Origin of the sequence: Sulfuriferula thiophila, from assembly GCF_003864975.1 — a bacterium.
Taxonomy (GTDB): Bacteria; Pseudomonadota; Gammaproteobacteria; order Burkholderiales; family Sulfuriferulaceae; genus Sulfuriferula; species Sulfuriferula thiophila.
The window spans coordinates 1-57,671 of record NZ_BHGL01000033.1; the positions used below are offsets into that span (position 1 = coordinate 1).

Below are 57,671 nucleotides of genomic sequence, written 5' to 3' on the forward strand. Positions count from 1 at the left end.
GGGCAATACTATGATGCGGAGACCGGGCTGCACTACAACATGGCGCGGGATTATGACCCCACCACGGGACGGTACGTGCAGAGTGATCCGATTGGATTGGCGGGGGGGAGTGTGTCTACTTTTACCTACACTGGGGGGGATCCAGTTAGTCGGGTTGATCCGAGAGGATTAGCTCAATGCAAATTAACATTCTCAACGGGGCGCCTTGCCTGCACCCCTGACGATCCAAGTAACACTGCAGTCGACATTCCAGTCGCATCCGGTAACAACGGTGGCGGCATGCAATGTCGAAACAATGTATCTTGTACAGCAATTCCTAACCATGGTCCGATTCCTACCGGTTGTTGGCGTTGGACGAATGGAATAACTAGCAAGCCCAATGGCAGGGTTCTGGAGCCGTGTCCGGGAACCAACACGAACGTCACCGAAAATCGCACACTTATTCGATCTCACAGCTGCGTAAATCCATTTGGACCAGGTCTTGGACCGCAATACTGTTCTGAAGGTTGCGTAACGGGCACTGCCCCTGCCATTCGGACTTTGAATGATCTCATCGATGCTGAGCCTGGCAGCACGCTACAGGTGGTGCCATGAAGTATTGGAAGGTGATTGCTACTTTAGTTTTTATGGGTGATGCATTCTTTGCATCGGCGCACGATACAAGAGAGTCATTTGTTAATGAAACCCAGCAAGTACATTATGCTGAGCGCGTTGTAATGAACGAGCTTGTCCGCGCTTTGAGCCCATCGATGCGGAATGCGCGTGAAATGTGCTCGACAGCCTGCCCGGAAACAGGAGGGCTGGAATTAGGCATCGGATTAATAGGAATAAGTCGAAGTGATAATGGAACAAATGCGCTGATAAACCTCTTGGGGTTGCGATTAGACGGGGCGGGATCGGAAGAATTAAGCTGTCAAATATTGAATCGTGGAAATACCGTATTACGTCCCTTGGAAAAGCTGGCAGCAGACCGTATAAGCGATCATTGCCGAACAAGCTTTTACGCGGCGCGCAAGCGTGAGCTTGCTCAGGTTCTTGATATACAGGTCGAGCAAGTTTGCCGTTCAGAGCTTGAAATTCTTAGTGTCCGTGATGAGTTGGTCAAGGCAATCAAATCTCAAGTGAAGTGCGAACAACAATAGCAAAGCGGAAAGTTAGGAGAAACGGGGTCACCCATTAACTCCCAGTAGTCAAGTGGTCGAACAAGGAACTCGGGGCGGGTCTATATAAATGTAGCTTTCGCGCGAAGCGAGGTTATCAAGACTTGACCGGTAATTGGAAATTAGTGGTTTGGGAGTGTTCATACAATGAAGGAAATGTTAAATCAGGTGCGGGTTAATGTTTTATCTATTGCAATTATCCCGTTGATAGCTTTTTTGTCTATTTTTATTGTGATTGAATCTGCCGATGCGCAAGTTGTTCAGCAAGATTCATCACATATTCAGATTATAGAATATCTTCCTAGCAATGCATCCGCATGGTCCTCTTGTCAGGCTTTTGAAGCGCCATTTATTGCAATTGGTTATTCGTCTAGTGAATGGTGTCATCAGGGAGCGGGAACAGGAAATAATCCTGTTGTTGAGGCTGGGTGGTTTTGCACAACTTATACTCCTGGCGTGTGTTACACTGAATTTTATATTGGCGATTACTATTGGCCTACTTGCCCCACTGGTCAGACCCCAGATAGAGAAACAGGCGTTTGTGGCTATTCGAAGAAGAATAGTGCACCAAGTGCCTGTTCAGAAAAACAGGTGTATGTAGGTGACCCGATTCATGCGGCAATAGGCAATCTGTATGAGCAAGAACAAGATATATCATACGGAGCGCTGCAGTTAATTCGATATTACAACAGTCAAACACTTAACAGTGGTTCATTGGGGATTAACTGGACTGTCAGCTTTGGGCAAAAGCTTTATCCTCAGCCATTGAATTTGTGGTTAAAGGCAGACCGGCCTAATGGTAAGTCTTATTCTTTTACTCCTGCTGGGGGAGGGTGGATTACTGATGTTGACATCACCGACACCCTGACCCAACTCACCGACAGCACTGGTGCCACCACCGGCTGGCGCTACACGGTAGCTGCCGATGACTCGGTCGAAACCTACGACGCCACCGGCAAACTGCTCAGCATCACCGACCGCAACGGTAAAATCCAAACCCTGACTTACGACACCAATAACCACCTGATCAGCGTCACCGACGCCATGGGCCGCCAGCTCAACTTCACCTATGACGCTAGCAGCCGCATCGCCACCATGACCGCCCCCTCAGGCGGCATTTACCACTACGCCTACGACAGTTACAACAACCTCTCCACCGTCACCTATCCCGACAACACCATCAAGACCTACCTGTACGAGAACGCCAGCTTCCCCAACGCCCTGACCGGCATAGTCGACGAGAACGGCAACCGTTTTGCTACCTACGGCTACGACAGCCAGGGCCGCGCCAACCTCTCAACCCACGCCCTCGGCGACGGCCAGGTCAACCTTACTTATAACAGCGACGGCAGCACTGCCGTCACTGACGCCCTCGGCACCTCCCGCACCTACAACTTCACCACAGTGTTAGGTGTCGTCAAGAGCACCGGCCAAACCCAACCCGGCGGCTCAGGCTGCGCTGCCGCCGCCAGCGCCCTGAGCTACGACGCCAACGGCAACGTAGCCAGCCGCACCGACTTCAACGGCATCGTCACCACGTATACTTATGACCTGACCCGCAACCTCGAGACCAGCCGCACCGAAGCTGCTGGCACCCCCCAGGCCCGCACCATCAGCACCGTCTGGGACACCAACTTCCGCCTGCCCGACAGCATCACCGAACCCGGCAGGATTACCCGCTACACCTACGACAGCCACGGCAACGTCACCCAATACAGCATCCAGGACACCGCCTCTGGCGGCACCACCCGCAGCTGGGCTACCAGCTACACCTATGCCAGCACCGTCCCCGGCGCCGTCCTCAGCAAAGTGGTTGACGGCCCCCGCACCGACGTTACTGACCTCACCACCACCAACTACTATGATCCCGCCGCCACCTGCAACGGCACAGCCCCCCTCGGCTGCCGCGGCCAGATCAGCAGCGTCACCAACGCCCTCAACCAAACCACCAGCATCACCCAGTACGACGCCAACAGCCAACCCCTGAGCCTCACCGACCCCAACGGCCTCACCACCAGCCTCACCTACGACTTGCGCCAACGCCTCACCAGCCTCACCCAAGGCAACCTCCTCACCCAATACAGCTACGACCCCGCCGGCAACCTCATCCAGATAAGCCTCCCCAGCGGCCAGACCATCCACTACACCTATGACGCCGCCCATCGCCTCACCGACATCCAGGACGGGCAGAGCAACCACATCCACTACACCCTCGACACCATGGGCAACCGCACCCGCGAAGACGTTTATGACCCGAATGGCGTCAATGTCGCCACCCACAGCCGCAGCTTCGACGCCCTGAACCGCCTCTACCAGGACATCGGTGCCGTCAACCAGACCACCACCTACCAATATGACGCCAACGGCAACCTCACCAACACCACTGATGCCCTGAACCACAGCACCAGCTACCAGTATGACGCGTTAAACCGCCTCATCCAGGCCACCGACCCCAACCTCGGCACCACCACCGCCAGCTACAACCCGCTCGACCAACTCACCCAGATAGCCGACCCACGCGCCCTCAACACCAGCTACAGCCAGGACGCCTTCGGCGACACCACCCGCATCGTCAGCCCCGACACCGGCACCACCAGCTACAGCTATGACAGCGCCGGCAACCTCAAAACCAAAGTCGACGCCAAGAACCAGACGACCAGCTACAGTTATGACGCCCTCAACCGCATCACCACCGCCACCTACCAGGACGGCACCCAGGCAATTTACACCTGGGACCAAGGCATCAACGGCATCGGCCATCTCAGCCAACTGATAGACAGCAGCGGCACCACCAACTACCAGTACGACGCCTACGGCCACCTCACCAGCAAAACCCAGGGCGTTGACACCCTGCAATACGCCTATGACGCCACCACCGGCCAGCTTACCCAGCTCACCTACCCGAACGGCCAGACCGTCAGCTACAACTACACCCAGGGCCGCATCAGCAGCCTCACCGTCAACACCACCCCCTTACTCACCAACATCCAGTACCAACCGTTTGGCACCGCCAAGAGCTGGACCTGGGGCAATGGCAAAACCTACAGCCGCAGCTTCAACAGCGACGGCCTGCTCAGCAGCTACCCCCTGTACACCACCGTCAAAAGCCTCAGCTACGACACTGCAGGGCGCATCACCGGCATCAGCGACCCTGCCAACCCGCAGACCCTCGCCTACGACCCACTCAACCGCCTCACCAGCTACGCCACCCCCAGCGCCAACCAGAGCTACCAGTATGACGCCAACGGCAACCGCACCCAACTCATGGTCGGCACCACCAGCTATCCCTACAGCATCAGCAGCACCAGCAACCGCCTCACCAGCACCGCCGGCCCTACTGCCCAAACCAACAGCTATGACGCCACCGGCAACCTCACCGCAGACGGCACCCGCACTTATAGCTATGATGCCCGTGGACGGATGAACCAGGTCAGCGTCCCGGTCAACCGGCGCACCACCAACGTCACCCGCTACAGCCTCAACGGCCAAGGGCAACGCACTGCCAAAACCAGCGGCAGCAGCACCACCCGCTACGTCTACGACACAGCAGGCCACCTCATCTATGAAACCACTGGCAGCAGCAGTACCGCTTATGTGTATCTGGACGACACCCCCGTTGCCGTACTGCCAAGCGCAACACAGATCGACTACATCTACACCGACCAGCTGAACAGCCCAAGGCTGATTACCAACACTGCCAACACCATCGTATGGCGCAACGACCAGACCGACCCGTTCAGTGCCGGGGCCGCCAACAGCAACCCGAGCGGGCAGGGCACGTTCACGTTCAATCCCAGGTTCCCTGGGCAGTACTATGACACGGAGACCGGACTGCACTACAACATGGCGCGGGATTATGACCCCACCACGGGACGGTACGTGCAGAGTGATCCGATTGGACTGGCGGGGGGGAGTGATGCGACTTATACTTATGTTAATGGCAATCCAGTTAATTTGATGGATCCGTTGGGATTGGATTCAGATTCGATTACCCCTGTGTATCCTGAGGCCATACTGTACCCAATTGTTCGTTATATCAAAACGATAAGTGAGATCGTTTCGCCTCAACAATCTGTTACGCCAACTATTAGTGATTTAGTAAATAAATATCCAGTTATAAAACAGAGTAAGGAAACGACTCAATGCAAGGGACAAGGTGGATTTCCACAAGCTAGTAGCGATTTTGATAAATATACTCAGGGATTAACTCAAAAAAATTATCCAGGCGATATAAGATCGGCGGAATTTCCTGATGGGACGAAAATATCGGTCAGACCATCCAGCTCAGGTGGTGCACCGACTATTCAAATAAATCCCGCGGAGGGACCTACTGTTAAAATTCGATATTAAAATGGGGGGATATATAAATGGAAAATTGGGAACTATGGCGTCCTCGTGGATGTGAAAATGTTGATAAATCCATTGGTGAATTTTATCGAATTGAAGCAACTGGATGGGGGCTTTCTATTGAGCTAAAGTTTGTAACTGGATTGATGCGAATGAGTTTTCGCAAGGTGCTTGCATATCGTACTCATTTAGAAGAGTGCGTACCCGATATTTGGATAAAGATTCATAGCCAAGGTTTCGCTCAGAATTCATTTTTGGAAGTCAAGAACTCAGACTGGATTTCAGCGTTAAACGTTACTGGAGGGCTTGCTTTGTATTCGAATGCAAGACATTTTTCCTTGGTCACAGAGGAAAATTTTATCGAAATATTGACTGAAGAAGAGCCGTTAATTATTTGGGAATTCTAAATTCAAAATTCGAACTCAAATCTAGATTCGTAGCCATTACATAGCTGACATCTATAAAAAACCAAACTGATCAGTCGGTGAGTTGACTAGAACACAGGCTAATGAAATTTAATATGATAAACAGAATGCATATGAACCCGTCACCAGCTTATTGCCTTTTACTAAAATACTTGCTTCCGCTATGGGTCTTTATTGCGTCGGCTATAACAGGAACCACGGCACTGGCAGCTCAGCACACACCTGATGCGAACCTGAAAGCAATCCAGTCGATACTGGCGATGCCAGATAAACGAATTGATCTCGCCAAGGTTAAACTGACCATTGACTATATGATCGATCCGAGTATCAATATTGGCAGTGGCCTCAAGCAGCTTAATTCAATGGCCAAGGAAATTCGAGCTGGACTGCCTGCCAATCCATCGAGTCGTGACAAACTTGACGCATTGCGTACCTATTTGTATCAAGCAGGCTCATGGAACGACAACCATCCGTTTCACTACGACCTAGATGATCCCTTTGGGCATAACATCCACAACAAGCTACTGACAACCTATCTCACGACACGCACAGGGAATTGCGTATCAATGCCTATCCTGTTCATCCTCCTTGGGCAAAAGATAGGTCTAGATGTCACTGCCTCTACCGCACCTGAACATATATTCGTTAAATACCGCGATGATGCCGGCGCACTTTATAACCTGGAAACTACCAGTGGTGCCGGCTTCACACGCGATGCCTGGATGCGGCAGCAAATTCCCATGAGTGATCAAGCATTGTCCAATGGCATTTATATGCAGCCTTTAAGTAAAAAAGAAACAGCTGTCTTGATCATAGATACGCTGAATGAATACTACGCCCAGCAAACTCAAGAAGAGCGACGCATTGCTCTGGCTAAGCTGGAATTGAAGCACTACCCGAAATTCGTCACTGCCATGTTGCATATTGCTTCCGCTAGCAGGCGATTACTACAGCAGAATTTTGTGAACAAGTACCCAACACCCAATGACATACCGCTGCAAGGACGAACACGCTACACTCAGCTTGAGCAAAATGTTCAGCAATGGCGAGCCAAGGCAGAAGCCCTCGGCTGGCAAGAACCAACCCAGACTGACGACGCCAGCTACTTGCAAACAGTGAATCAGGCAAAAACTACTCAATAAATATGTCACAGGGGTTGTGTAATAATTTACGCTGGAGAATTATTCGGCAACTTGAACCACATTACTTGAGTTTTAGTATCTGGCTTTGATTTGCTTTAACAAATATTACTCATTTAACTACCTAGCCCAAACTATATTTAGTTGGATCAACCTAATGTGCGAAAAACTGGTCAATCTGTGGCGTAATTAAACAAGTTGACCTCTATAAGGCATATCCTTCACCTTTGTACGAGTGCTCTCAAGCCTAGTGGCAGCCGGTCTGATTGTTTGGGGCGGCAGGGCGAAGCCTATAAGCATGCCTAGATAAACCGGAGGTGCATGCAGTTGGCGTCTGCAAGACTGGGTGTGCGGCGAAGCCCACGGTTTTAAGTGAGTGTGCAGCACGATTAACCTCGTAGAGCAGGCTGTTTTCCCCAGCGGGGAAAACATGGCCTGCTTCATTCAACAACAGCAAAAGCGGATGTGCTAAGAATTTCTTCTAACCGGTTTCCTAGCCTGTTCCATGCTTCGCTATCTGGACGCGATGCTAGCTAAATGTATGGTCGGGTGTATTGCCGAGCATGTAGGGGTTTGTTTGGTTCCGCTCGCTAAACATGTTTGATGCCACACTTTGTTAATTAAATAGGGTCAATTAATTAGCATTTTTCACCAAAAATGTAGTCGATTGATTAACATTATGTAGCAAAATTGGGCCAATTGATAAATTAATAGGGTCAAAATAATAGACATTACCCGAATTAATAAATGCACTAAGTCGGCAGATTGGAAATAGTACGAGGATGACTGTGTTGGGTGCAATCAGTAAGAGTGATGGCCATGAAGGTCTGTTTCTCGTCCATAGTCCATAAGAGACGCTGGCAATTTATTTAAAATTCCCTCGGTTGAGCTTACAGGAAGATCCGCTATTCAATATTCTAAACTCAGACATTATCCTCAATCTACGCGTCAGTGATTCACGCCGTACACTCGGAACACTCTAGGTAACCTCTATCGATAATGAACAGTTTGCTCATAACCGCCGCACAATGACACGGCTTCACTGTGGCCACACATAATGTGCAGAGTTTTGCAGCGTATCCTCAAGTCTCTAATCCTTGGGTGCTGTAAGTTTTTCAGAGATATCCTTCTTGCTCGCCTTTCTCGTCATGTTCGAGCATCCACCCAATTAGCTCTAAAAAAGGAGCAGGGAGCGCAGACTCTTGCTGAAGAGATGTAATCAGAAGTCTATCTGTATCGAGCAAGCGTTTACGCACACGCAAAGCCGCAAGATCGGTTGCTGACATTTTCCAGGGTAGCCAAGTAAGATCGCGTTCCAGCCACAGTTCAGCGGCTTTGAGCGCAATGGCTATACCTGCAGGGTCGGGGTCACAAGCCAGATGAGCAGGTGCGGGTACAATGTCGAGAAGATGACCCACCGATACACGCCACCAGCTTGGTGGAAAACCAGGTAGCCAGATCACACCCACGTCTTGCTCACGTTGGCGGGCGACGCGCTCGAAACTGGTGCGATTCTCCACCAGTTGCCAGTGTCTGATTGAGCCTGTGACTGCGGTAACGCTTTTTAGGGTTGCGGGAGTGAGTGCGGAAAAGTCGGGGGGGATGGATAGGTCGAGTTGTCCACGCGGTAGCGTCAATGTCAGTGAGGCGGAGATTAGTAGCAAGGGCGTATGGCGCTCAATGCGAAACTCGGCTAAATCCAGTGTCTGCTCCAGCCAGTTCCATTCGGCTTCGCTTACTCCTTTGGTGTCATCGCGTGCAGCCAACGCAAAGTCGCGACGTGTACCGCTTTTCTGCGCATCCTGCCAGTGCTTTAAAGCGGCGATCAAATCGTAACGTGCCAAAGCTCGATGTGGCGGGAGTTCATCTAGCGCGAGCAGGGCTGGGGTAAGGCAGTTATCGCAGAAAACTTTTAATTCTTCCCGTATCGTTTGCCAGTGCTGTGCATCTTGTGCTTTGTCGCTGAGTCCAAGTGCGGCACGGAGTTGGGGCAGGTTGCGCAATTCCAGTGATAGCGGCCACCAGTCGCCATGTTGGCGTTGTTCCACTACAACAGCCCAGCCTTCGCGTAACAGCCAGTCCAGCAACGATTGAGCCAACTGGATGCCAGTCACCCCCGCATCGTTGCGCAGAGTTTCCCAACGACTATTGCCGCCGCGACGTACCCAGCGGGCTAGTAGTTCGCGCCACTCTACGGGAATATGCCCCAGTTGTTGTGGCAGTTGCTCACGATAACGCTTCCGCCGCAGGCAGACTTTGCGCTGATCCAGCGGCTCAATGCGGATTTCTTCAGGCATGGTTATCTCGTACCAGAACCTTGACGCTGGGTGCCCAAGATTCGTTTGGGCGTTTCTTGAATGTCACCAGCGTCAACATCGATGGATCGTAAATGCTGACGTTGTGCGTGACGGGTGTGGTGAGCAGGTATTGTGCCTGAGTGGCTTTAAGGAAATTGGATACACGCTCGATGTTGACGATGTCGAGATGGGCAAACGGTTCGTCAATGAATACGAAGCCGCCGGGATGCGATTCTTCCATCATCAGCCCGACCAAGAGGATCAGTGATTTCATGACCTGCTGGCCGCCGGAGGCGTCTCCGTCGTTCATGCCCATAAAGCCTTTCTCGTCGAAATCGAAGCGTACGGCGAGCCCAGCTTGTGTTAGTGCGAGATCGTCGTTGCCGAGTAATACGGGTTCGTGTTCGATCTTTATTCCGGCGAAGTCGCCGAGTGTGCGAATGTTTTTTATATAACGATTTACGGTGTGCCGCAGCACATTGATGTATTGTTCGCGTGCGGAGCCAGTCTGGCCGCGTGCTATTTCGTTGTCGCGGCGGCGTACGGAAAGGTCGCTGTCCATCTGCTTGTAATCATCTTTGATCTTGTCGCGTAGCGCGACTATGGTGGGATCTGTTTCCCAGGTTTCGTTCTGGAAACGTCGTTCAATCTCATCAATGCGCAAACTTATCGTGGCGACATTCGGATACTTTTCAGCAATTTGCTGGTTGGCAGCGTTATCGTCCCAGCTTGCTGGAAAACGTTTCCGGTTATGACGTAGTGTTTGTAAACGACTAATTTGCTCTTCGCGCCCACTGCGATTTGCCCTATCTGAGATTTCCTGATCGAGTTTTTTTAAATGATGCTGTATCTCGGTTAATGCACTGCGTGCCGCATTAACCGCTTCGTCAGCTCGTTCACGGTCCTGCTGTGCTTGATATACGCCGTTTTCGCGTCTGCGCTTTATCAGCGCATCGTATTGCTGACGAGCTTCGGAGAACTCGGCAGCGCGTTTTGCCAGTTGTGCAACGGCATCCTCTCCCGCCAGTTGTGCTTGCATGTTGCGGATGCGATCCGTCAAGCCAGTGCGCTGTTGGTACAGCGGCCCAAGGGTTTTCTCCAGTTCGGATCGCTGCTGACGCAATGCCTCCAGACGCGCTTTGCCGAAACGCGCCTGCTCCGGTGCGGCATAACGCCCACCGCGTCGTTCGCGCAAATAACCTTGTCGCGTGATCCAGTCTTCACCACGCGGCAGCTTTGCTCCGGCTGTGGCATCTTCGACGCGGCGCGTCCGCTCCAGGGTGCGCAGCAGCCATTCCGGTACAGGCTTGGTGAAACGAACGACTTCAAGCAATGAACCTTGCGGCGGCAGGCTTGGTTGTATGCATTCGGGCACGATGAAATGACGGTAACGAAACTGCTCGCCCAGTTTCATGGCATGCTCTGCATCTCTACTTTTCTCCAACAATACAAGGTGTGCGAATGGAGCCAGCACGGCTTCCACCGCAGCCTGCCATGATCTATCAGCAATCTCAATGACGTCGCTGAGCAGATCGTGGGCAATGCCGGCCTGGTTTAATGCCTGACGGAACGCCACAACATCGGCTGGATCGGTGCGACGTCCAGTGGCAAGATTCTCCAACATCTCATCGATCTGGCTCTGCTGTTGGGAAAGCTCGGCGATACGCACCAGCAAGTTGGCGCGTTCGCCTTCCATCCGTTCAATCTCGCGTGCGTCGGCTGTCTGCCCTCCAGCAGCATCGGCCTGCTGTAAAAGGCGCTCATGCTGCTTGACGATGGTTTCCCAGTTTCCCAGTTCTTGGTTGAGTTCGTTCAATGCGCGCTGCTGGTTCTGTTCGTTTTCCTGCGCCGCTTGCCTGCGCAATTGCGCAGTCTCGAGGGAATGCTGCTCCACTTGTAATTCCAGTTGTCTTTGCTGGAGTTCTGCGCGTTTCGCGCGCCATTCACGGCGCTGAGTTTGCAACGTGCGCCTGGCATTTTCAGCCTCGCGTTGCAGCAAATAATGTTCCAGACGCGGACGCTTTTCCGAAAATAACTCGATACGTTCCTGATTGAGTCCGTGCCATTCACGATAACGATTTACTTTCTGTTCATGTTTTTCTAGGCTGTTACCCAAGGCTTCCAACTGGTTCTGTACTGCATCCAGTTCGTGCGCTGTGTGTTCCTGATGGTGACGCGCTTCCTGATAGCGCTCTAGCACTTCCTTGTCGCCAAATACGTCGAATACCAAATTCAATAAGTCCTTGGCCGAAAGTTCACACAATTTGTCGGTCTGTCCCTGTTCCAATGACAGCACGCGGGCGATGGCGGGCGATAGGCCGGCGCTATGTAGAATGCGTTGGTACTCGCGTACACCAAACTCCTCACCGACACTCTCGATCTCTTGCAAACTCACTTCGCCGTCTGCGATCCAGTATTTTCGATTCCAGTCACCGCCTTTTTTGTCGATGCGACAGGCTAATGTGATGCGATCTTGTTGATACGGTAGACTGAATGGGCGTTTGCTGCTGCCGGGCGGGCGCTGGTTATCGATCAGGCCGCGTAGCCAGCAAAAATCTTCGCCGTTGCGCCGCACATAGCGCTTATAATCGCGCTTCTTGGAACACTCCAATGCGAGCAGTGTGCGCAGGGCATCGAGCAGGGTGGTCTTGCCCGAGCCATTGGGACCGGAGATAGTGATGATGGGTGCATTGAGCGGCAGCTTGAAATTGCGCCAGTAATCCCAGTGTACGGTTTCCAGTTCGAGCAGGCGAAACATCAGTTTGTCTCCTGTTCTGTCGCGTCGAGCAACAAGCCGCGCTGTTTTAACAAGTCGGCTAGCGCGCCGTTAAGTATGCGTGGTGCCATGTCGACGTAATCAAAAGCGAGGTCGAGCAGTGGACCTTCGTGAATAACTTTGTTTTTAAGTTCAATGAAACCGAGCCGGGCTAATTGCGGCAAGCTAAAGTTGATTCGCGTTTTTCCGCCCAGCAATTTTCCATAGTCTTCAAGTAATACATTTTGTGGAATACCGCGAGAGGCTTCGTGGGCTAGAGGCGTGAGTTTAACGTTCTCGAACAATTCGTTCTGTGTTTCATGCTGCACGGCTTCTCCGGTTAACTGGCGTTCGCGCTTGGGCAGGATGATGAGCGCCCACAGAATCACCAGCAGTGCTACTACATCCTTGGCCAAGCCGATGTTGCTGGCTTGCCATGAGTCGTTTTGCTCGAATACTGCGCTTTCGCATTCACGTGTAAGGGCGACGCTGACGTGTGCAGCAAAGGGGTGAGCCAACAGGCGTAGGCCGCTGGCGGCGAGGCGTTGTTCTACTTCGTCGCGGAAACTGCTGTCAATCAACAAACGCCGTATTTCTGCGTCTTCGCGCGGCAGATACCGCAATGCCAGAAGGCGAGCAATCAAGCGCGCGGCGGGATCATGGTTCATATTTGCATCTCCTTCGGGATGAGTTGCCCATCGCTGATGGCGGTGACTTCATCGCGGTTGATCGTGTGCAGTTCGTTGTGCTCATGCCATTGCAGCGTTACTGGTAATTCTGCGAGCGGAGCCAATTCTGGATCGACGCTTTGTTCCCCGAGAAAAGACAATAACGAGAGGCGGTACGAGGCCGCGCTGAAGCTGCCACCGACCACCGCATCGGCTACAGATAAAGGTTCATTCAATCCACTGAGCAGCCGGGTGAGTTCCAGTAATTGTGGAGGTGGTTCATATGGCACATCGTTGACATACTCGATCTCAGCAGGGTTCGGCATGGTTGAAATCCGGCGATTTGGCTGTTCGCGTGCGACAAATTCCTCGGTATTGTCCAACATTACGTCTGGCAGGATAAAAGTCGCTTCAGGTGTGTAAGCGAGTTGTTGCGCCACCAGATCAGTCAGTTCGTCGATGCTGCGCTGCTTGAGCCAGGCAGCCAGTTCGGAAGAACTCAACCCGCCTTGCGACAAATGAACTTGTTGTCGTGCAATGGCGGCCAATTCGCGCTGAAATACTGAAGACATACGCATCAGTTTTGACTGGCGCTGACCGATCTGCTGAGCCAGCCGCCAAGTGGTTTCATCAAGGCCGTCTGCAGAAAGATTACGCATCACCTCGTTGGATTTGTCCATCCATTTCTGTACGGATTCCAGTTTACTTTGCGCGGCACGCAGTCGAAATTCGGAACCCGAGGTGACTGCTTGCGAGAACTCTCCTTCAAGCTCTGCCAGCCGCGCTAGCAGGTGCGACAAGGCTTCTGGTGAAAGTTTGCCGACCGAAGAACCCGCGGCAATTTGTGCGGCGAGGAATCCTAGCTCGCCATCCTGTTCGGTGCTGAAGCTTAGCAGGTTGGAGAGAGCCGAGAGCACCATGCGCCCTGTGGTTGAAAGCTGATAGACGCGTTGTTCAGCATCCCATAGCAGTAACCCATGCTCGCGCAAACGGTGCAGAACGGTGTTGAATTTGGCCTGGGTAATAAAGGAAAAATGGGAACTTAGTTCTTGCGGTGACCATTCAGGCGTATCCACGCGAAGACCGATTTCGCGTAACACCATGAGGCGTACCAATACTTCTTCATTCCCGCCACGAAACATGGCGATGAGAGCGTCGATGTATGAGCGAGCATTGAGCAGAGGGAATAATTGTGGAACATCGTGAGGCTCAATGCCAGGCGAGAAAAATTCAATCAGTAAATTTTCTTCGCGTTCAGCCATGGCTAAACTCCTTGCTTACAATTGGCCGAAATAAAATCATCTGGATCACTATCCAGCGCGGTCTGTGTGTCGCCAACTTCGTAATTTGTTCGAAGATCATTGATACGCACATGGTCGAGTGTCAAGCTGCGAATCTGGTGTCTCCAACCAATGTCCGTCTTGGAGTCCTCCAGCACTTGTTGTGCAGATTGGCACTTGCGCAATTCGGTTCTAATGAAGTTTGAAAATTTCTCTAAAAATCGAGATTATACACGCTGAAATGGGATAAGATATTTCACTTATTCGCCACCTTTCGCGGTAATTCAATAAAATCGCCAAGAGCCGGAAAGGTTATCTGCGGCCTCATTGCTCAAGGCTAATGGGTTCAACACAAACACAAGAAGAGAGTGCAGACACGCGAAATGATTGTGGAGGTGAATTGGGGTAATTTCAGGGCAAAATTCAATGGGCGAGAGCCGAAGGCTTTCGAATGGTTGTGCTCGTTGCTCTTCTACAAGGAGCACGGCCAACTGACTGGCATGATGAGGTACTTCAATCAACCAGGTGTCGAAGCTGAACCCGTGATCGTCGGGGCCGAAGTGATCGGATTTCAAGCGAAGTTCATCGACACCGACCTCTCGACCTATAAACCCATACTCGTCAAGGCCATCGATACGGCGAAGAGCCAACATCCGACGCTCACGCAACTCTACTTCTACGTGAACGTCGACTTCGGAAGAAGCACAAAGCCTAGCATCAAAGATCCGGCGTACAAGACCGAAATTGAAGAACATGCCAAAGTGAAAGGTGTCACGATCACGTGGAAGACGGCGAACTTCTTCGAGACACCATTCGTTTGTGAGACAAACGCCAATATCGCGAGCCATTTTTTCTCGCTTGGCGCTAGTGTCATCAATTTTGTCCAAGAGATTACGCGCCACACGGAGGCAGTTCTTGAGCCCATCCGCTCGGTGATCGTAGTCGAAGGGAAGTCCATCAAGATTGACAGGCGGTCACTAGTTGCGCGCCTAAAGGATACGCTGTCGAAATCATCGCTGGTGATCGTCAGCGGAGAAGCCGGTGTTGGAAAAACGGCAATTGTTAAAGACCTCTACGACGAGGTAAGGGACACGACTCCATTCTTCGTGTTCAAAGCGACAGAATTCAACGTCTCGCACGTCAACCAACTTTTCAAAGACTATGGTGCGTTCACCTTTTCGGACTTCCTACGTGAACATGAAGAGTTCACCGAGAAATTCGTGGTCATCGATTCGGCCGAGAAACTATCCGATCTTGATCGGCCGGAAGTGTTTCAAGAGTTCTTGTCGACGCTACGCTGCGGTAGATGGAAGGTCATCTTTACGACTCGCATGAGCTACCTTGATGATCTCAAGTACGCGTTCATTGAGCTTTACAACGCCCCGTTCGAACCGCTCAACATCTCTGGGCTCACGCAGGATGAGTTAGTCCAGCTCTCCGTAGCGAACGAGTTTTCGTTGCCAGAAAACGAGCGGCTGCGTAAGTTCCTCCAAAATTCGTTCTATCTGAACGAATACCTACACATCGACGTGAAGGGTAACCAAAACACAAATTACGTGGAATTTCGAGAGGCCATTTGGAATCGTCAGATCACGCACTCTTCATACCAAAAAGGCAATATTCACCGGAAACGTGAAGAGTGCTTTCTTGAAATCGCTTACAAGCGAGCCGCGTCGGGTCACTTCTTTGTAATGATCGAGGGACACGACGAGGCGCTTCGACAGCTTGAAACCGACGAGATCATCAAGTTCGATTCAAGTGCTGGAGGCTACTTCATCACCCATGATATCTACGAGGAGTGGGCGCTTGAGCGGACAATCGAGCGGTCATTCCGAAACATGTCGGATTGCGAACTCTTTTACAAAGAGATCGGCGACGCCTTGGCGATCCGTCGAGCGTTTCGAGGCTGGCTCTCTGAGAAGCTCTGCACCAATGACGGGGATGCGGCGAGACTCATTGAAGCCACAGTATGCAATGATGCGATATCGGGCCACTGGAGAGATGAGACTGTCGTTGCCGCCCTGCTTTCCAACTATTCCGATGCGTTCATCCTGTATTTCGAGCAGAAACTACTGGAGCTGCCGCCAAGGAGCGTCGAGCAAGGGCATGCCTCCACTGGCTCCACCTTTTCGAAGGGTTACTTATATGAAAAAAATCTGCTCCACCGAATTCTTTTTCTGATCCGCATTGCTTGCAAAGAGGTGGATCAAGCGCTGTTGAGCGCATTGGAGAACCTGGACGAGGCGCAGATTGGCTTTTCATCGATCATAACTAAACCTAAGGGCTCCGGCTGGAGCAGTGTTATCGAATTTCTGAACCGCAACAAGGAGAAGATCGGACAGCTCTACATGCATGTCGTCCTGCCTATGCTCGACGACTGGAATCGGTACAACAAAGAGGGCAAGACCACAAAGGCGGCGACCGAGATCGCGTTGTACTACCTCGACGACCTCACGAAGGATGGCGAGTTCCCGTATAGGTCGAGGAGTGAGGTGGGCGAACAGCTTATCCGAGTTATTCTCGCTGGTTCCGTGGAAGTGAAGGAACAACTCGGGGAGATATTCAGAGGCGTGATCGTGCGTAAGGAAGTCTCACACCGCAGTCGCTACCACGAACTCGTTACGGCTGCACTGTCGTCGATCGATAAGAGCGCGATTGTTGCCGAGAGTCTCCCGAAGGAAATTATCGGCCTAGCGAGTGTAACTTGGCTCTATATACCGCCAGAGCGAGACGACTGGGGTTCCAGCTACCGAAGCGATATTGAACAATACTTCGATCTGGCCCCTGACCACCACGACTATTACCCCGCGAGCGCCTTTCAGACGCCGATACTGCGATTGTTACAGGTGGCACCGAAGGAGACAGTGGACTTCATTGTCGCGTTCACCAATAAGTCAATCGAATATTTTGCTAAGACTGATTTGGGACAACACGAAGTAGAGGAAGTCGACGTCTACCTGACGCCTTCCAAACCACCGCTTAAGCAGTACATATCGTACAGGCTCTGGATGATATATCGTGGCGGGCAGCCGGCGCCAACGCTCCTCGAGTCGATCCACATGGCACTTGAAAAGTGGCTCCTTGCTGCAGCCAAGCAGGCTTCAGCGGAAGTGATCGAGAACTGGTGCCTGTATCTCATAAAAAACTCACGCTCCGCTTCGATCACGGCGGTCGTTGCGAGTGTCGTGCTTGCTGAGTCCTCTAAACTGTTCAACGTCGCGCTGGTGCTATTTCGAACCAGAGACTTCTTTTCTTTTGACCTCGCGCGCATGCAGTTCGACATGACCGCACGAAGCCTATATTCGATCGGTCATGATCCTGCTGGGCTATTTATGAACGAGCGGCTTGGAACCTGCGACGATGTGCACCGTCGCCTGTCGCTCGAAAACCTCGCCTTGCAGTACCAACTGTTCCGAAGCGGGACCGAGGGCGAAGAGTTAGCCAATTGTCGACAAGAGGCTGTATGGGCGATACTGGACGAACATTATGCTCGGTTGCCCGACCATGCTGCTGAGACGGAGGGCGACAAGTCTTGGCGGCTATGCCTCGCACGTATGGATCGTCGAAAGATGAATATCTCGTCCGAGACGAAGGATGATGGCGTTTTCATAACCTTCAATCCAGAGATTGATTCGGATCTAAAGAAGCACAGCGAGGAAGTCCAAGCGAGAATTGCAGAGGAGAGTCAATACATCCCGCTCAATCTATGGGCGAGCTATAGATGGCAAATGAATGCGGGTGATTATTCGAAATATTTGCAGTACGAAAACGACTATAAACGGGTTATAACCGATATGAAGGCCGTTTGCGAGGGACTGGGATCCGATGAGTCAGAGGGTCAACGCTTTAGGTTATTCTATCGCTCCATACCTCCAGTAGCGTGTGCCGTCCTCTTGCGCGACTTTGCAGACAAACTCGACTCCGCTGAGCTGGAGTTTTGCAGGGATGTCCTGCTGGACTATGCAACGCTACCGCTTAGATGCCCCTACGAATATCAGGTCGGAGACGGTCTCGAAGCTGCCATCAACTCGTTGCCGCTGTTACTTCATATCTTTCCAGCGTGTCGAGACGAGGTAAAGGGCATATTGCTACTTACTCTCTTGGATCGCAACCATGTGGGAATGAATCAACGCTTTGCTGATCATGCCATATCGGCAATCCTGAATACACTTTGGAAGACAAATCCGCAAGACGCAAACGCCTTATTCCTCGGATACCTGCTCCTTCAGCCCGTATTCGAGAAGCTCTGCGAGACGATCTTGCGCGAAAAAAGAGAGAAAGGAACCTACGAGTTCCATCATTTCACAGCGATTCAGCGTTTTGCGGCGGAACACGAGCACGAAATCGGCCAAGTCTTCCGCAACGAGCTAACGCCTGACCAGTTATCGCCGTCCGCGGACGAAAACATTGACGCACTCGTCACCGCATTTTTGCTTCTCCCATTGGGAACGACCGATGTGTACCACAAAGCATTCGTTATCGAATTGACCTTGATCGTGGCGAAGAGAGCAAAACGCCATGACCGTCATGATGATGAGCGATTCGAATTCGATACTCGTCACCGTTTCCTGCAGAAGTTCGCTCACTTCGTACTAAGTGCAGACAGGGCAGATACCGAAGCCTATGTTCAACCGCTTGTCGACAATTTCAAGACTATAGATTACACGGAAGAGATTTTTCAGGAGTTTGTGAGCGCAGAAGATAAGCTTAACAAGTACGATGTGTTCTGGGAGGTTTGGGAGCTGTTCTATCCGTGTATCCTCGCACTGTACCAGCGAAATGCGTATTTTCATTCGTCGAGCACCGTACACAATTACTTGCTCGCTTGGCCGTACTGGAAGAAGTGCGCTAAGGATTGGCATTCGCTCAAGGACCGCGAAAAGGGCTTCTTCCAACGAGTCGCCCGCGATATTGGTAGTCATCCTACAGTCCTGTACTCATTGGCGAAACTGCTCAACCAAATTGGCTCGGGGTTTGCATTGGATGGAATATTCTGGGTGAGCGGGATTCTCGAAAGAGGAGTCAATCTTGCAGACGAAAAGCTTGAAACGAACACGATCTACTACTTAGAGAACCTTGTGCGCGGCTTCGTTCTACGTAATCGGCACAAGGTGCGGACGACGATGCAGATCAAAACGGCAGTTCTGGTCATTCTCAACTTCCTAATCGAGCAAGGTTCAGTCACAGCCTATCTCGTTCGTGAAGACGTGCTCTAACTTTGGCTTTTCATAGCGCTGTGTAGGTTTTCGGCCACGGAAGACACTTAACTATGAAACACCCGCTGAACGATTAAGTCAATCTGTTGCATCGGCCGGTTGAATTCGCACCGATTAGAAGACGTTCGACATAACTACTTCCACCAGTCACTCAGGGGCGCTCACAGACGTTCAGTATTTTCGAAGGGGCTTACATAAGTAGTGCAAATCCGATTAGAATCGATAGCCGTTTTTCATAACTCTGGGGGTGGATTTAGTCTAGAATATGAAGTAATGACAAACACAGAAATTAGCAGTGTCCGATTATGCTGAGGTTACAGTTGGCGTGCAGCAGCATCAGCGCTTTGCTCAATGTAAATCAGTAATCAGGCAGAGATTGTGTAATAATTTGCGTGCTGGTAAATCCCATGGTTTGAAATGCTTAATTGTGAGTTGTTGCAGAGAGCCGTCCACGCCCTAGCCTAAGTTAATTGTTGTTTGATTTGTTGTTTGATTTCCTGTTTATGGAATTTAGGTGCAATGGATATTGGGTTGTCGATGGTTGTTTGATTCTGACACCGGCACCACTGACACGTCTTAAGTATTCTCAAGTATTCCTGAAAAGCCCGTAAAACCCAATGAATATAAGGTTTTCGGGCTTTTTTCATGCCTTACAGTCCTAAGGGGTTTTAAGAAATCCTATCAAATGTGTTGGTTGTTTTGTTGGTTCTTATTATATTAGCGGGATGTGGCGTGGCGTTATTGTTCTGTGGTGGCTTTAGGCGAGGAGAGTTGCGATGCGTATGCTGATAATGTGGGGATGGCTGCTGGTGCTGGCGGGTTGTGATTCGCATGTGGTGCCGCCGAGTGTGCCTAAAGTGGATGTGCAGCCACAGGACAGATTGTACGATAGCCAGCGCAGTGCGCTGGAGCGGGCCAGGCAGCTGGATGGGAAGATGCAGCGTGATGCTGATGAGCAGCGTCAGGCGTTGGATAAACAGTCGCAATAGAGCGGGGGTGTTATGTCGGTATGTCCATGTGGTTCCGGGTTGGCGTTATCGGCATGTTGCGGGCGTTATCTGGCGGGTACTCTTGCGCCGACAGCGGAGTCGTTAATGCGCTCGCGCTACACGGCTTTTACCTTGCTGGATGAAGCTTATTTGCTGGCGACCTGGCATGCATCGACACGACCATTAAGTCTGGATTTGGTGCGTGATGATCCGCGTCCGCAATGGCTGGGGCTGAAAGTTGTGCGCCACCAGTTGCAGGATGCAACCCATGCGACTGTGGAATTTGTGGCTCGGCAGAAAATTGCCGGGCGGGCATACCGATTGCATGAGATCAGCCGCTTTGTGCTGGAAGACGGGCGCTGGTTCTATGTGGATGGCGATGTCGATTAAAATGACATGTGCTTGGGTTATAATTTTATTTTTTGATAATTGAAGGCGATATAAATGAGCTTGAATCAGGTTTCGGCTGGTAAGGATTTACCCAATGATTTTAATGTGGTGATAGAAATCCCGATGAATGGCGCGCCCATTAAGTATGAAGTGGATAAGGAAAGCGGCGCGATTTTTGTGGATCGCTTCATGTCCACTGCGATGCATTATCCATGCAATTATGGCTATATTCCGCAAACCCTGTCGGATGACGGTGATCCTGTTGACGTTCTGGTAATTACGCCTTTTCCATTGATGCCGGGTGTGGTGGTGCGTTGCCGTACTTTGGGTATGCTGAAAATGAGTGATGAGGCTGGTTTTGATGCCAAGCTGGTAGCGGTGCCGGTTGAGAAGCTGAGCGGTCTGTATAAGTCGGTGCAGTCTGTGCATGATTTGCCTACAATCACGCTGGCGCAAATTGCGCATTTCTTTGAGCATTACAAAGATCTGGAACCTGGCAAGTGGGTTAAGGTCGAAGACTGGACGGGAGTAGAAGAGGCTAAAGCAGAAATCATGGCAGGTGTTGCGCGTCATAACGCGCCCGCATGATGGCTGGTTAAGTCAGTTAAAAAGACACCGCGTTGAGGTGTCTTTTTTTTGGTTGCGAGGATGGGGTGAATGAGGTGGTGATTCAGTCGGGTAATGTTGATGCGGCACATGTCTATGTGCATGACATGGATGCCACGAGTCTGCGTGCTGCTCAACAGCAGGCTGCGCAGAATGTGGGTTTGTCTGTGTATTTCAGTGACACGCTGCATGCCAGTGGTAGCAAGGGGCCGGAGATGGCGGTGATTCCGACTGGCTGGTTTGAAATCGGTTCGCCTGAAGATGAGCCCGGGCATGATGCCAGTGAGGCGCCGCAATGCTACGTGCAAGTGACGCGCGCTTATGCCATCGGGCGCTTTACGATTACGGCTGAGCAGTGGGAGCAATTTGCGCAGGCGACGGGTTTCAGGTCGCAGCGGGAGTTGATCTGGCCAAAAGGCCGTGAGCCGATTGTGAATGTGCGTATGTCCGATATTGTGCAATATATTGCATGGCTGAATGCCGAAACCGGGCAGTTGTATCGCCTGCCTACAGAATCCGAATGGGAATATGCTGCCCGTGCCGGTACCCAGACAGCCTTTAATATGGGTGATCTGGCGACTTGCAAGGAGGTGTTGTTTAAGCCTAATTTGCCTATGCCGGATCAGAATAAGAAGTCGTGGTCATTTTTTCCGCAATGTGCCGCGATGCGCTGGGCCATGGAGGTGGGTAGCAAGCCCGCCAATTTGTGGGGGTTGCACGATGTGCATGGCAATGTTTGGGAAATTACCACAACGCCATGGCAGCCTAATCATTTGAAAACGCCTCGTGATGCCCATCAGATCGAGCCGCATGGCAAGAATCAGCGTATTGTGATCAAGGGTGGCTCGTGGTTTGATCCCGCTGTGGCAGCGCGCAGTGCGGCACGCTGGTCGCGTTTGCGTGATGAGCTGGATGTGAATATGGGTTTCCGTCTGGTGCGTGAAATTTAGCTTCTATAATTTGCAAGCAGAGATGTGTTAAAAATAAATTTTTCGTGGTCGTCTTTGCCTATTTCGGGGGTTTGCTGTACAATGCGATCCCTTGCATTAGGCGGTTAGCTCAGTTGGTTAGAGCACTTGGTCGACATCCAAGGGGTCAGCAGTTCGAGTCTGCTACTGCCTACCAAATTTTCAACCAATGATGTGTGCGTATTAATAGGAAGGTAGCGTTATGACACCGCGAACTTGTTTTAACGCTAAGTCTATTGGGTCGCGCATATCCTTGTGTAGGTTTTACTAAATTTGTTTTGATTAAAAAAGCGCGGCTAGTCCGCGCTTTTTTATTTCCTATTGGAGAAATCATGCTTCATATCACTTTGCCAGATGGTTCGGTTCGTGAGTTTGCCCAGCCGGTTACCGTAGCTGACGTAGCTGCGTCGATTGGTGCGGGGTTGGCAAAAGCGGCATTGGCCGGTCGTGTTGATGGTCACTTGGTCGATACCAGCTATTTGATCAGCGCAGATGCGCAGCTGGCAATCGTGACTGACAAGGATGCAGATGGTCTGGATGTGATCCGGCATTCAACCGCGCATTTGCTGGCGTACGCGGTGAAAGCGTTGTATCCGGATGCGCAGGTCACCATCGGGCCGGTGATTGAAGATGGTTTTTACTACGATTTTTCCTATAAGCGCCCATTCACGCCGGATGATTTGCTGGCTATCGAGAAAAAAATGGCAGAGCTGGCCAAGCGCGATATCGCGGTAACCCGTCAGGTATTGCCACGCGATGAGGCTGTGACGTATTTCAAAGGTCTGGGTGAGCATTACAAGGCTGAGCTGATCGAGTCTATTCCGGCGGGTGACGATGTGTCGCTGTATACCGAGGGTGAATTTACCGATCTGTGTCGCGGCCCGCACGTACCGTCAACCGGCAAGCTCAAGCATTTCAAATTGATGAAGCTGGCGGGTGCTTACTGGCGTGGCGATCACCGCAACGAAATGTTGCAGCGTATTTACGGTACGGCCTGGACCAGGAAGGAAGACCTGGAAGCGTATCTGCATCGTCTGGAAGAGGCGGACAAGCGCGACCACCGCAAGCTCGCGAAACAGCTGGATCTGTTCCATATGCAGGATGAAGCGCCCGGCATGGTGTTCTGGCACCCTAACGGCTGGGTGATCTGGCAGCAGATCGAGCAGTATATGCGTGAGCAGTTCCGTGATTATGGATATCAGGAAATCCGTACGCCGACGGTGATGGATCGCAATATGTGGGAGAAATCCGGTCACTGGGAAAACTATCGCGACAACATGTTCACCACGGCTTCAGAGAATCGTGAGTATGCAGTCAAGCCGATGAACTGCCCGGGTCATGTGCAAGTGTTTAACCATGGTCTGCATAGTTATCGCGATTTGCCGATGCGTCTGGCCGAGTTTGGTTCTTGTCACAGAAATGAGCCGTCCGGTTCGTTGCACGGCTTGATGCGGGTGCGTGGTTTTACTCAGGATGATGCGCATATTTTCTGTACCGAAGCGCAAATCGAGTCGGAAGTGGCTGATTTCATAGTCATGCTGCAAAAGGTATATGCAGATTTTGGTTTCAATGAAATGCTGGTCAAGCTGTCTACCCGTCCGCTAAAGCGCGTCGGCTCCGACGAGTCATGGGATAAGGCGGAAGCTGCGCTGGCGGCTGCGCTGACGCAGAACCGGCTGGATTATGATTTGCAGCCAGGTGAAGGTGCGTTCTATGGCCCTAAAATCGAATTTACGTTGAAAGACAGTCTTGGTCGTTTGTGGCAATGCGGTACTATCCAGCTGGATTTCAATCTGCCGGTACGGCTTGATGCCAAATTTGTGGATGAAGATAATACCCGCAAGCCACCTGTGATGTTGCATCGCGCGATTCTGGGTTCGATGGAGCGTTTCATCGGTATCCTGATCGAACATCATGCGGGTGTGTTCCCATTATGGCTCGCGCCAGTGCATATAGTCGTATTGAACATTACCGATAATCAGGCCGAATACGCGCAAAAAATTCATGCGGAATTACGTGCGGCAGGAATTTATGCGACGTTGGACTTGAGGAATGAGAAAATAACCTATAAAATTCGGGAACATAGTTTACAAAAGTTGCCTTATCAGCTCATTGTTGGTGATAAAGAAATGGCGGCAGGCGTGGTTACGGTGCGAGCACGAAATGGTGCAGACCTCGGCCAGATGACTGTTGAAGCCCTTATTGCCAAGATGAAAACTGAAATAGCCCAGCGTAAACCAAGCGAGGGGTGAGTTTTTCTCACTCCTCTTGTATTTTGATTTTCAGGAGTTGCGACTATCGCTCAGGATAAAGAAACGCGAATCAACGGCGAAATTACCGGATCAGAGATTCGTTTGATAGGGGTTGACGGCGAGCCGTTAGGTATTTTTACAGCGGCACAAGCGTTAAAAATGGCTGAAGAAGCCGAGGTTGATCTGGTTGAGATTGCACCGCAGGCAAATCCGCCGGTGTCTCGCCTGATGGATTACGGTAAATTCAAGTATCAGCAAAGCAAGCGTCAACATGAAGCCAAGCTGAAGCAGAAACAGATCCAGGTTAAGGAAATCAAGTTTCGTCCGGGTACCGATGAAGGTGATTACCAGATCAAACTGCGTAACCTGATCAAGTTTCTGGAAGAAGGCGATAAAGCCAAAGTAACCCTGCGTTTCCGTGGTCGTGAGATGGCGCACCAGGAGATTGGTCTGGCGCAATTGAAGCGCGTTGAAGCCGATTTGGCAGAGCATGCCGTTGTCGAGCAATTTCCAAAAATGGAAGGCCGGCAAATGGTTATGATGCTGGCACCGAAGCGCAAGTAAATAGTATTTGCGGTGTTTTTTAACCGCGAACACGCCTGATGCAGTCAGGTCAGGCGTAATGAGGTAATGTCCGGGTTCCTAAATGTTTCAAAGTGAAACTGCCCGGCGCTGCCATTTAGGAGTGAATGTAATGCCAAAGATGAAAACTAAGTCGGGTGCGGCAAAACGCTTCAAAGCGTTAGCTAACGGCGGTATTAAGCGCGGTCAAGCGTTTAAGCGCCACATCCTTACCAAGAAAACCACCAAGAACAAGCGTCAATTGCGTGGCACGCTGATGGTTGATGCAACCAACATGCGTTCTGTGCGCGCCATGTTGCCCTACGCATAAAGGAGAATTTAAATGCCAAGAGTAAAACGTGGTGTCACCGCGCGTGCGCGTCATAAAAAGATCATTGTTCAAGCCAAAGGCTACCGTGGTCGTCGTAAGAACGTTTACCGTGTAGCTAAGCAAGCGGTAATGAAAGCGGGTCAGTATGCTTACCGCGATCGTCGTCAGCGGAAGCGTCAATTCCGTTCATTGTGGATTGCGCGTATCAATGCGGCTGCACGTCAGTGCGGTATGCGTTACAGCGTATTCATGAATGGTCTGAAAAAAGCTGAAATCGTGCTGGATCGTAAGGTGTTGGCTGATTTGGCTGTGTTTGACAAACCTGCATTTGCATTATTGGCTGAACAGGCTAAAGCAAAACTGGCTAGTTAAATCAGTGGCTAGCAAAAAAGGAGGCCGCTGGCCTCCTTTTTTGTTTGCTCCGCGTGTTGGTGCTGACTTATCTTAAGCGAAATTTCCGGCCGGTGTTGCGGCGGTGAATTTTATTAAGCTAAATCAGTATTTTGTATCCAGAGTCGATAATATATTCACATGGAAAATTTAGAGCAAATTGTTGCCAGTGCACAAGCCGAATTTGCCACGGTGACGCAAGCTGCTGAGTTAGAGCAGATCAAGGCGCGTTATTTGGGTAAAACCGGTTTGATGACCGAGCAAATGAAGCAATTGGGTAAATTGCCCGCCGAGCAGCGTCCGGCAGCGGGTAGCCTGATTAATCAGGCTAAGGAACAAATCCAGATCGCACTTGAGGCGCGCCGTACTGCGTTAAAAGAAGCTGAGCTGGCGTCAAGGCTGGCGGCTGAGACGCTGGATGTGACCTTGCCGGGACGCGGCATGGCGATGGGTGGCTTGCATCCGGTTACGCGTACGCTGGCGCGCATCGAATCCATATTTCGCTCTATCGGCTTTGACGTTGCACAAGGCCCGGAAATCGAAACGGATTTCTATAATTTTACCGCGCTGAACATTCCCGAAAATCACCCGGCACGTGCGATGCACGATACGTTTTATATCGATGAGCAGCATGTGTTACGCACCCATACCTCACCGGTGCAAGTGCACTACATGGAAAATAATGCGCCACCCCTCAAGATAATCGCACCTGGTCGCGTGTATCGCGTCGATTCGGATGCTACCCATTCTCCTATGTTCCATCAGGTAGAGGGGTTGTGGGTGGATGAGGATGTCAGCTTCGCGAATCTGAAGGGTGTCGTGCAGGATTTCTTGCAACGCTTCTTTGAACGTGATGATTTGAAAGTGCGCTTCCGTCCTTCGTTTTTCCCGTTCACTGAGCCTTCCGCAGAAATGGATATGAGCTGGGGCGATGGCTGGCTGGAGATTGGCGGTTGTGGCATGGTGCATCCTAATGTGCTTGGTCACGTCAATATTGATAGCGAAAAATACTTGGGCTTTGCTTTCGGTCTTGGCGTCGAACGCCTGGCGATGCTGCGCTACGGAGTCGATGATTTGCGCTTGTTCTTCGCCAATGATGTGCGGTTTTTGAAGCAGTTTAATTGATCGATCTATTATGAAATTCTCTGAACTGTGGTTGCGTAGTTATGTGAATCCACCTATGGACAGCGCGGCGTTGTCGCATCTGTTGACAATGGCAGGGCTGGAAGTAGAGGAAATGGCGCCGGTGGCGGCTGATTTCAACGGTATTGTGGTCGGGCATGTGGTGTCGGTAGCCCCCCATCCGGATGCAGATCGCCTGCGGGTGTGTGTAGTGGATGCTGGTACGGGTGCTCATTTGCAGATTGTGTGCGGCGCTGCCAATGTGAGTGCAGGCGTACGTGTGCCATGTGCAATGGTCGGGGCAAAGCTGCCTGGGTTTGAGATTAAAAAAGCCAAGCTGCGTGGCGTGGAATCGTTGGGCATGTTGTGTTCTGCACGCGAGCTGGGTATGGCTGAGGAAGCTGACGGGTTGCTGTTGCTGCCGGATGACGCGCCGATTGGGCAGGATATTCGCGACTATCTGCGGTTAAATGATCATGTGCTTACGCTAAAGCTCACGCCGAATCGCAGTGATTGCCTCAGTGTCATGGGGATTGCACGTGAAGTTGCGGCTTTGACAGGCAGTGAGCTGATGGCGCCGGAAGTGGCGGTGGCGCCAGTTGTGACGTCAGTTGTGCCGGATATCCGGGTTGCCGCTACTGAGGCGTGCCCGCGTTATTGCGGTCAGATAATCAGCGGCCTGAATCCGCAAGCAGTGACGCCTGATTGGATGGCGGAGCGTTTGCTGAGAAGTGGCTTGCGCAGTCTGGGCGCGGTTGTGGATATTACCAACTACGTCATGCTGGAGACAGGGCAACCACTGCATGCGTTTGATCTTGCTAAAGTGTCGGGTGCGATCGATGTGCGTATGGCGCAAGCTGGCGAATCGCTGGTTTTGCTCAATGAGCAAACGGTCAGGCTGGATGACGATATGCTGGTGATTGCCGACCAGTCGGGTGTGTTGGCCCTGGCTGGCATTATGGGTGGCATTGCCAGCGGAGTGAGCGACGGTACAACTGAAATTTTGCTGGAGTCGGCTTTTTTCCATCCTGATTATATTGCTGGACGTGCGCGTCGCCTGGGGTTGTCTACCGATGCATCGCATCGTTTTGAGCGTGGTGTTGACTTTGCGGCGACGCAAAACGCACTGGCGCGCGCCGCGCAATTGATCGTAGAGATTTGCGGTGGTAATGCGAGCGCGGTTACCGAGGTGCTGCATGAATTGCCGGTACGTGCGGCAATACGCCTGCGCCCGGCGCGTGTCAGCAAGGTATTGGGTATTCCTTTCAGTCATGCGGATGTGGGCCAGTGGTTGCAACGTCTGCAATTTGAATTTGCCGAGGATGGTGACGCCTATCGCGTTACGCCACCAAGTTACCGGTTTGATCTGACCATAGAGGTCGACTTGATTGAGGAGTTGGCGCGTCTCTTTGGCTATGACAATATTCCGCCGATTGCACCTGTTGCTAATTTAAATATGTTGCCGCAGTCGGAACAACAGCGTCCGATAGATCGCTTGCGCGATATCCTGGTGGTGCGCGATTATCAGGAAGTGATAACTTACAGTTTTGTAGATGCGGCATGGGAAGCAGCGCTTGCACCCGGAATTCAGCCGGTACTATTAAAAAATCCAATCGCCAGCCAAATGAGTGTGATGCGCTCGACGTTATGGGGTGGTTTGATTGATGTGTTAAAAACCAATCTGAACCGGCGGCAAACCCGGGTGCGTATCATGGAAGTGGGCAGTTGTTTTCTGTCTGCAGGGCATGGTTATGCTCAGCCGTTGCGCATAGCTGGTTTGGCATTTGGAGATGTGGCTCCTGAGCAGTGGGGAATGCCCGCCCGCGTGGTCGATTATTATGATGTAAAAGCGGATCTGGAAGCCTTGTGCTGGCCACAGGTATTAACTTTCAGGGCGGACGCACATGCTGCTATGCACCCGGGGCAGTGTGCTTCCGTGTCGCTGAATGGGGTTGATATCGGTTGGTTGGGGGCGTTGCACCCAGCCTTGGTGCAGCAATGGGATTTGCCGTCGGCGCCTGTGATGTTTGAGTTGGCGCTGGATGCTTTGTTGCTCAGAGATTTGCCAAAGCATGGTGAGATTTCCCGTTTTCAGGGGGTGCGGCGTGATCTGGCCGTGATAGTGTCGCAAGAAGTCGCTGCACAAGCCTTACTAGATGCCATGCATTCTGCTAGAATAGCGGGCATAGCCGAGATCGCGTTGTTTGACGTGTATCGTGGCAAAGGTATTGATTCTGATAAAAAAAGTCTTGCTTTCCGAGTGCTGATGCAAGACAATCAAAAGACGTTTACAGATAGTGAAGTCGATGCGGTTATGGCGCAACTGACTGAGCTGCTACAACAAAAATTTAACGCGCAATTACGTTCCTGAGGTAGTAATGACCCTGACTAAAGCAGAATTGGCTGACTTGTTATTTGAAGAAGTCGGCCTGAATAAACGAGAAGCTAAAGATATGGTAGAAGCGTTTTTCGACGAAATTCGTACCGCATTGGAAGCCGGGGATATAGTGAAGTTATCCGGTTTTGGCAATTTTCAATTGCGGGATAAGCCTCAGCGCCCCGGACGTAACCCTAAAACTGGCGAAGATATGCCAATTAGCGCACGTCGTGTGGTGACCTTTCACCCAAGCAATAAACTGAAAACTCTGGTCGAAGTGACGTATGGCGGATCACCAGCCAACTAGCGAGTTACCGCCGATACCGGCGAAACGTTACTTCACCATTGGTGAGGTCGGTGAGCTATGCGCGGTCAAACCGCATGTATTGCGTTACTGGGAACAGGAATTTACCCAGCTTAAGCCGGTAAAGCGCCGTGGTAATCGTCGCTATTATCAGCATCATGAAGTTTTGCTGATAAGACGGATTCGTGAACTGCTGTACGAACAGGGGTTCACTATCAGTGGTGCGCGTCATCGCCTCGAAGAAAGCAATGGTGTGTCCATTATTGTCGAGCAGGTAGAAGCGGCGCCAGCACCCGTTGACTATTCAGCGTTGCGTCAAGAGATCACCGAAATCATTCAGGTGCTCAAAATATAGTTTTGCTACTTTAGCTGGTGCGCTGCTTCTGCTATAATTGCCCGCTTCGGGGCGTAGCGCAGCCTGGTAGCGTACATGCATGGGGTGCATGTGGTCGGAGGTTCAAATCCTCTCGCCCCGACCAACCAAACTTTCTCTAGTTTGATTTAAAATAATTATCAACGGGAACAATGATCGTCTTTATATGCGCATTTTATTGAGCAACGATGACGGATATTTTGCCCCCGGTCTGGCTGTCCTAGCCGAAACCTTATCCAGTATTGCTGAAATTACTGTTGTTGCACCTGAGCGCGATCGAAGTGGGGCGAGTAATTCGCTAACACTGGATCGTCCTTTGATGTTGCGTCAGGCTGCTTCAGGATTTTACTACGTCAATGGAACGCCGACGGATTGCGTGCATCTGGCCGTGACAGGAATGCTCGATCACCTGCCGGATATGGTGATTTCCGGTATTAATCATGGTGCCAACATGGGCGATGATACGGTGTATTCGGGTACGGTGGCAGCGGCAACCGAGGGCTTTCTACTCGGCGTGCCATCTATCGCTGTGTCTTTGACCAGTTTTGCTGGTGGCAATTATCCAACCGCGGCACGTGTTGTTCTGGAGCTGGTTCAGCGCATGATGTCTAATGCAATAGCTGCCCCCGTGTTGCTTAACGTTAATGTGCCTGATGTGCCTTATGAGGCGTTGCAGGGTATGAGCGTGACGCGCTTGGGCCGGCGTCATAAAGCTGAACCGGTGGTTAAGTCGACCAATCCGCGTGGCCAAACCGTATACTGGGTAGGTGCTGCTGGTGCGGCACAGGATTCGGGCGAGGGTACGGATTTTCATGCCATCGCACAGCAACGGGTGTCGGTGACGCCATTGCAGATCGACTTAACGCATTATCAGCAACTGGATTTAGTGCAAGGATGGTTGGCGACATGAGCCTGCAAAAGCATCGTGGTATAGGTATGACTTCGGAGCGTACACGTTCGCGCATGATAGAACGTTTGCGTGAGCAGGGTATCAAGGATACAAGTGTACTGGCGGCCATGTCGCTGGTTCCCCGCCATTTGTTTGTCAGTGAGGCTTTGGCAATCAGAGCTTATGAAGACACAGCGTTACCTATCGGCTTCGGTCAGACGATTTCTCATCCGTATAGTGTCGCCCGCATGGTTGAAGTGCTGCGTAACGGCAAGGATATGCAGCGGGTGCTGGAAGTGGGTGGCGGCTGCGGATATCAGGCCGTCGTATTGTCAAAACTGGCGCGCGAGGTTTATTCGATAGAGCGGATAGCAACGCTGCTGGGCCAGGCGCGGCGCACAGTACGAGAGCTGCGTATCGCTAATATCAAACTGAAACATGGTGATGGTAATGTCGGTCTGGCCGATGTTGCTCCGTTCGACGGTATTATCCTTGCCGCAGCTACCCCGGAGCCACCGCCTGCATTATTGGCGCAACTTGCCGTGGGCGGACGCATGGTACTGCCGCGCGGAATGGGCGATAGCCAGCAAATGGTGTTGATAGAGCGGCATGAAGATGCCTATCAGGAAACTGTATTGGAGATGGTGCACTTTGTGCCGTTACTACCGGGGGTGGCTTAATGATGCGTTGCTGTTGGGTACTGGGTGCATTGTTGGCTTTGGCAGGCTGCAGCACGACGCGTGTCGCACCTGTGGTCGATATGACAAGTACCAAAACAGCGGTAGTGAAGCGCATTGCCCCTCCTGTTAGTGGCAAGGTGCGTGACTGGCGTCCGGCGAGCCATGATGTACAGAAAGGCGAGACCTTATATAGCATCGCGCTGGAGTATGGTCTGGATTACCGTGAATTGGCGGTCTGGAATAATCTGCTGGATGTGAATCGCATATTTGTCGGCCAGTCCCTGCGCTTGACGCCGCCAGAATCGCTTGCCAAGCCGGATGACAGCAAAGTCCAGGCTGTCGCACTCAAGTCGCCGGCAATCGCCACCAAGTCGCTAGTCGAGCCACTCAGTATTACCCAACCCCAGGCTATCAAGCTACCTTACTCAACATCTGCAGTAACCCGGTTGTCCATTCCTGAAGTGCAGGAACCTTTAAAATCCGTGGTGTCGAAACCGGTGACGACGATAGCTTCAGCACCTGTTGAACCGGTAGTGAAACCGGTGGCTGTTGCTGATAAACCAGCGCCTGCTGTACAGAAAGAGCCTGCGGCAAAAGAGTCTGATGATGTTGCTTTGGACTGGTCATGGCCGACCAACGGACGGGTTATTACTGAATTCAGTGAGGCAAAAGCCAGTAAAGGCATAGATATTAGCGGTAGTCGTGGCCAGCCGGTTATTGCGGCTGCGGCAGGAAAAGTGGTTTACAGTGGCGCAGGTTTGCGCGGATATGGAAAGTTAGTCATTATCAAACATAATGCGATGTATTTATCCGCTTATGCACATAATCAACAGGTGTTGGTGAAAGAAGGGCAAGCGATAAGTCGAGGGCAAAAAATCGCCGAGATGGGCGACAGTGACGCAGAGCAAGTGGAATTGCATTTCGAGATAAGGCAAATGGGTAAGCCAGTTGATCCTTTGAAATACCTACCAGAGGTTACAAAATGACTGATATGGATGGAAATGATGCAGATGAATTATCAACGTCATCTGATGAAATGCTTGTTGAACCGGATTTGATAGAATCGTTATTGCTGGATGATATGCATGCGGATGTCACGCAAATGTATCTGCATGACATCGGGCACAATGCATTGTTAAACGCCGAAGATGAACGTGCCCTCACCGAAAAAATCGTTCTCGGCGATTTTGAGGCGCGACAGAAAATGATCGTGTGCAATTTGCGGTTGGTAGTTAATATTGCCAAACGCTACAGTCATCGCGGCATGGCTTTGCTGGATCTGATTGAAGAAGGAAATCTGGGCCTGATGCATGCGCTGGAAAAATTTGATCCGGCGCGTGGATTTCGCTTCTCGACTTATGCGACATGGTGGATACGCCAATCCATAGAGCGCTCCATCATGAATCAGTCGCGTACCATTCGTTTGCCAGTGCATATCGTCAAGGCGATAAATGTCGTGCTGCGGGCGCGTTACCATTTGGCTCAACATGGTGCTGCTGAGGTAAGTGAAGATGATATTGCCCATTTGGTGGACTTGCCTGTTGATGAAGTAAGGCAAATGTTGCGCCTGAATGACAGGCTGCTATCACTGGATGCGCCGCTGGATATTGATGCTGATCTGTCCATGGGCGATTCGCTGGTCGATGAGCATAGCGAGTTGCCGGAACAGATGATGGCGCAAGCGGAAACGCTCAGCTTCATCACCGAATGGCTGGGCCAGTTAAGTGATAAACAGCGTTGGGTAATCGAGCGGCGTTTCGGGCTCAATGATCAGGAAGTGCAGACGCTGGAACAGTTGGCGAACGATCTTGATATCAGCCGTGAACGCGTGCGCCAGATACAGAGTGAAGCATTGCAGTTGTTGCGTAAAACCCTGCGCCGTCTGGGTATGGATAGAGACGCTTTCCTGGAATGAGCGCATTGAATTGGTCGGAAATCGACACCGTACTGCTGGATATGGATGGTACGTTGCTGGATTTGCATTTTGATAATTATTTCTGGCGACAGCATCTGCCGCTCTGCTATGCGCGGCAACATGGCGTATCTGTCACCGAGGCTGTTGCCCACGTGACTGAGCTGTCAGGTCGCCATCAAGGTAGTCTGCAATGGTATTGTCTGGATTTCTGGCGACAGGCGCTGAATATGGATGTTGTCGCGCTTAAGCGCGAAGTGCAGCATCTGATTGCAGTCCGGCATGAGGTGGAGGCATTCCTGATTGCATTGCGTCAATCAGGGAAAAAAATCATATTAGTGACTAATGCGCATCAGGATAGTTTGGCGCTGAAGATGCATTGCACAGCATTAACGCCATATTTTGATCTGATGATTACTTCGCACCAACTGGGCCTGGCCAAAGAGCAAGCCGGGTTTTGGGAACGGCTGCATACGTTACTGCCTTTCCAGCCTGAACGTACTGTATTGTTTGATGATAGTTTGCCAGTTTTGCGCAACGCGCAAACTTACGGCATTCGCCATTTGCGCAGCATTCATCAGCCGGATAGCCAGTCCCCGCCACAGGATGTGGCCGGTTTTATGGCGATAACCGGATTCGGTGAGGTGATGCCGGTTTAGTTTGTTAGCATGATGCCGACGACGACACGGCGACCTTCAGCAACCAGAATGTTATATGTGCGGCAGGCAGCCTTGGTATCCATGACCTCCAGTCCTATGCCTGCATTAGCAAGTGCGGCAGTAATGCGAGGGTGGGGAAATTGCAGTCGGTTACCTGTACCTAGCAGCGCGATTTCCGGCTGCTGAGCAATAAATGATTCGAAATGCTGCGGCTGCAATGCAGCAAAATCACTGACCTGCCAGTCGTGCAGAATGGCATCGGGAGTGACTAGTAAACTGCGTTGCTCATAGCGTTCGCCATTGATGAGGACGTAATCATCACCATATCCGGTGAATAAATTGAGTCCTTCGGGTTGGGTCAGATGAAATTTCAAAACAGTCTCCAATTGCGGCAAGCGCATACAGTCGAGTAAGATTATACATTTTGGCACCTTGACGACCAAGCCTGTCTGTAAGGTTTGGGTTTTAGGATAAATATTCGTGATGACGGAAGAGGCGCTAATGCTGCGACCAGTAAAAAAATCGACCAAGCTGGATAACGTGTGTTATGACATTCGTGGTCCGGTGTTGGCGCGTGCCAAGCAGATGGAGGACGAAGGGCAGCGGATTATCAAGCTGAATATTGGTAACCCTGCGCCATTTGGTTTTGAGGCGCCGGAAGAAATCGTGCAGGACGTGATTGTAAACCTGCCCAATGCCTCCGGCTACACCGATTCCAAGGGCTTGTTTGCGGCACGCAAGGCAATTATGCATTACACCCAGAGCAAAGGTATTGCCGGGGTGCAAATCGACGATATCATCATTGGTAATGGTGCTTCCGAACTGATAGTGCTGTCTATGCAGGCGTTGCTCAACAGCGGCGATGAAGTGCTGGTGCCGGCGCCGGATTACCCATTATGGACAGCCGCAGTCACTCTGGCGGGCGGTACGCCGCGGCATTATATCTGTGACGAGAGTGCTGACTGGATGCCGGATCTGGATGATATCCGCGCCAAAATTACGCCGAATACGCGCGCGATCGTCATTATTAACCCGAATAATCCAACCGGTGCGTTATACACGCCGGAAATTCTGGAAGGGATACTGACCATTGCGCGGCAATATCAGTTGATAGTCTATGCCGACGAGATTTATGACAAAGTGCTTTACGACGAGCATGAGCATGTCTCGATCGCCTCCATGGCAGAGGATGTGCTGTGTGTGACCTTGAACGGCTTGTCGAAGAACTATCGCGCCTGTGGTTACCGTGCGGGCTGGATGGTGATTTCGGGTGACAAACGGCATGCGCTGGACTATATCGAAGGTCTGAACATGTTGGCCTCGATGCGTTTATGTTCCAACGTGCCTGGCCAGTATGCGATTCAGACTGCGCTAGGTGGTTATCAGAGTATTGTTGATCTGGTAGCGCCGGAGGGTCGCCTGACCCGGCAGCGTAATCTGGCCTGGGAACTGCTGACGGCGATTCCGGGGGTGACTTGCGTCAAGCCACAGGCGGCATTGTACATGTTCCCGCGGCTGGATCCGAAAATGTATCCGATCGAAGATGATCAGAAATTCATACTGGGCCTGCTGGAAGAAGAGCGTGTGCTCATTGTGCAGGGCACCGGTTTTAACTGGCCGCTACCGGACCATTTCCGTGTAGTGATATTGCCGCATGAAGACGAGTTGCGCGAAGCGATAGGGCGGATTGCGCGCTATCTGGAACGGTATCGTAAATTACATGGTAGTTATATAGATTAAGTGGAAAAAAATAATATGAAACCAATGAATGTAGGTTTGTTAGGCCTGGGCACGGTGGGCGGCGGAACATTGACAGTATTGCGCCGCAACGCGGCAGAAATTACCCGTCGTGCCGGACGCGAGATCCGGGTGACCATGGCGGCAGTGCGTGATCTGGAAAAAGCGCAGGCATTCGCGTCGCCGGATTTGCAGCTGACCGACAATCCGTTTGCGATTGTGGATAATCCGGAAATCGACATCGTGGTGGAGATGATAGGCGGCGAATCGCCAGCTAAAGAGCTCATCCTGATGGCAATAGAAAATGGCAAGCATGTGGTAACTGCCAACAAGGCGCTTATCGCCAATCACGGTACCGAGATTTTTGCTGCCGCGCAACGCAAAGGCGTGATGGTCGCGTTTGAAGCCGCGGTGGGTGGTGGTATTCCTATCATCAAGGCGATACGTGAAGGCTTGACCGCAAACCGTATCGAATGGATCGCGGGCATCATCAATGGCACCACCAACTTTATCCTTACCGAAATGCGCGATAAGGGTTCCGATTTCGGCGATGTGCTCAAGGAAGCGCAACGCCTCGGCTATGCAGAAGCGGATCCAACCTTTGACGTGGAAGGGGTGGATGCAGCACATAAGCTGACGATCATGTCGGCGATTGCGTTCGGTACCCCGGTGCAATTCAAGCGGGCATACATCGAAGGTATCACCAAGCTGACCGGCGACGATGTCAAATATGCCGAGCAGTTAGGTTACCGCATCAAATTGCTGGGCATCACCAAGCGCACGCCGCAAGGCATAGAGTTACGCGTGCATCCGGCGCTGATCCCGGCACGGCGCTTGATTGCCAACGTCGATGGCGCGATGAATGCGGTGCTGGTCAAAGGTGACGCGGTGGGTGTTACCATGTATTACGGTGCAGGTGCAGGGGCTGAGCCAACGGCATCCTCTGTGGTGGCTGATCTGGTCGATGTGACGCGCATGCATACGGCGGATCCACATAGCCGTGTGCCGCATCTGGCATTCCAGCCGGACACGCTGTCGGATGAGCCTATTCTGGCGATGGATGATGTGCGTACCTCGTACTACTTGCGGTTGCGTGCCTTTGATAAGCCGGGTGTGCTTGCCGATGTGACGCGGATACTGGCGGATCTGGATATTTCCATCGATGCGATGATGCAGAAAGAACCGCAGGAAGGTCAGGAACTGGTGGATATCATCATACTGACGCATCAGAGCGTGGAAAAGAATGTGAATGCGGCTATGCTGAAAATTGAAGCATTGCCGGCAATTTCTGGCAAGATAGCCCGTATTCGTCTGGAAGAACTGAACAAATAAGCAGTTGGAATATCCCTAAAGGTTAAAGCTATGGTCATGCGTTATATCAGCACTCGCGGCGATTCCCCCGCGCAAACATTCACCGAGATTTTGCTGGGTGGTCTGGCGCCGGATGGCGGATTGTATCTGCCGGAGACGTATCCGCAGTTCGGTGCAGCAGAGTTATCGGCGATGCGCGGCATGAATTATCGTGAACTGGCGTTTGCTGTGCTATCGCGTTTTGCTGATGACATACCGGCAGAAGACTTGCGCGCCATCATAGATAAAACGTACACCGCTGAGGTGTATTGCAATGCACGTAGTGATGAATCTGCGGCGGATATCACGCCTTTGCATACGCTGGAGCCTGGCTTGCATTTGTTGTGCTTGTCTAACGGCCCGACGCTGGCATTTAAAGATATGGCCATGCAGTTGCTGGGGAATCTGTTTGAGTATGTGTTGAATCGCGCCGGTCAGGATATCAATATTCTTGGCGCGACTTCGGGCGATACCGGTTCAGCGGCAGAATACGCCATGCGTGGTAAACGCGGCATCCAGGTGTTCATGTTATCCCCGCATAACAAAATGAGCCGGTTCCAGACCGCACAGATGTTCTCGCTGCAGGATAAGAATATTCACAATATCGCAGTCAACGGTGTGTTCGATGATTGCCAGGATATCGTCAAGGCGGTATCGAATGATCATGCCTTTAAAGCGCAATACAAGATAGGTGCGGTCAACTCCATCAACTGGGGTCGTGTTGCTGCGCAAGTTGTTTACTACTTTAAAGGTTATTTTGCTGCGACGCACAGCAATGATCAGCACGTCAGTTTTTCCGTGCCTTCGGGTAACTTCGGCAACGTGTGTGCAGGCCATATTGCGCGGATGATGGGCTTGCCGATCAAACACCTGATCGTAGCGACTAATGAAAACGATGTGCTGGATGAGTTTTTTAAAACTGGTGCTTACCGTCCGCGGGTATCGGCGCGTACTTATCACACTAGCAGCCCGTCCATGGATATCTCCAAGGCATCTAACTTTGAGCGTTTTGTCGCCGATCTGATTGGTCGTGATGGTGAAAAATTGCGTGAGCTATGGGCTGCAGTAGAGCAAGGCGGTAGTTTTGATCTGAATGCAGAGGGCGTATTTGCCAAAGTGGCGGATTATGGCATGGTGTCTGGTTCAAGTAATCACGCCAACCGTATGGAAACCATACGCGACACCTGGGAAAAATATGGTGTTATGATCGATACGCACACGGCAGATGGTTTGAAGGTCGGTCTGGAATATTTTGAACCGGGCGTGCCGATGATCGTCCTGGAAACGGCTTTGCCTGCCAAATTTGAAGAGGCAATTCAGGAAGCGTTGGGCCGTGCGCCTGAGCGGCCTGCCAGCATGGTTAATCTGGAAGATTTGCCGCAGCGCTATACTGTGATGGACGCAGATGTCGAAGCCGTGAAACAATTTGTGGTGTCACACTTGAACGATTGAGTACATAAAATGAAATTAATTGCATCATTGACTAGCCCTTTTGCACGTAAAGTGCGCATCGTTCTGGCGGAAAAGCATATTGAGTGCGAACTGCAGATCGATGTGCCCTGGGAGGCGACTACCCATGTGCCAGAATACAATCCATTGGGTAAGATACCGGTGTTAATGCTGGATGATGGTACGCCGCTGTACGATTCCCGTGTCATTGTGGAATATCTGGATCACGCCGCACCGGTACATAATCTGTTGCCTAAGGATGCGCGCAGCCGGATTGCTGCAAAACGCTGGGAAGCATTGGCGGATGGTATAAGCGATGCAGCTGCCGCAATATTTCTGGAAAAGAAACGGCCTGAGGCACAACAAAGTGCGGACTGGATATTGCGCCAGGAGCAGAAAGTTTTTCGCGGGCTGGAAGTGATAGCCAGCGATGTCGGAGATCATGCATGGTGCATGGGTGATAATTACAGTCTGGCCGACATCGCAGTAGGTTGTGCGCTGGGTTATCTGGAATTGCGTTTTCCACACATTAAATGGCGCGAGGCGCACCCTAATCTGGCACGACTGGCAAGTAAACTCAATGAGCGGCCATCATTTAGCAGCACCATGCCACCGCAATAATCACCAGCTGCATATATGCCGTCCCGATAACAGGCATCCCGCTTAGTGCAGGGATGCCTGTTTTTTTTGGCCATAGCTGTGGAGCAGGTTCCCGATGGGTGGCTGCTCGGCTACAAGCATTGCATGGTTCGGGCACATAATCTGCTTAATTAATTGTATCCGGAATAGTTGCATATTTAACCTGTCTTAATCGCTGGCTATGATGATGGTCAGGTCGGGATGGGTGTATATTGATTGCATATTAATATCGAATTAGACAAGGAGACGATAAATGAAAATCGGTTTGTTGGGTCTGGGTAAAATGGGCGCGAATATGGCGCGACGTCTGTCCCGTGGCGGGGCAGATGTGCTGGTGTGGAATCGTAGCCACGAGGTTGCTGAATCCCTGGCACAGGCAGAAGCGCATATTGCGGCGTGCGCAAGCTTGACGGAGTTAGTGGCGAAGCTGCCCAGTCCGCGGGTGGTATGGCTGATGTTGCCAGCAGGTGATGCAACAGAAATGGCGTTGCAGCAACTGGCAGGTTTGCTGTCGGCTGGCGATATCATTGTGGATGGGGCAAATGCATATTACAAGGACAGTCAGCGCCATGCGGCAGAGTTGGAAGAGCGGGGGTTACGGTTCATGGATGCGGGCGTGTCTGGGGGTGTCTGGGGGTTAGCTAACGGCTATGCCTTAATGGTGGGGGGGGGAGCTGATACCGTAGCTGAGGTAACTCCGTTCATCAAAATTCTCGCTCCAGGGCCGGAAACCGGCTGGTTGCACTGTGGTCCGGTTGGCAGTGGGCATTTCGTCAAAATGGTACATAACGGCATCGAATACGGCATGATGCAGGCCCTGGCTGAAGGCTTGTCGTTGCTTAAAGGCAAACAGGAATTTGGTATTGATCTGGCGGAAGTGAGCGAAATGTGGCGGCACGGCAGTGTAGTGCGCTCATGGCTGCTCGACCTGACAGCCGAATTTTTGAAATCTGATCAGACGCTGGACGCGATCGCCCCGTTTGTCGCTGATTCTGGCGAGGGGCGCTGGACAGTACTGGAGTCAGTGGAGCAGGGTACGCCGGCACCGGTCATGACGCTGGCGCTGATGATGCGTTTCGCGAGTCAGGGTAAGCATGAATACACAGATAAATTGCTGGCCATGATGCGCAAAGGCTTTGGTGGTCACGGCGTCAAGGAGGGTATATGAGTAATGATTTGGATTTTCCCTGTAATTTCGTGATTTTTGGCGCAACAGGTAATCTGGCTACAAAAAAACTCATTCCTGCGCTATATCGACTTGAGGCGGCCAAGCGTTTGCCCGACAGTATGAACTTTATCGCCTTCGGGCGACGTGATTGGGATAATGTGGCATGGCGTGACCATGTTACAACCTTGCTCAGGGAAAAATTGCAGGACAAATGTGACGATGCACTGTGTGCAAAATTTGTTGAACGCTTCAGTTATTTGCGTGGCGAATTGCAGGACGTGGAGGCATATCATCGTTTGAAAGATGAGTTAGGCAAGCCAAGAATGGGTGTTTGCTCCAATGTTGTATTCTACCTTGCGGTTAAACCCACTGACTTTACCGGCGTGATTAAAAATCTGGATCAGTCGGGTTTGTCACAGCCTCGCGGCTTGCATCGGGTGGTGGTGGAGAAACCATTTGGTGAGGATATCGAATCTGCCCAAGCTTTGAACAAGCTATTGCATCAGCATTTTGATGAAGAACAGATTTTCCGCATCGACCATTATCTGGGTAAAGATACGGTGCAGAATTTGTTGGTATTCCGTTTTGCCAATACCTTGATCGAACCGTTATGGAATCGTAATTTCATTGATCATGTGCAGATTACGGTAGCGGAAACCATGGGGATAGAAAACCGCGCGGATTACTATGATAAGGCAGGTGCGATGCGCGATATGCTGCAGAACCACCTGATGCAGCTATTGACAGTTGTTGCCATGGAACCCCCTCCCGTCCTGGAAGCGGATGCGCTGCGCGATGAAAAGGTTAAAGTGTTGCGCTCCATACGGCCGATCAGCAAACGTTCGGTGCATGCACATGCATTTCGCGCGCAATATACGCAGGGAACATTAGGTGGTGAGGTGGTGCAGGGCTATCAATCAGAACCCGGTGTTGAACCGAACTCGCTGACTGAAACGTTTATCGCGGCTAAATTTTATGTCGATAACTGGCGCTGGCGTGGGGTGCCGTTCTATTTGCGTACGGGTAAGCGCATGGCCGAAGCCAAGTCCATGGTGGCAATCCGTTTTCGTCACCCGCCGCAGCAGTTGTTCCGCACTACGCCTCAGGAGGTGATTTCGCCTAACTGGATTGTGCTGTCGATACAGCCGGAAGAAAGTATGCACATGGAAGTGCATGTCAAACAGCCGGGTCTGGATATGGATACGCGGGTTGTCTCGCTTGATGCAGGTTATCGTCAGGAAGGTGAGGCGCAACTGGATGCCTATGAAACATTACTGCTGGATGTGATTGGCGGGGATCGTACGCTGTTTATTCGCTTTGACGAGGTAGAATGGGCGTGGCGCGTGGTTGATCCCATACTGAAAAGCTGGGCTCAGGAACGCGATTTTATTCATACCTATCCTGCCGGCATCTGGGGGCCGCGCGAAGCGAATCGCCTGTTTGATTCCGAAGACCAGGAGTGGCGCAACTATTTATAACCGCAGGGAAAGCTGACCGTCAGGGTTGGCTTTCAGTGCTGTTATCCAGCTTGGGTCGACGCGCTATTTTAACTACAGTAGTAAGGATTTTGTCACGGTGCAGCAGCGTAATGGTTGTGCTCTGGCCGGGTTTTAATGCGGCAATTTGATTAAGCAGAGCGGCTGAGTCAGTGATGGTCTGCTTATCAACGCTGAGTAGCACGTCTCCAGGGTGAATGTTGGCGCGATCTGCGGGGCCGCCACGTAATATGCCGGCGATCAGAGCGCCATCACCACTTTTCAATTTGTATGATTCGGCGAGCTCCGGTGTAAGGTCTTGGACTTCTATGCCCATCCAGCCACGAATGACTTCGCCATGGTCAATAATCTGCTTCATGACTTTGGCAACGAGGTTGGAAGGGATTGCGAAACCGATGCCCTGAGAGCCGCCGGTGCGTGAGTAGATTGCGCTATTGATACCAATTAAATTGCCATTGGTGTCCACTAATGGCCCACCAGAGTTTCCGGGATTGATGGCAGCATCTGTTTGAATAAAATCTTCGAAAGTATTGATGCCGAGATGAGAACGCCCCAGTGCACTGATAATGCCCATGGTGACGGTTTGGCCTACACCGAAAGGATCACCAATGGCGAGGACCACATCGCCGATACTGGCCTGGTCAGATTGGCTGAAGGTAATGGCAGGTAGGTTTGATGCATCAATTTTGAGTACGGCCAGGTCTGTTTCCGGATCAGTACCCACTACTTTGGCCAATAAAGTTCGTCCATCATGCAATGCAACCTGAATTTCATCCGCTGATTCGACGACATGATGATTGGTTAAAATATAACCATCAGCGCTGACAATAACGCCGGAGCCAAGATTACTGACGCGCTGGGTGCGTGACTTGGCTTGGCCACCAAAAAAATGGTTGTACAACGGGTTGTTGGTAATTGGCGGTGCAGGAGCGCGGACTGCTTTGCTGGTGAAAATATTGACCACGGAGGGAATAGCCTTGCTGGCAGCAACGCGATATGAGTTGGGTGCGAGATTGGGTGAGGGGGTAATGTCGGTAATTGTGTTGGTTTGGCTAGGCCAAATCCGCCACTCTGGTTTGAAAATGGTAATAACAAGCAAGAATCCCAATGCAATTGTGGCGCTTTGGGAGAATAATAACCAGAATTTACGCATCTTGATGACTTAAAGAAATGTTATTTATTGTGACAAATTATACAGGATATGTGGTGTGTAAGTGATCGTCAGCGCTAAGTCAGTAAATAATATGAAAATGGGGCTTTATGTTTTACCTAAAATTTAGGTAAAATAGAAAAGTTTTTAAGTTTGCGTAACCTAAATAGGGATGAATTATGAGTAATCAGCAAGTGGATCGCAGCAAACGCCGCTTTCTTGTCGCTGCTACCACAGCAATGGGTGGCGTGGCAGGGGTGGCTGTGTTGACGCCTTTTGTGATGAGCATGTTACCTAGCGAACGTGCAAAAGCAGCTGGCGCACCAGTCGAAGCGGATATCAGCAAGGTTGAGCCTGGCATGTTGCTTGCCATCGAATGGCAAGGTAAACCGGTTTGGATCGTGAATCGTACTAAAGAAATGCTTGCATCGTTGCCTAAAAACGACGCTAAAGTATTGGATCCGAAATCCGAGCAGCCTCAACAACCTACCTACTGCCAAAATGAAAACCGCTCTATCAAGCCAGCGTTTTTGGTTGTGGTCGGTATTTGTACCCACTTAGGTTGCTCACCAACATTCCGTCCAGAATTGGCTCCGGCAGATTTAGGTCCAGACTGGGATGGCGGATGGTTCTGCCCATGCCACGGATCTCGTTACGACTTGGCAGCACGTGTTTATAAAGGTGTTCCTGCCCCGCTAAATATGCAAGTCCCACCCCATAAATACCTGACTGATACGCGTATTCTGGTCGGTGAAGACGCGAAAGGAGCTTAATCAATGAGTGCTATGCAAAAATTGGTCGGTTGGATTGATGATCGTTTCCCGTTGACTTCTAACTGGAAAGCGCATTTGTCAGAGTACTACGCCCCAAAGAACTTCAACTTCTGGTATTTCTTTGGTTCACTGGCGCTGTTGGTGCTGGTGCTGCAGATTGTTACCGGTATCTTCTTGACGATGAACTACAAGCCTGATGCTGCATTGGCTTTCGCTTCCGTCGAATACATCATGCGTGACGTTGAATGGGGATGGTTGATTCGCTACATGCATTCGACTGGCGCATCCATGTTCTTCGTTGTGGTTTATCTGCATATGTTCCGCGGCCTTATGTATGGTTCATATCGCAAACCACGCGAACTGATCTGGGTTTTCGGTATGATGATTTACCTGGCACTGATGGCTGAGGCATTCATGGGCTACTTGCTGCCATGGGGTCAAATGTCATTCTGGGGTGCTCAGGTGATTATTTCCCTGTTTGGTGCGATTCCAGTTATTGGCGATGCTTTGTCACTTTGGATTCGTGGCGATTTCGTGGTGTCTGATGCCACCTTGAACCGTTTCTTCGCCTTCCATGTGATTGCATTGCCGCTTGTTCTGATAGGTCTGGTTGCTGCGCATATCATCGCGTTGCATGAGGTCGGATCAAACAACCCTGAAGGTATTGAAATCAAGAAGCATAAAGATCCAGTCACACATATCCCGCTGGACGGTATCCCTTTCCATCCATATTATTCAGTTAAGGATATTATGGGCGTGATCGTGTTTCTGATGGTCTTTACCGCGATTGTGTTCTTCTCACCTGAAATGGGTGGCTGGTTCCTTGAGCCGGATAACTTCATCCCAGCAAATCCGTTCAAGACGCCAGAGCATATCAGCCCGTTGTGGTATTTCACACCGTTCTATGCGATTCTGCGTGCAGTGCCAGATAAATTTCTGGGTGTAGTGGGTATGGGCGCGGCTGTCGTGATTATGTTCTTCCTGCCATGGCTGGATCGTTCACCTGTTAAGTCGATTCGTTACCGCGGTATGTTGTACAAGTCCATATTGACGCTGTTCATTATCAGTTTCATTGGTTTGGGTTACTTAGGTACGCAACCAGCAACTCCTGTCTTTACCAATATTGCACGTGTGCTGAGTGTGATTTATTTCGGCTTCTTTATATTCATGCCGTGGTATACCAAAATTGATAAGACTAAACCAGTGCCAGAAAGGATTCCTGAATAATGAAGAAATTTCTACTTGCGTTGTTATTTGCACCGCTGACAGCTTTCGCGTCTGAACACGTGCATCTGGACAAAGCCCCGGTAAATCTGGAGGACTATGCCTCTATTCAGCGTGGTGCAAAGCTGTTCACCAACTACTGTCTGACCTGTCATAGCGCTAATGCAATGCGTTACACGCGTCTTGAGGATGTTGGTCTGACGAAAGATCAGATCAAAGCAAACTTGATGTTTGCTACTGATAAGGTGGGTAACCCCATGACTATCGCTATGCAACCTGCTGATGCGAAAAAATGGTTTGGTGCTGAGCCGCCTGATTTGTCAGTAATTGCTCGTTCGCGCAGTTCTGATTGGCTGTATACCTACCTGCGTAGTTTTTACCGTGATGATACCCGGCCTACCGGCTGGAATAATACGGTGTTCGAGAAAGTAGGTATGCCATTTGTATTGTATGGTTTGCAAGGTGAGCAAGTTCTGAAAGAATCTGCCCATGGCGAACATGAAGCCGATGCAAAACCCCAGTTTGAGCTAGTAAAGCCTGGTTCACTTACGCCTGCTGAATACAATTCTGCAGTTGGTGATTTGGTAAACTACTTAACCTGGATGGCTGAACCTGCTAAAATCAAGCGCATGGAAGTGGGCGTACTGGTATTATTGTTCTTGGGCGTATTCTTTGTACTAGCGTACTACCTGAAACAAGAGTACTGGAAAGACATCCACTAAACTGCTGAATTACATTTGATGTAATTTGAGTGGTTTTTACGGCCGACGGACTTCCGTCGGCCATGTTATTTTAGGGTAATCATTATGATGACGTTGTATTCTGGCAATACTTGCCCATACAGCCAGCGCTGCCGTATCGTCCTGTTTGAAAAGGGTATGGATTTTGAAGTGATTGACGTGGACTTGCAAAACAAGCCCGAAGATCTCGCGTTAATGAATCCGTATAATCGTGTTCCCGTTCTTGTGGAGCGCGATCTTGTGCTATATGAGGCTAATATCATCAATGAATACATTGATGAGCGTTTTCCTCATCCACAATTAATGCCGGCCGATCCTGTTATGCGTGCCCGCGCACGCTTGTTTCTGTTCACATTTGAGCAAGATCTGTTCAGTCATGTTAATGCTATCGAGCATGGTAGTAAAAGTGCTGCAGACAAAGCGCGGATCATGGTGCGTGACAATCTGACGCAAATTTCGCCTATTTTTGCCAAGCAAAAATTCATGCTGAATGATGATTTTTCTATGCTTGATGTGGCAATTGCACCATTGTTATGGCGCTTGGAGCATTACGATATTCAATTGCCCAAGCAGGCGGTTAATTTATTGAAGTACGCTGAACGCTTATTTAGCCGTCCGGCATTCATTGATGCATTGACGCCAAATGAAAAGGCAATGCGCAAATAATCATGCCGGATAAGTCAACCAAACCCTATCTGATACGGGCAATTTACGAATGGTGTATCGATAGCGGGTACACGCCTTTTTTGTCCGTAGTCGTGGATAGTCATACCAGAGTGCCTCTGGAGTACGTCAAGGATGGTCAGATTGTTTTGAATCTGTCTCCAAACGCCACTCAGGGAATGCTGATGGACAATGACTGGGTTAGATTTTCAGCTCGCTTTAATGGCATTTCGAGACAAATTGAAATACCCGTTTCATCTGTAGCGGGCATATTTGCTCGCGAGAATGGGGAAGGTCTCGGTTTCGAAGTAGCAGCGGTTGTGGGTGCTGGTCCGGTAGACTCTAAGACGGATCTGCAAACGGATACAGATCCACCTCCGTCGCCGAAACCAACGGGCAAGCCGAAGCTGCAAGTAGTTAAATGAAATTTACTTTCCGTTAGTAAGTTAACATACCGTTTTAACGACTAAGTATGTAATTGTTGTTTTTCCTTTTGACCATTTTCCTTGAGAATGGCATAATAGCAAGCTATGCCGGCATAGCTCAGTTGGTAGAGCAGTTGATTTGTAATCATCAGGTCAGGGGTTCGACTCCTCTTGCCGGCACCAGTAGTACAAAGGGTTGGATTTTTATCCAGCCCTTTTTTTCGCCTTCCTGTAATGTATCGGTATTTCCTCCCTCTCGTTTTACATATCATAACTACCGGTGAATTGTTTATTTTCATCCGGCAATCCGATCGCGTCCGTTCACATGCCTGCCCATACCAGAATCCCCTTTTTGTAAATTGCTATGTGATTTGGTCGTGTGTTTGCCGAGATATTTATTAAAAATTTTATTTTGATTTTAATTTACAAGACAAATGATCCTTTTTGAGATAATCTATTACAGATTTTGTCTGTAGTTGTGTAGTCTTATGTAATGATTTGTGTAAGAGCGTTCTTTGATAAAATGAAATTGGTTTAAAGTATTAATAAATTTAATAGGTTAGATACAGGTGCTTTATTTAAGTTTTATCGTTTATTTCCTTTTGGTCAGCAGTGTTATTGGACTGGCTGTGTTTTCGGCGATAAGGGAAGCTGTTGTAAGACAAATTAAAATCATAACGCTGATATTTTACAGACGAATAACGCTACAGTTAACTGCAATAGCGTTGAGATTTAAATACGTAGACGTTCAAGTAAAACAGAATGGCCTAAGCGGCGGGGAATATATCAGTAGAAATCTATGGATGGTTTTACTGGTTTCTGGACTGTTAGTGTTGCCACCGGTATTTGTATGGCTGTATAGCGGTAAAAATATACTGGATGGTTTTGACGATGCGCATGTTCGTCATCAGAATGATCAGGTTACTGATTTACTGCTTGGTGAGCGGTTGGTGCCCCCTGCGGCTTTGCCGCCAGAAATGTTTGAAACTCAGGAGGTTTTGCGAATAAGACCATCCTTGATTGACGCGAGCAGAAATTGGCAACTATTGGATAGCGATTTTTCACAAAACGTATTGCTGATTTTTAAAATTATGAAAGAACGTTATGGGTACGACATGGCTATCCTGGAAGGCTATCGTAGTCCAGAGCGCCAGAATGCTTTGGCACGCATGGGTACCAGCGTTACAAATGCAACGGCATTTCAGAGTTATCACCAGTTCGGACTGGCTGCAGATTGTGCATTCAGGCGTGATGGTAAGCTGGTAATTAGCGAGAAAGACCCTTGGGCAATGCGTGGTTACCAGCTATATGGAGAAGTGGCAGAGTCATTAGGATTGCACTGGGGAGGGCGCTGGAAAATGATGGATTTGGGTCATATTGAATTGCGGAAAAATAATACAGTAAAACATTAACAATAACTTTGGTGGCAAGACAGTGAAGAGTCGTTAGCGAGGATGAAATGGGTAGAGGTTTTATAGTGCTTGGGGATAAAACATCGCATGGCGGCACAGTGATTGAAGCATCTGGCAATTCTGCGAGCGGTGATGTTCGTATTGCGCGGATAGGGGATAAGGTGACGTGTCCAAAAAAGGGGCATGGCACCTGTGCCATAGTAAGCGGAGACCCGACCATCATAGTCGATGGAAAACCAGTTGCGCGGGATGGCGATAAAACTGCCTGCGGTGCTGTGCTGATTGCTAGCCAAGGAATGACAACAGCCGGGTAAGTGCTTGTAATAACAAATAGTGGTTAATTAAGTGAATAATAAATAATGAAAAATTCAATATCAGTGTGACAAACATTTACTGAAATTGGATGGGGGAGTGATAAGTGTTGCAATCTTGGATGAGCCGTATCCTGCTGGCAGGTTTCGTTGTAGTTGCCGTATGGTTATTGGTGATCTCATATTGGCGTATCAGTATGCATATGCCATCAACGACAGATGTGGTGATGTACCTGGTGCTGACCCCGGTTATATTTTTGCTGTCTGTAGTTATGCTCAAGAAACTGGGTGCAGGACTTATTGCAATAAGCGGTTCAGCAAACGCTGGTATAGCGCCATCCGCTAATGTCAATCCAGCATCTGAAGCTGAGTCGGAAAATACTGGCAGAGGCTGGACACTATCAGTTGTTGCGGGCAGTGCCATTACGCGATTAGGGTATACGGCTGATGAACTGATGAATGCGCTGGCTGATAAACAGCCGAATTTTGAGCTGGATGCGCAACTGGTTGATCAACATGGGTATCCACTACTTACTGCACGTGTAGACGATTTGCACGAAGCCGAAACATATGAGCAGTTTGAGCAATGGTTGCTGGCAAAAGGGCTGCCTTCTGCTCCGTGGGAGCAGGCGGATAAGCGCGCCTTAACATTGGTGCAAGCCGTGTTCATGGAGCTGGTGCAGACCCTGTTATCGTTTCCGCAATTGTCAGAACTGCTATCAGATTCTGAAATAAATGACCCAAATCGGGCATTGCCAACAATCAACGTAGTCGCAATTTTCCCGAAACGCTGGCTCGATCAACAAAGGCAGGATGTCGCGGTATGGCTAGCGACGCACATCGCGCAGCTTGGATGGCCTGCAGACAAATTTCTGATTCACCCCTATAGCTACCTGAGTAATTCGGATCCGTTAACGTTGATTGATCAAGTGAACGTCGAGGTTAATCAGAAGAGTTTGTCAGGTCTCTATGTGTTCATGGCAACGCAGTCGTTTATGGGCGAGCAGGCTTATGCCGAACTGCAATCAGAGCGTAATGCGCAGGGCGCAAATGGAAAAGTAAGTTTTATACCCGGTGAAGCGGCAGCTGGAGTGGTTGTGGCCGATACGTTATGGGCTCAAAAATTAGGGGTTGAACCATTGGTGCGCATGCACCGGATTGCGCAACGGAAACGTGATAAGTCTGCGGATGCGGCTGGCAAAATAAAACCGGATGTGCTGATGCATAGCATCACCGATGCACTTGTGAATGCGCAAATCATCGCTGAGCAGATTGGCGCGGTATCTGCAGATACCGATGCCCGAGCTAGCCGGATCGGAGAATTATACGAGGCATTGAGTGAAGTCATGCCAGATATGGACCTGCACGCGCGCTGTTTCAAAATGGAAGCAGGGTGTGGAGCAGTCGGCAAAGTCGCGGGTTTGCTGACACTGCTAGCCGCCAGGCAGTTGGTGGTGGCTGACAAGCAACCTGTACTGTGTGTCAGCAATAACGATGAGTACGAGCGAATCGCATGGGTAGTTGATTCCGGACAAATCACGCCGGACTCAGCTGGTTCGGCAAAACATTAAAATAATTTATAACTAATTCAAAAAGTTAAACTCAATATTATGCAAAGAATTATACAGTTTATAACGGATACACGAACCTTGGTCGTGTTGGGGTTTTTAGCGTTGGCCGGTTTCCTGATGCTGGGCGCCCAGTTTTTTACAATCGCAGCAAAATGGATAATTGCCATTCTCGTTCTGGGATTAATAATATGGGGTGGCGTTTGGTTATATAAGCGTTGGCAAGCCAAACGCAGCTCAGAACAGCTGGGTAGCATGCTGGAAAGCCAGGCGGATAAAGCGGCATCTAAAGCGCAGTCGAGTCGCCGGGATGAAGTTGACGTTATCCGCAAACGAATGGTCGAAGCCATCAGTACGATCAAATCATCCAAGCTGGGAATTACATCAGGTTCATCGGCTTTGTATGAGTTGCCGTGGTACATGATTATCGGCAATCCGGCAGCAGGCAAAAGCTCGGCTATTGCCAACTCGGGATTGCAATTTCCGTTTGCGGACAAAGATGGCAACATCATTCAGGGCATTGGCGGCACACGTAACTGCGACTGGTTTTTTACTACTGACGGAATATTACTGGATACCGCAGGTCGATATGCTGTGCACGAAGAAGATCGTGAAGAATGGTTTGGCTTCCTCGATTTATTGAAAAAATTCCGCAAACGCGCGCCCATCAACGGCATTATCATCGCCGTCAGCATCGCTGAACTGACCAGCAATCGTCCCGAATTCGGTATCAATCTGGCCAAGAATTTACGTCAGCGTGTACAAGAGCTAACCGAGCGACTGGAAGTATTTGCCCCAGTTTATATCATGTTCACCAAAGTGGATCTGATCGCCGGATTCAATGAATTTTTTCGTGATGTAGACAGCGAGGAAGTATCCCGTGTCTGGGGTGCAACGCAAGCATATAGCCCGAATACTAAAAATCAGGACATCCTGTCATTCTTCGATGAGCGTTTCGATGAGCTCTATGACGGCCTCAAGGATATGAGTCTCGCGAATATGGCCATGTACCGCGGTGAGGAAATGCCTCCCGGGTTGCTGACGTTTCCGCTGGAGTTCGCGGCGATAAAGAATTCGTTGCGGGCATTTATTCTCACGCTTTTCGAAGATAATCCTTATCAGTTCCGTCCGGTTTTCCGCGGCTTTTACTTCACCAGCGCGCTACAGGAGGGTATGTCGCTGGGCGCTTCCAGCCAGCGCGTGGCAGATCGCTTCGATTTGGGTTTGCAGCCGCAGGCGCAGACGGTGATATCTTCCCGAAACGGATTTTTTCTGCTCAACCTGTTCCGCAAGGTGATTTTTGCAGACAAAGGCTTGGTCGCACAGTATGCCAGCCGGAATAAAATAAAACTACGTTATGCCTCCTTTTTGCTAGCCACATTATTGTTAGGTCTGTCACTCGCAGGTTGGAGCTGGTCATACAAAGCCAATAGTCAGCTGGTAGCCAACGTGCAGGCGGACATGGATCAAGCCGTGCGCTTGCAAGATAAGCATGCCGATTTGCAATCACGGCTTGATGCATTGCAGATATTGCAGGACAGAATTGAGCAACTGCAAAAATATCACAGTGAGCATCCGTGGAGTCTGGGGCTGGGCTTGTATCAAGGTGATCTACTGGAACGTAAGTTGCGTGAAGAGTACTTCGCCGGTGTGCGCGAAGTGATGTTGAAGCCGGTGATGACTAATCTTGAAGCATTTCTGACTGAAGTAAATACCAATGCCGATAAACTGGGCGCAACGCAGCCTGCGACAGCAAGTAATTCGGGCACAGCCGAGCCGGTAGCAGCAAGTGCCAGTGCTGAAAAACTGTATCAGGATGCCTCGCCTACCCAAGTGCAAGATGCTTATAACGCACTCAAAACCTACCTTATGCTAGGTGACCGCAGTCATGTCGAAGCTGGCCATCTCAATGATCAAATTACCCGGTTCTGGCGCGGCTGGTTAGACAGCAACCGTGGTGCCATGCCGCGTGAACAGATGATCCGTAGTGCAGAAAGCATACTGACCTTCTATCTGGCGCAAACCAACGATCCGTCCTGGCCAACGATGGAGACCAAGCTCGCTCTGGTGGATCAAACGCGCGAATCCTTGCGTAAAGTCGTACATGGCATGCCGGCGCGAGAACGCATTTATGCGGACATCAAGGCGCGTGCATCGACGCGTTACGCATCCATGACAGTAGCGCGCATTGTAGGCGAGCAGGATAGAACGCTGGTTGCTGGCAGCTATGTCATCCCCGGCGTATTTACCCGTGAGGCATGGGAGGGGTATGTGCAGGATGCGTTCAAGGACGCTGCGAATAAACAGTTGCAGAGTACCGACTGGGTACTGAAAACCAGTTCGTCAGATGACCTGACCCTGGAAGGCAGCCCGGAGCAGATCCAGAAATCACTGACCGAACAATACAAAAATGAATATGCGCAAGCATGGCAGAGCTTTTTGCAGGGTGTGGTCATCTCGGATCTGGGTAATTTTGATCAGGCAGTGAATGCCATGAACCGTATAGGTGATCCGCAGACTTCGCCAGTGGGAAAGCTAGTGGAAGCCGTCTACCAGCAGACTTCATGGGATAACCCGTCTTTGGTCAATGCCGGTTTAAAGCAGGCACAGAGCGGGTTCGTTAACTGGTTTAAATCCACCATCCTGCAGCAAAGCCCGAGTCAGTTGAATATGAATATCAACGTCAATGCAGCGGGTGCAGGCATACCGATGGGGCCGGTTGGTCAGCGCTTTGCCGGCATTGCGAAACTGGTGGTGGTCAAAGATAAAGATCAATCGCTGATGCGTGGTTACCTGACGATCCTGTCCAAGCTGCGTAGCCGCTTTAACCAGATTCACAATCAGGGTGATGCCGGGCCGGGTGCGCGTCTGCTGATGCAGCAAACACTGGATGGCAGTGGCTCGGAACTGGCTGACGGATTGAAATATGTTGATGAGCAAATGCTGCAAGGCATGAGTGATGGTCAGAAACAAGTGATGCGGCCGTTACTGGTGCGTCCACTGATGCAGGCCTTTAGTGCCATCATTCGCCCCGCGGAAGTTGAGCTAAACAAGACATGGGCGGCACAGGTCTATAACCCGTTCCAGACCAATCTGGCAGCTAAGTATCCATTTTCCCCTAATGCGCATCTGGAAGCTTCCAGTCAGGAAATCGGGCAGATATTCGGCTCTGACGGTGCGCTAGCGAAATTCTTCGGCACCAATATGGCATCATTGGTTGTGCGTCGTGGCGATATGCTGGCGCCGCGTACCTGGGCAGATTTGGGTATTCATCTTTCGCCGCAGGTTACCAGTAACTTTGCCAGCTGGATTGCACCGGTAAGCGCTGGAGGAGTCGCGAGCGGCGGTGCGGGGGCTGCACCACAGACGTTGTTCCAGATACAGCCCTTACCGGCGGCCGGCGTGCTGGAATACACGATAGAGATAGACGGTCAGCAACTACGCTACCGCAATACTCAGGCGGGCTGGACTAACTTTGTCTGGCCGAATGCGCAAGGCACGCCCGGAGCACGTATTGTGGCAGTCACTTTTGATGGGCGCAGCATAGAGGTGGTGAACGAACCCGGGCGTTTCGGATTGGAGCGGTTGCTCAGTACAGCCACCCGTAAGCGCAAGGAAGATGGTGTGTTTGAACTGAACTGGGGTAATGGCTCAACCAGTGTGGCAGTGAATCTCAAGCTGATTAGCAGCCCGCAAGCAACCAATGCGCCTGCAGGTACATCCAGTACCGGTTACCGAGGCATGAGTTTGCCGCAGAGCATCATTGAGGTGACTCCGGCAGCCGTAGTTGCTGCGCCGGGAGTCGTTGCTACCCAGGCAGCGCCGGTCATGGAGGGGGCGCAATGAGCCAGCAAGGTAGTCTTATCAGTATCGGCTATTTCGGTAAAGTGCCAACCCGTGGCGATTTTATCAAAGCCACCGACAACGCCAATCTGATTGGCCTGGTTGATGGCTGGCTGGCACGGGCAATGGAGTTGCTCGCCGTAGAGCCGCGCTGGAAGTCCATTTACGATGGCGTCGCACCCATGCACTTTGCAATTGCCGCTACACGCACACAGGGTGCTGTGGCAGGGCATTTGATTGCCAGCCGCGATCAGGCGGAGCGGCGCTTCCCATTTATCAGTCTGGGGGCATTGCATATTACCCAGCCGGCTGATTTTCTGCCATACAGCCCGCTGGTGCTGGGGCGTTTATGGAATCGCCTGGAAATACAGACTAGCCAGGTCATGCAAGCCGAAGATGCCAGTGAGTCATTGCAGCAATTATGTGCCGGGGATGTGTTACTGGACCTGGGGGGGCAAAGCTATCACAGCGCATTCGCTGACTTCATGGAAGCCCGTACGCTGGCTGATTTGCGCGATATGCTGACGCAAGGCGGCTATAACGGTGATCTGCGACAGCTTATCCTTGCACTGGGTTTACTCTTGCATCCGGTCATGGCCAGCGGCGCAAAACGACTGGATAAAAGTCTGGTGCTGCCGCTGCCACGCGATTTGCAGCAGCGCTATTACGTCGCGGCCTTGTGGATGCACTTTATCAGTCCGTTTCTGTTCAAGGCCGATTTCGAACTGGCGCTGATAGTCACCCGCCTGCATGACCGTCACGTATTGATCATCGGCTTCGATGGTGCATCGCCGCGCACTCTGCAGGCAGTGATGGACCCGCCTGCCGGACAGGGTCACCACATCGGCTTCGATGACACCGAGTGGGTGGAAAATGCGATCAGCGCCGATTATCGGCTGGAGCGCCTCTCCAGCTATCTGGCGCAGCCGACGCTGCAACTGGGTACTGCGCTCTCTCACTTCAAAGAAATATTCTTAGGATAAATCAACATGCGTCATAGCTGGATACTGCTCCTCGCTTTACTTACCTCCCCGCCAGTGCTGGCTGAAGGGGGTGCTCCCAACTTGCCGGTGGTGGTTTCGGGTACCGTGCCCGATGAAGCCACACATGCCAAACTGATAGCCCGTGTGCGTGAATTGTATGGTGCCGACAAAGTGGTGGATCAACTGGTGCTGGGCAAGGTAATCATGCCGCCCAACTGGGTGGAGCATATGGGCCGATTGCTTGACCCAGGTTTGCGGCAGGTAAGTCACGGTCAGCTCAAGATCGAAGGCAATCAGGTCAGCGTGCGTGGCGAAGTTGCCAATGAAGCCCAGCGCCAGCAAATAGCCAGCGATATGGCAACCCGGCTTAACCCCACCTATACCATCCACAACGGCCTGCATGTCAGCGCCCCGGATCAGGGGTTGATTGACAATGCCCTGGCCAATCGCAACATCGAATTTGAGACCGGCTCGGCCAACCTCACTGCTGCAGGTAAAGGCATCCTGAATGCCATCGCCGCCGCGATGAACAAGCTGCAGGACAAGCACGTTGATATCACCGGCTATACCGATGACCACGGCTTGCGTGCCAGCAATATCAGCCTGAGTCAGGCGCGTGCCGATGCGGTCAAAGCCTATCTGGTCAGCCAGAATATTCAGGCTGATCGTATCAATACCTATGGCGTCGGCCCCGACCGCCCAGTCGCCAGCAACGATACGGCAGAAGGGCGATCCCGCAATCGCCGCATCGAATTCCGCGTTGTTCAGTAACCCAGCCAAGGAACCCATGTCTATGTGGAATGCCAGTACATTACTCCAGCCCGTGCGCCCCGATCAGCCTTCCGGCGACGATCTTTCCTTCTCGCGTGAATTTGACGCCATTGCCGAAGCGCGCCGGTTTGATGACCCCAGCATCGATCAGGGCGAATGGGAAGTGGACCTCAAGGAAGCCAACTGGAACGAAGTGATTGCACTCAGTACTACCCTGCTGGAGAAGCAAAGCAAAGATCTGCGTCTTGCAGTCTGGCTCACTGAGGCCAGTGCCTATCAGCATGGCTTTAACGGGCTGGCGCAAGGGTTCGGGTTGATAGCCGGATTATGCAACCAGTACTGGGAAAGCCTCTACCCGGAAGCCGAAGACGGCGATCAGGAACGCCGCGCCGGCAACCTAAGCTGGATAGTCAGCCGTGCCGAACAGTTGGTCCGTAATATTCCGCTGACCGAAGGCCGTGGCAGCGCTTACAGCTACGCCAGCATACTCGATGCCCGCAACCGATCGCAGAGCAAGGGGGACGGAAATCGCAGCGAAGCCGGTGTCAGTATCGACGTCATTGAAAGCGCACGGCGCAAGAGCAGCTATGCCTTCTACCAGACGCTGATAGCCGAAGCGCAACTGTGTGCAACCGCATTGACCGACATGCAGACGGCTATTGATGCGCGACTGGGTATGGATGGCCCGGGTTTTACCGCGTTACGGCAAAGCCTGGAAGACGTGCTGCATACCCTGAACAGGTTCGCTAACGATCAGGGGGTGCCCAGCAGCACGCAATCCGCAACAGCCGACGACATCAATGATAATCAGGATATAGCCATGCAGACAGCCCAGCCGAACTCCCCGCAGACAAACGCACGCGGTGGCATACAGAGTCGCGCGCAGGCCATCAGTCAATTACGTGAAGTTGCCCGGTATTTCCGTGAAACAGAACCGCACAGCCCGGTTGCCTATCTGGCTGACAAGGCCGCGCAATGGGGTAATTTGCCGTTGCATGAATGGCTGCGCACGGTGATCAAGGACAACACCTCGCTATCCCACGTAGAAGAACTGCTGGGGCTGGATATTAGCAACCATAGCGACCCAGTCTGATGCCGGATTTAATCGCAGACATAATCATCCACATAAACCAGTATTCAGTAAAACGACTATGACCAAGCCAATATCAGCTTCTGCCCCCAGTTTATTAGATGCAGTCGCAAGCCCAGCGCAGGAAGCGCCAAGTTTGCTATCCAGCCTGGGGAATACGACACCCAGGCAAACAGGTAAAAAGCAGGGACGGCCTGTCTTCTGGTTTATCGCCATTCCACTGCTATTAATCGCTCTGGTGGTGGCTGCCGCGATGGTAATCGCCAATAACGTAACAGCATCATTTACGCCCGCTAACCCATCTGCACCGACAAAGCCGGCGAACATGCCAAAGCCAGCCGTACATGCCGAAGCAAAATCGCCCGTTGCCCCCGTTGAAGCAGCGCCTGCTCAGGTTGCTACGATTATCAATGACTTGCCTGCAGAGCCACAAAAAAAACCGGAACATCCTGCAACTGTTCCGGCCAGCAACCCCCATGATCGCCTTAGCGCTGCGTTAACCAGCACGTCAGATGCACCCAGCAAACCTGCGCCGGTCGTAGCCACCACTCAGGCTCACGCGCAAACTGTTGTTGCAGCACACCCCCCACCCCAACCGGCGACAGGCAAGATCAAGTCTGCTTCAGCGCCAGCCCAGACAGACGTGGATGATCGCGATGTCAAATTGCTGACCGCACTGGTTGCCAGCACGAAAGAAACACCGCCCAAGAAGACCAGTACTGAAAAAACCAGCCATCCCAAAACCGAGAAAGCAACGGCTGACAGCAAAAACAACAGCAGCAAAGACGA

Annotated in this window: 48 protein-coding genes, 3 tRNA genes and 1 pseudogene (1 of these 52 running past the window's edge); 45 read left to right on the forward strand and 7 right to left on the reverse strand. The window is 51.0% G+C overall.

Annotation, left to right across the window (positions count from 1 at the left end; all coding sequences use genetic code 11):
• From EJE49_RS14435 to EJE49_RS09860, 5 genes are all read left to right on the forward strand, one after another.
• Positions 1–594 (forward strand): RHS repeat-associated core domain-containing protein (locus EJE49_RS14435; protein WP_124950334.1); only part of this gene is annotated, 594 nt, incomplete at its 5' end.
• On the forward strand, positions 591–1,142 hold the full coding sequence (locus tag EJE49_RS09845; RefSeq protein ID WP_124950336.1) for an Imm57 family immunity protein: 552 nt from the start codon (positions 591–593) through the stop codon (positions 1,140–1,142). The genes EJE49_RS14435 and EJE49_RS09845, both read left to right, overlap by 4 nt.
• A 165-nt stretch (positions 1,143–1,307) precedes the next feature.
• Positions 1,308–5,510, forward strand: coding sequence for an RHS repeat-associated core domain-containing protein (locus EJE49_RS09850; RefSeq protein ID WP_124950338.1), 4,203 nt, complete (start codon positions 1,308–1,310; stop codon positions 5,508–5,510).
• A gap of 17 nt (positions 5,511–5,527) precedes the next feature.
• Positions 5,528–5,914, forward strand: a complete 387-nt coding sequence (locus EJE49_RS09855) for a hypothetical protein (protein ID WP_124950340.1) — start codon at positions 5,528–5,530, stop codon at positions 5,912–5,914.
• Positions 5,915–6,039: 125 nt separating this feature from the next.
• Positions 6,040–7,074 carry a transglutaminase family protein gene (locus tag EJE49_RS09860; RefSeq protein WP_189941825.1) on the forward strand — a complete coding sequence of 345 codons (1,035 nt, stop codon included), beginning with the start codon at positions 6,040–6,042 and terminating at the stop codon, positions 7,072–7,074.
• A gap of 1,112 nt (positions 7,075–8,186) precedes the next feature.
• Here EJE49_RS09860 and EJE49_RS09865 read toward each other — a convergent pair.
• The 5 genes and pseudogenes from EJE49_RS09865 to prfB all read right to left on the reverse strand — a co-directional run.
• Complete coding sequence (locus EJE49_RS09865; protein WP_124950344.1) at positions 8,187–9,368, reverse strand: toprim domain-containing protein; 1,182 nt, start codon at positions 9,366–9,368, stop codon at positions 8,187–8,189.
• The gene (locus EJE49_RS09870; RefSeq protein ID WP_124950346.1) at positions 9,361–12,126 is read right to left on the reverse strand and encodes an AAA family ATPase; all 2,766 of its coding nucleotides are present in this window, start codon (positions 12,124–12,126) and stop codon (positions 9,361–9,363) included. The genes EJE49_RS09865 and EJE49_RS09870 overlap by 8 nt, the downstream gene beginning before the upstream one ends.
• Complete coding sequence (locus EJE49_RS09875; protein ID WP_124950348.1) at positions 12,126–12,791, reverse strand: hypothetical protein; 666 nt, start codon at positions 12,789–12,791, stop codon at positions 12,126–12,128. Before EJE49_RS09875 ends, EJE49_RS09870 begins: the two co-directional genes overlap by 1 nt.
• Complete coding sequence (locus EJE49_RS09880; protein WP_124950350.1) at positions 12,788–14,053, reverse strand: hypothetical protein; 1,266 nt, start codon at positions 14,051–14,053, stop codon at positions 12,788–12,790. The genes EJE49_RS09875 and EJE49_RS09880 overlap by 4 nt, the downstream gene beginning before the upstream one ends.
• A 2-nt stretch (positions 14,054–14,055) precedes the next feature.
• A pseudogene (gene prfB / locus EJE49_RS09885) lies at positions 14,056–14,259 on the reverse strand (peptide chain release factor 2); the annotation flags it as partial.
• 180 nt (positions 14,260–14,439) lie between these two features.
• Between prfB and avs4 the strand changes: the two are divergent.
• The 20 genes from avs4 to yrfG all read left to right on the forward strand — a co-directional run bounded on the left by avs4 (position 14,440) and on the right by yrfG (position 34,090).
• Positions 14,440–19,287 (forward strand): AVAST type 4 anti-phage nuclease Avs4, encoded by a 4,848-nt coding sequence (gene avs4 / locus EJE49_RS09890; protein ID WP_124950352.1) that lies wholly within the window; start codon positions 14,440–14,442, stop codon positions 19,285–19,287.
• A gap of 776 nt (positions 19,288–20,063) precedes the next feature.
• A complete protein-coding gene (locus tag EJE49_RS09895) occupies positions 20,064–20,276 on the forward strand; it encodes a hypothetical protein (protein WP_124950354.1) in 213 nt (70 codons plus the stop codon).
• Positions 20,277–20,288: 12 nt separating this feature from the next.
• Positions 20,289–20,666: a YchJ family protein gene (locus tag EJE49_RS09900; protein ID WP_124950356.1), complete on the forward strand. Its 378-nt coding sequence runs from the start codon at positions 20,289–20,291 to the stop codon at positions 20,664–20,666.
• Positions 20,667–20,720: 54 nt separating this feature from the next.
• On the forward strand, positions 20,721–21,254 hold the full coding sequence (gene ppa, locus EJE49_RS09905) for an inorganic diphosphatase (protein WP_124950357.1): 534 nt from the start codon (positions 20,721–20,723) through the stop codon (positions 21,252–21,254).
• A 32-nt stretch (positions 21,255–21,286) separates the two neighbouring features.
• Positions 21,287–22,222 (forward strand): formylglycine-generating enzyme family protein, encoded by a 936-nt coding sequence (locus tag EJE49_RS09910; RefSeq protein ID WP_223246910.1) that lies wholly within the window; start codon positions 21,287–21,289, stop codon positions 22,220–22,222.
• 98 nt (positions 22,223–22,320) lie between these two features.
• Positions 22,321–22,397: transfer RNA gene (locus EJE49_RS09915), tRNA-Val, on the forward strand.
• A 175-nt stretch (positions 22,398–22,572) separates the two neighbouring features.
• Entirely contained in the window at positions 22,573–24,492 is a 1,920-nt protein-coding gene (gene thrS, locus EJE49_RS09920) for a threonine--tRNA ligase (protein WP_124950359.1), read from the forward strand.
• Between the two features lie 45 nt (positions 24,493–24,537).
• Positions 24,538–25,056, forward strand: coding sequence for a translation initiation factor IF-3 (infC, locus tag EJE49_RS09925; protein ID WP_124950361.1), 519 nt, complete (start codon positions 24,538–24,540; stop codon positions 25,054–25,056).
• A gap of 130 nt (positions 25,057–25,186) precedes the next feature.
• On the forward strand, positions 25,187–25,384 hold the full coding sequence (rpmI, locus tag EJE49_RS09930) for a 50S ribosomal protein L35 (RefSeq protein ID WP_124950363.1): 198 nt from the start codon (positions 25,187–25,189) through the stop codon (positions 25,382–25,384).
• A 12-nt stretch (positions 25,385–25,396) separates the two neighbouring features.
• Positions 25,397–25,756, forward strand: coding sequence for a 50S ribosomal protein L20 (gene rplT / locus EJE49_RS09935; RefSeq protein WP_124950365.1), 360 nt, complete (start codon positions 25,397–25,399; stop codon positions 25,754–25,756).
• A 159-nt stretch (positions 25,757–25,915) separates the two neighbouring features.
• Positions 25,916–26,899, forward strand: coding sequence for a phenylalanine--tRNA ligase subunit alpha (gene pheS / locus EJE49_RS09940; RefSeq protein ID WP_124950367.1), 984 nt, complete (start codon positions 25,916–25,918; stop codon positions 26,897–26,899).
• Positions 26,900–26,909: 10 nt separating this feature from the next.
• On the forward strand, positions 26,910–29,267 hold the full coding sequence (pheT, locus tag EJE49_RS09945) for a phenylalanine--tRNA ligase subunit beta (protein ID WP_124950369.1): 2,358 nt from the start codon (positions 26,910–26,912) through the stop codon (positions 29,265–29,267).
• 7 nt (positions 29,268–29,274) lie between these two features.
• Positions 29,275–29,580, forward strand: a complete 306-nt coding sequence (locus EJE49_RS09950) for an integration host factor subunit alpha (protein ID WP_087446235.1) — start codon at positions 29,275–29,277, stop codon at positions 29,578–29,580.
• On the forward strand, positions 29,558–29,932 hold the full coding sequence (locus EJE49_RS09955; protein WP_124950371.1) for a MerR family transcriptional regulator: 375 nt from the start codon (positions 29,558–29,560) through the stop codon (positions 29,930–29,932). Before EJE49_RS09950 ends, EJE49_RS09955 begins: the two co-directional genes overlap by 23 nt.
• Positions 29,933–29,979: 47 nt before the next feature.
• Positions 29,980–30,056: transfer RNA gene (locus EJE49_RS09960), tRNA-Pro, on the forward strand.
• Positions 30,057–30,116: 60 nt separating this feature from the next.
• A complete protein-coding gene (gene surE / locus EJE49_RS09965; protein WP_124950373.1) occupies positions 30,117–30,860 on the forward strand; it encodes a 5'/3'-nucleotidase SurE in 744 nt (247 codons plus the stop codon).
• Positions 30,857–31,519 (forward strand): protein-L-isoaspartate(D-aspartate) O-methyltransferase, encoded by a 663-nt coding sequence (locus tag EJE49_RS09970; protein ID WP_124950375.1) that lies wholly within the window; start codon positions 30,857–30,859, stop codon positions 31,517–31,519. The genes surE and EJE49_RS09970 overlap by 4 nt, the downstream gene beginning before the upstream one ends.
• Entirely contained in the window at positions 31,519–32,505 is a 987-nt protein-coding gene (locus EJE49_RS09975; RefSeq protein WP_124950377.1) for a peptidoglycan DD-metalloendopeptidase family protein, read from the forward strand. The genes EJE49_RS09970 and EJE49_RS09975 overlap by 1 nt, the downstream gene beginning before the upstream one ends.
• Complete coding sequence (gene rpoS, locus EJE49_RS09980; protein ID WP_124950379.1) at positions 32,502–33,434, forward strand: RNA polymerase sigma factor RpoS; 933 nt, start codon at positions 32,502–32,504, stop codon at positions 33,432–33,434. The genes EJE49_RS09975 and rpoS overlap by 4 nt, the downstream gene beginning before the upstream one ends.
• Positions 33,431–34,090 carry a GMP/IMP nucleotidase gene (yrfG, locus tag EJE49_RS09985; protein WP_124950381.1) on the forward strand — a complete coding sequence of 220 codons (660 nt, stop codon included), beginning with the start codon at positions 33,431–33,433 and terminating at the stop codon, positions 34,088–34,090. The genes rpoS and yrfG overlap by 4 nt, the downstream gene beginning before the upstream one ends.
• On the opposite strand, the gene EJE49_RS09990 is transcribed toward yrfG, so the two are convergent.
• On the reverse strand, positions 34,087–34,464 hold the full coding sequence (locus EJE49_RS09990) for an Mth938-like domain-containing protein (RefSeq protein ID WP_223246911.1): 378 nt from the start codon (positions 34,462–34,464) through the stop codon (positions 34,087–34,089). The genes yrfG and EJE49_RS09990 overlap by 4 nt on opposite strands.
• 127 nt (positions 34,465–34,591) lie before the next feature.
• Between EJE49_RS09990 and EJE49_RS09995 the strand changes: the two genes are divergently transcribed.
• The 6 genes from EJE49_RS09995 to zwf all read left to right on the forward strand — a co-directional run bounded on the left by EJE49_RS09995 (position 34,592) and on the right by zwf (position 41,911).
• Positions 34,592–35,830, forward strand: coding sequence for a pyridoxal phosphate-dependent aminotransferase (locus EJE49_RS09995; RefSeq protein WP_275540755.1), 1,239 nt, complete (start codon positions 34,592–34,594; stop codon positions 35,828–35,830).
• A 15-nt stretch (positions 35,831–35,845) separates the two neighbouring features.
• A complete protein-coding gene (locus tag EJE49_RS10000; RefSeq protein WP_124950385.1) occupies positions 35,846–37,159 on the forward strand; it encodes a homoserine dehydrogenase in 1,314 nt (437 codons plus the stop codon).
• 36 nt (positions 37,160–37,195) lie between these two features.
• A complete protein-coding gene (thrC, locus tag EJE49_RS10005; RefSeq protein WP_124950387.1) occupies positions 37,196–38,629 on the forward strand; it encodes a threonine synthase in 1,434 nt (477 codons plus the stop codon).
• A gap of 9 nt (positions 38,630–38,638) precedes the next feature.
• Positions 38,639–39,247 (forward strand): glutathione S-transferase, encoded by a 609-nt coding sequence (locus tag EJE49_RS10010; RefSeq protein ID WP_124950389.1) that lies wholly within the window; start codon positions 38,639–38,641, stop codon positions 39,245–39,247.
• Between the two features lie 271 nt (positions 39,248–39,518).
• Complete coding sequence (gene gnd, locus EJE49_RS10015; protein ID WP_124950391.1) at positions 39,519–40,433, forward strand: phosphogluconate dehydrogenase (NAD(+)-dependent, decarboxylating); 915 nt, start codon at positions 39,519–39,521, stop codon at positions 40,431–40,433.
• Positions 40,430–41,911 carry a glucose-6-phosphate dehydrogenase gene (zwf, locus tag EJE49_RS10020; RefSeq protein ID WP_124950392.1) on the forward strand — a complete coding sequence of 494 codons (1,482 nt, stop codon included), beginning with the start codon at positions 40,430–40,432 and terminating at the stop codon, positions 41,909–41,911. The genes gnd and zwf overlap by 4 nt, the downstream gene beginning before the upstream one ends.
• A gap of 19 nt (positions 41,912–41,930) precedes the next feature.
• Here zwf and EJE49_RS10025 read toward each other — a convergent pair whose 3' ends face one another.
• The gene (locus EJE49_RS10025) at positions 41,931–43,082 is read right to left on the reverse strand and encodes a Do family serine endopeptidase (RefSeq protein WP_124950394.1); all 1,152 of its coding nucleotides are present in this window, start codon (positions 43,080–43,082) and stop codon (positions 41,931–41,933) included.
• Between the two features lie 176 nt (positions 43,083–43,258).
• Here EJE49_RS10025 and petA point away from each other — a divergent pair, with 176 nt between their 5' ends.
• The 14 genes from petA to EJE49_RS10095 form a co-directional block, all read left to right on the forward strand.
• Positions 43,259–43,852, forward strand: a complete 594-nt coding sequence (gene petA, locus EJE49_RS10030) for a ubiquinol-cytochrome c reductase iron-sulfur subunit (protein WP_124950396.1) — start codon at positions 43,259–43,261, stop codon at positions 43,850–43,852.
• A gap of 3 nt (positions 43,853–43,855) precedes the next feature.
• The gene (locus EJE49_RS10035; RefSeq protein WP_124950398.1) at positions 43,856–45,079 is read left to right on the forward strand and encodes a cytochrome b; all 1,224 of its coding nucleotides are present in this window, start codon (positions 43,856–43,858) and stop codon (positions 45,077–45,079) included.
• The gene (locus EJE49_RS10040) at positions 45,079–45,798 is read left to right on the forward strand and encodes a cytochrome c1 (RefSeq protein WP_124950400.1); all 720 of its coding nucleotides are present in this window, start codon (positions 45,079–45,081) and stop codon (positions 45,796–45,798) included. Before EJE49_RS10035 ends, EJE49_RS10040 begins: the two co-directional genes overlap by 1 nt.
• A gap of 84 nt (positions 45,799–45,882) precedes the next feature.
• Positions 45,883–46,482, forward strand: coding sequence for a glutathione S-transferase N-terminal domain-containing protein (locus EJE49_RS10045; RefSeq protein ID WP_124950402.1), 600 nt, complete (start codon positions 45,883–45,885; stop codon positions 46,480–46,482).
• A 2-nt stretch (positions 46,483–46,484) separates the two neighbouring features.
• On the forward strand, positions 46,485–46,904 hold the full coding sequence (locus tag EJE49_RS10050; RefSeq protein ID WP_124950404.1) for a ClpXP protease specificity-enhancing factor: 420 nt from the start codon (positions 46,485–46,487) through the stop codon (positions 46,902–46,904).
• 107 nt (positions 46,905–47,011) lie between these two features.
• Positions 47,012–47,087, forward strand: a tRNA-Thr gene (locus EJE49_RS10055).
• Between the two features lie 386 nt (positions 47,088–47,473).
• Positions 47,474–48,316: a M15 family metallopeptidase gene (locus EJE49_RS10060; protein ID WP_223246912.1), complete on the forward strand. Its 843-nt coding sequence runs from the start codon at positions 47,474–47,476 to the stop codon at positions 48,314–48,316.
• Positions 48,317–48,363: 47 nt separating this feature from the next.
• The gene (locus EJE49_RS10065; RefSeq protein WP_124950406.1) at positions 48,364–48,630 is read left to right on the forward strand and encodes a PAAR domain-containing protein; all 267 of its coding nucleotides are present in this window, start codon (positions 48,364–48,366) and stop codon (positions 48,628–48,630) included.
• A 119-nt stretch (positions 48,631–48,749) separates the two neighbouring features.
• Positions 48,750–50,198 carry a hypothetical protein gene (locus EJE49_RS10070; RefSeq protein ID WP_189941827.1) on the forward strand — a complete coding sequence of 483 codons (1,449 nt, stop codon included), beginning with the start codon at positions 48,750–48,752 and terminating at the stop codon, positions 50,196–50,198.
• Between the two features lie 117 nt (positions 50,199–50,315).
• The gene (gene tssM / locus EJE49_RS10075; protein WP_370685826.1) at positions 50,316–54,041 is read left to right on the forward strand and encodes a type VI secretion system membrane subunit TssM; all 3,726 of its coding nucleotides are present in this window, start codon (positions 50,316–50,318) and stop codon (positions 54,039–54,041) included.
• On the forward strand, positions 54,038–55,021 hold the full coding sequence (gene tagF / locus EJE49_RS10080; protein ID WP_124950412.1) for a type VI secretion system-associated protein TagF: 984 nt from the start codon (positions 54,038–54,040) through the stop codon (positions 55,019–55,021). Before tssM ends, tagF begins: the two co-directional genes overlap by 4 nt.
• Positions 55,022–55,027: 6 nt before the next feature.
• Positions 55,028–55,792, forward strand: a complete 765-nt coding sequence (locus EJE49_RS10085; protein WP_124950414.1) for an OmpA family protein — start codon at positions 55,028–55,030, stop codon at positions 55,790–55,792.
• 16 nt (positions 55,793–55,808) lie between these two features.
• Complete coding sequence (gene tssA / locus EJE49_RS10090; RefSeq protein WP_223246913.1) at positions 55,809–56,885, forward strand: type VI secretion system protein TssA; 1,077 nt, start codon at positions 55,809–55,811, stop codon at positions 56,883–56,885.
• 58 nt (positions 56,886–56,943) lie between these two features.
• On the forward strand, positions 56,944–57,671 hold the 5' portion of the coding sequence (locus EJE49_RS10095; protein ID WP_124950416.1) for a hypothetical protein. The gene runs 196 nt beyond the window's last position; 728 of the gene's 924 nt are visible here — the first part of the coding sequence; its start codon is at positions 56,944–56,946; the stop codon falls past the right edge of the window.

What these genes read in the sequence shown, in the direction of transcription:
- rpoS (WP_124950379.1), top strand. Translation starts at nt 32,502, where the DNA reads ATGACTGATATGGATGGAAATGATGCAGATGAATTATCAACGTCATCT.
- EJE49_RS10085 (WP_124950414.1), top strand. Translation starts at nt 55,028, where the DNA reads ATGCGTCATAGCTGGATACTGCTCCTCGCTTTACTTACCTCCCCGCCA.
- EJE49_RS10000 (WP_124950385.1), top strand. Translation starts at nt 35,846, where the DNA reads ATGAAACCAATGAATGTAGGTTTGTTAGGCCTGGGCACGGTGGGCGGC.
- EJE49_RS10050 (WP_124950404.1), top strand. Translation starts at nt 46,485, where the DNA reads ATGCCGGATAAGTCAACCAAACCCTATCTGATACGGGCAATTTACGAA.
- EJE49_RS09975 (WP_124950377.1), top strand. Translation starts at nt 31,519, where the DNA reads ATGATGCGTTGCTGTTGGGTACTGGGTGCATTGTTGGCTTTGGCAGGC.
- EJE49_RS09850 (WP_124950338.1), top strand. Translation starts at nt 1,308, where the DNA reads ATGAAGGAAATGTTAAATCAGGTGCGGGTTAATGTTTTATCTATTGCA.
- EJE49_RS10065 (WP_124950406.1), top strand. Translation starts at nt 48,364, where the DNA reads ATGGGTAGAGGTTTTATAGTGCTTGGGGATAAAACATCGCATGGCGGC.
- EJE49_RS09870 (WP_124950346.1), bottom strand. Translation starts at nt 12,126, where the DNA reads ATGTTTCGCCTGCTCGAACTGGAAACCGTACACTGGGATTACTGGCGC.
- rplT (WP_124950365.1), top strand. Translation starts at nt 25,397, where the DNA reads ATGCCAAGAGTAAAACGTGGTGTCACCGCGCGTGCGCGTCATAAAAAG.
- zwf (WP_124950392.1), top strand. Translation starts at nt 40,430, where the DNA reads ATGAGTAATGATTTGGATTTTCCCTGTAATTTCGTGATTTTTGGCGCA.
- EJE49_RS09845 (WP_124950336.1), top strand. Translation starts at nt 591, where the DNA reads ATGAAGTATTGGAAGGTGATTGCTACTTTAGTTTTTATGGGTGATGCA.
- EJE49_RS10010 (WP_124950389.1), top strand. Translation starts at nt 38,639, where the DNA reads ATGAAATTAATTGCATCATTGACTAGCCCTTTTGCACGTAAAGTGCGC.
- surE (WP_124950373.1), top strand. Translation starts at nt 30,117, where the DNA reads ATGCGCATTTTATTGAGCAACGATGACGGATATTTTGCCCCCGGTCTG.
- EJE49_RS09895 (WP_124950354.1), top strand. Translation starts at nt 20,064, where the DNA reads ATGCGTATGCTGATAATGTGGGGATGGCTGCTGGTGCTGGCGGGTTGT.
- EJE49_RS09900 (WP_124950356.1), top strand. Translation starts at nt 20,289, where the DNA reads ATGTCGGTATGTCCATGTGGTTCCGGGTTGGCGTTATCGGCATGTTGC.
- EJE49_RS09875 (WP_124950348.1), bottom strand. Translation starts at nt 12,791, where the DNA reads ATGAACCATGATCCCGCCGCGCGCTTGATTGCTCGCCTTCTGGCATTG.
- EJE49_RS09880 (WP_124950350.1), bottom strand. Translation starts at nt 14,053, where the DNA reads ATGGCTGAACGCGAAGAAAATTTACTGATTGAATTTTTCTCGCCTGGC.
- EJE49_RS10035 (WP_124950398.1), top strand. Translation starts at nt 43,856, where the DNA reads ATGAGTGCTATGCAAAAATTGGTCGGTTGGATTGATGATCGTTTCCCG.
- EJE49_RS09970 (WP_124950375.1), top strand. Translation starts at nt 30,857, where the DNA reads ATGAGCCTGCAAAAGCATCGTGGTATAGGTATGACTTCGGAGCGTACA.
- yrfG (WP_124950381.1), top strand. Translation starts at nt 33,431, where the DNA reads ATGAGCGCATTGAATTGGTCGGAAATCGACACCGTACTGCTGGATATG.
- EJE49_RS09955 (WP_124950371.1), top strand. Translation starts at nt 29,558, where the DNA reads ATGGCGGATCACCAGCCAACTAGCGAGTTACCGCCGATACCGGCGAAA.
- EJE49_RS10025 (WP_124950394.1), bottom strand. Translation starts at nt 43,082, where the DNA reads ATGCGTAAATTCTGGTTATTATTCTCCCAAAGCGCCACAATTGCATTG.
- rpmI (WP_124950363.1), top strand. Translation starts at nt 25,187, where the DNA reads ATGCCAAAGATGAAAACTAAGTCGGGTGCGGCAAAACGCTTCAAAGCG.
- EJE49_RS09855 (WP_124950340.1), top strand. Translation starts at nt 5,528, where the DNA reads ATGGAAAATTGGGAACTATGGCGTCCTCGTGGATGTGAAAATGTTGAT.
- EJE49_RS09950 (WP_087446235.1), top strand. Translation starts at nt 29,275, where the DNA reads ATGACCCTGACTAAAGCAGAATTGGCTGACTTGTTATTTGAAGAAGTC.
- tssA (WP_223246913.1), top strand. Translation starts at nt 55,809, where the DNA reads ATGTCTATGTGGAATGCCAGTACATTACTCCAGCCCGTGCGCCCCGAT.
- thrC (WP_124950387.1), top strand. Translation starts at nt 37,196, where the DNA reads ATGCGTTATATCAGCACTCGCGGCGATTCCCCCGCGCAAACATTCACC.
- ppa (WP_124950357.1), top strand. Translation starts at nt 20,721, where the DNA reads ATGAGCTTGAATCAGGTTTCGGCTGGTAAGGATTTACCCAATGATTTT.
- EJE49_RS09865 (WP_124950344.1), bottom strand. Translation starts at nt 9,368, where the DNA reads ATGCCTGAAGAAATCCGCATTGAGCCGCTGGATCAGCGCAAAGTCTGC.
- pheT (WP_124950369.1), top strand. Translation starts at nt 26,910, where the DNA reads ATGAAATTCTCTGAACTGTGGTTGCGTAGTTATGTGAATCCACCTATG.
- EJE49_RS09860 (WP_189941825.1), top strand. Translation starts at nt 6,040, where the DNA reads ATGCATATGAACCCGTCACCAGCTTATTGCCTTTTACTAAAATACTTG.
- EJE49_RS10045 (WP_124950402.1), top strand. Translation starts at nt 45,883, where the DNA reads ATGATGACGTTGTATTCTGGCAATACTTGCCCATACAGCCAGCGCTGC.
- EJE49_RS10040 (WP_124950400.1), top strand. Translation starts at nt 45,079, where the DNA reads ATGAAGAAATTTCTACTTGCGTTGTTATTTGCACCGCTGACAGCTTTC.
- tssM (WP_370685826.1), top strand. Translation starts at nt 50,316, where the DNA reads ATGCTGGGCGCCCAGTTTTTTACAATCGCAGCAAAATGGATAATTGCC.
- gnd (WP_124950391.1), top strand. Translation starts at nt 39,519, where the DNA reads ATGAAAATCGGTTTGTTGGGTCTGGGTAAAATGGGCGCGAATATGGCG.
- petA (WP_124950396.1), top strand. Translation starts at nt 43,259, where the DNA reads ATGAGTAATCAGCAAGTGGATCGCAGCAAACGCCGCTTTCTTGTCGCT.
- thrS (WP_124950359.1), top strand. Translation starts at nt 22,573, where the DNA reads ATGCTTCATATCACTTTGCCAGATGGTTCGGTTCGTGAGTTTGCCCAG.
- pheS (WP_124950367.1), top strand. Translation starts at nt 25,916, where the DNA reads ATGGAAAATTTAGAGCAAATTGTTGCCAGTGCACAAGCCGAATTTGCC.
- EJE49_RS10070 (WP_189941827.1), top strand. Translation starts at nt 48,750, where the DNA reads ATGAGCCGTATCCTGCTGGCAGGTTTCGTTGTAGTTGCCGTATGGTTA.
- EJE49_RS09995 (WP_275540755.1), top strand. Translation starts at nt 34,592, where the DNA reads ATGCTGCGACCAGTAAAAAAATCGACCAAGCTGGATAACGTGTGTTAT.
- tagF (WP_124950412.1), top strand. Translation starts at nt 54,038, where the DNA reads ATGAGCCAGCAAGGTAGTCTTATCAGTATCGGCTATTTCGGTAAAGTG.